This window comes from Campylobacter concisus, assembly GCF_002165815.1.
Lineage (GTDB): Bacteria > Campylobacterota > Campylobacteria > Campylobacterales > Campylobacteraceae > Campylobacter_A > Campylobacter_A concisus_BH.
Genome location: NZ_NDYN01000006.1, coordinates 171,868 through 215,794, shown reverse-complemented (window position 1 = coordinate 215,794; position 43,927 = coordinate 171,868). Strand labels below are relative to the sequence as shown.

Sequence of the window (43,927 nt, the reverse complement as noted above, 5' to 3'; positions counted from 1 at the left end):
TCTATGACTTCATGCTTATTGTCACTATTTGCTTTTAAGAGATCTTCCACACTTACTACGTTACCTTTTTTTGAGTGTTCCATATAGTCTCTTAACTCTTCGATGCAAATATATTCACCAACCTTTGCATTTATACTATCTTTGTAAAAAAACAAAGATTGCTCTTTTTCACCAAGTTTTATTGTTGCGTTTTTATGGATAACCTTTATCTTTTTCTCTGCTATCTCTATATATTCCCCATCATAACTAACAGATTTCTTTACCAGGTCTCCTGGGTAGCTTTTAGTTATTATAAAGTAAGCCACAGCAATAGAGAGCACTTCTGCTAAAGAGTAGTGATTGTTTGGCATACGATCGATTATTTCACTTGCAAGTTCTTTAGCATCTTCTATATTCATTTCATCTTCGTATTTTTTCATATTAACTATATCATCTACACTAGGAGAGTTTGGGTCAAAATTTCTTTCAAAAACGTTTTTATTTATATTTTCAAAAATATCTTTAAAAGTTAGAGTGACCTTATCCATATAGGCTTTTTCATTTTCTCTTATCTTCTCCATATCATCTGGCTGTTTAGCATAAGCATTTACATGTACAAAATTTACCTTATAAAGCTCGTTGATTTCATCTTGGTTATTTGAAGCTGAGAAAAAATTTCCATTATTGTTTTTATGATTAAATGCTTCTTTTTTCTCCACGATATTGTCTATATAACCCTTATCTATCCTTGCAAATGGAGATAAATTTAAGACAAGAGTTGATTTATTGTTACCTTTATTGATATCTATACTATATTGGCTATAGTCTTTTATAGGAGTTAAGGTCTTTATATCATCAAATTTTTGTTTTACTACACTATCATTGTTTGATCTATTTATTCCGTCTTTTATCTCTTGATCTAAGCTTTTGCTTACAACCTCTTCTCTTAGCCCAGCACTTGATCTAAAAGGTGAGTTTGAAAGAACGATATAGTTTTTATTTAAATTTGAAAAGTCCTTGCTATTCATCTCGTCGTTTGTAGATTTGCCGTTTTTGTTAGACTTATCTGATATTAGATTGGCTAGTTTTACAGAGTTGAAATTTGAAGCGCAGATGAAATTTAGATTTGCATTTAGTCCTTTTATCTCTTCTTTTAGTCTGTTAAAAAGCGTATCTTCACTTGAGCCAAATCCTAAGTTTTTATTTATGATATCGTAAGAGCAGGCATCTTTAGTATATTCAAACACTGATACATCATCTAAGTATCCATATACGCTATATCCTTCATCTGCATTGCAGTTTATCTCCTTTGTGCCTGAGTTAATCTTAAAAGGAACATAGTCTAAATTTAAATGTGTAAAGTCTATAAAAAATCCAGCCTTAGAATTTTTATCATTCTTAAATACCAAGACATTGCAATTTGAGTTTATATTTAAGGTATTTATAATAGAAGCAAACCTAGATGTAAAAAATCTTAGTATAGGCAAAGATACTCCATAAAACGCTTTATTGTCATAATATTTATATGCTTCATTGGAAAGACTAATAAGTTCCCAAGCAACAGTGCCCCATCCTATTAATTTTTTCCCTACCGCTTTTGTGCCTGAAAGATCAACAAGGTTTAATATAGAAAGTATGATCTGCTTTATAATGTATTCTCCATCATCCTTGTTTAGATCTTTTAAATTTTTATCTAGCTCATCAAAACACTCTTTGACACTTCTTTCAAATTTAGCTTCATTTAACTCCTCATTAGACATTAAAGGTTTAGCATCATTTATTAGATCGTCTTTTAAAGTACTTAAGCACTCTCTTAAAATATCTTTACTTTTGTTGTAATAAGATATTATAAAATCAAACATTTCAGCAAAATTTTCTGCTGGTCTAGCTTGATTTTCTCTTCCTGGACCATACTTTATTTTTTCTGTTCTAATCTTTACTGGATCGATCTTTTCCTTTAAATTTACAAAGAATTTATCAACTGCACTCTTTTTATGAACTACTTTTACTGGTATGCCTCTATATTTAAATTCCCTTGTTCTACTTAGATTTTTATCCTTAAAACTATCTTTATCTATATAAAAGTCAGTTACAATAGATATTTCCCCATCATTTTCTTTAGAAAATATTGATCTTCTTGTATTTAAGAATGTTGTCATCTCGTTGTTTATCAAACTTGCCATACTACCAAATAGATTTGACCCTAGGGAATTCAAACTAGACGTATAAAGCGTCACGCTCTTTGCATCAGCCATATACTCTTTTATCTTTTTTAATGTCTCTTCGCAAGAGTAGGTTATTTTTATTTCGTTGTTTTGCATATTAAGCCACCACTACTGTTTTAGTTGTATTTATATCATCATTATATTTGCTATCAAGTCCGCAAGCAAATTTTATATCCACCGTCTTAGCTTTACTTGGTGTGACATAGATAAGGTTACTCTCATCGCTTATATCATCCACAAACTGAAAAAATCCTATACCACTTTTTGGAAGTGTTGTATTTTTGTATATAGACTCTATATATTTAGGCGTTATAAAGATGAAATTCTTATCCATTAGCGAGTATTTGAAGTTAAATGACGAGATACTAAATTTATCATCTCTAAAGCGAGAGCTTAGATGTTCTTTTAGCTTCTTATCTTTTACCTCAGAGCCCTCATCTAAATTTAGCTCCATCTCTTTAAATCCCTCTTGGTTTTTATGCTCCACATCATTTAGCTTATATATGCAAACAGCAAGGTTGTCTGCTTGATTAAGGGCTGATTTTACATGAAGTCTTATGTGAGCGCTATTTAAATTTGGATTTAGCACCGCTGCATTATTATTCTCAGACGTTGGGCTACCTATGCTATGAGCTAGCTTTATCCTATTTTCTTTTTTTATGCACCTTAGCGGTGAGCTGGTGTTGCTTAGGCACGCTGGCACTAGATCTTGCATAACAGCATAGTGGTTATTCATACTTTTTAGACTAAGAGCCGCTCTTGGCACGTATGCCACCTTTGTGCAAGGATTTTTAGCTGAGCAGCCAACTATCGGTGAGTTTATAAAGTCAACATCAAGTATCACACCTTGATCATCTGACCTTATGCTTTTGCCCGCTCTACTTTTTAAGATCACATGGCCGCCATGTGGGCAAACTACCACGTCATCTTCTATTATTGGATTAGCAAATGCAGTACCCCCAGCACTTAGCGCACTACTTTTCTTTTCTAAATTTAGCCTCTCACTTGCCTTTTCAAGCGACTCTTTGGTCTCTTTGTTTGTTGGTTTTAGGTCTATATTTAGGCTCTTGTTTAGCAAAGAGTAGTTTAGTATGCTAGCCTGTGAGTTTTTATAGCTAACACTTAGTCTTCCTTTATCTTTTTCCTCGTCCCTTGGCTGATGAGAGAAGCTTAGAGCATTAGAATTTGACTCCTCCCCGTCTTCTTCTTTTTTAAAGTATAGTGGATAGTCTGATTGCTCTGTGGCGGTGTTTAGAAGCATAGAACCTAGATATACTCTTTGCTCCATACTTTTACTATCTAGTTTAAATATATCATTTAAGACCGCCGCGTCTATGATGCTTTTATCTTCAGCACTTACACTAAGAGTGTTTTCTTTTTTATGAAAGATATCCCCAAAGCTCTCATTTGCAAGAGCTCTTATATCCTCAGTTGCTAGTTTATTATTGCGCGCTATATCGTTATTGCTTAAAGTTGATGGTTTATGCGCTATGACTATCGCTTCATCGCTAGAGCTTGCCTCATTAGAGCTAACGCTAGCTAAGAAATTCTCGTTTTCCTCAAGTTTTTTGTATTCGGCATATTTTAGGCTTATTATGCTTTTTAGTATCTCTATCCTATCTTTTACGTACGTAGTAGCAAGCTCTATATCTACCTTGTCATCGCACAGGGTTGTTATGCTCTTATAGATATTTTTGTTATAAGCGAAGTATTTACCTAGTTCGTCTTTTTCTATCTTCTTATCAAATACAAATAAATTTAAAGCACATATCGCCACTAGCATATCTATATCACCAGCTCTAGCACTACTTACTATCTGCGAGGCATTTAGCTTCTCTATATCCTCAGCATCCAAAAGCTTAACTAAGTGAGCCTCTTTGTCACTATTTTTATCTATATTTTTGCCTAAATTCTCGATGATATATCCAACCATATCTTGTTTAAATTTATCATCGCTAAATTTCCCTTGCTCATAAAAGAGGTTTAGATAAGCATAGAAGATATATAAAGGCGTATCAAGCATCGATGTGTTACTTATGCTGTCTATATCCACATCTAAATTTAGCTTCATTCTGATGCATCTTAGTTTAAATTTAAGCGACTGGATATACTCATTTAGGTGGTCTAAGGCACCTACGATATCTTTACCCCCTATCTTGCTTTCGTTTTCTTTATGCTCTAAGAGATAACACATCAAGTATAGAACCATCACACTATCTTTTAGCGAGTGCGACCTGACTAATATATTAATCAAGTGTCTATTATCAGTGTTTTTATAGTCTATCTCATCAGCCATACCGACACCTAGCTTAAACCCAAGATCAGATATAGCAGAAAGCGTAGGCTCCCATAACATATGCCAATCTCTTTCATAGCCATCCTCATTTTTACTGATGCTTTGCTTTACACTTTCTATATGATGTATCTCTATACCTAGATCATCACCCTTGCTAGCTCTTTTTATATTTAGGCTTGTATCTTTGTTTGAAAGAGTCTTGCACGCCTTATCGTTCTTCTCAACTGCATTTACGCACTCTTTCACCGTGCTCTTATCATCCTTAAAACCAAGCATGCCTTTTATCTTATTAAAAGCAGAATTTACTAGCTTTCCTAAAAAGCCATCTGGATCAACAAGTCTTGCTACATACTTTGCCCCTCTTACTATGCCTTTAGCTATAAGACTAAGAAACCTTACGACCCAAGTAAAAGCTGAGCCAATTATCCCACCATCAATTCCTGGAGCATTATAAGTATATAGCTCTTTTACTCCACTATCTTTAAATGTAACAGCATATATCTGCGCTAGGTGTCCGCCTAGCGAGTGACCTGATAGGATGACCTCTTTAGGGCCATGAGAGGCTTGCTCTTGGTTTAAATTTAAAGAGTTCTCATCCTCGCCATCCACACTATTTAAATTTAAACTATGAGAATTTATAGCTTCAACCATGCTTGATTGGAGTGATGTTAGTGCAGATATCTGCATAATGGCCCTAGAGGTAATAGCCATAAAAAAGTCGTCAACAAAGTCATTTCCCTTCATTTCCGTCCCTCTAAAGCCTATGATATAGTTTGACTTGGCAGTGTCATAAAACACTGACGAGCTAAAGCCTGATTTTTGGTTTGGTATATGTTTTACTAGCTCGTAGCGATTGACAAAGAGCTTTGTGCGAGGGGAGAGGTCTTCTTTTTTGTAAAAAATCTCTGCTTCCTGATAACTACCATCTTTCCCAAGTGGTGTGTCTATAAAATTTGTAATATTATTGTCTAATTTGATAAATTTTTTTCCAGTATATGGCTTTTTTATTGTTTTTTCTGCCATAAAGTTAGCTTCTATTACTAGAGCATAAGCGGTAGGATCACCAGCTTTTTTTATAGTATTTCCATTTTTGTCTTGAATATCGCCGTCTAATGTATCTCCTTTTCTTGTATTGTCTTTATATCTCCAAACAGGATTATTAATTTCTTCCTTTTTGCATGAATTTATTGTATTTTCTGGCAAATTTTCCAACCCATGCTTCTTTGATAATCTATCTAGCTCTCCTTCTTCATTCTCAAAGACATTATGCAAAAGAGCATAACTCGCATCAGCGATATCTATATAGTCTTTAAAGCAGTTTATTAGCTCTTTGCTTGATTTTTTAGATTGCATTACTTATCCTTGCTTACTCGCTCAAATTTACCATTTATTAAATAAAAGATATTATCTCCTGACTTTGTTCCAAAAGTATCTTGTTTAAATGATATGCCTCTATTTTCATCACCAAACAAGCCATATTTTGTTTTGATGTAGTCATACGAAAGATATATCTTGATCACTGACATTTCTTTTCCATCAAAGTACATATATTTAGGATAAATTCTAGGTTCTTCTTTTAGAAAATCATCCCCCATAAATTCTTTTATTTTATTTATATAAGTTTCAGGAATTTCAGCTTTTTTGCCAGTTTCTCGTTCATAGTCTATCCAGCGTGTATAGTACTTTTTACCGTTTGACAAAATTTGTGGAAATTTCTCATCAACTACTTTTGTATTAACAGAATATAGTCCACCACCTAAATCTTTTCCTCTTGTATTTTTTCTTAGCTCTTTTCTCTCAGCTTCTCTTTTCTCTATCTCTTTTTCAAATTTCTCATTAAATACATAAACCCCGCCATATTTACTAGCTAAATTTTCTAGCTCAGAGTTACTTATCTTATTACTTGCTTGATTTGCAGAGCAAGCTATTAAAAATATGCTTGTTAGTAGTAGAAGTATAATACCTATAAATTTCATCCTATATCCTTTTAGAAAATTTATTTTGCTTATTTTATTGTCTTTGAAATTATAATATTATTAATTTATTATGTTTTATTTGTAGATTGTTAAATTTTTTATTGATTGAAGCTATTGTTTAGTTTATTTCTTTCATTCTCAAAAAAGTTATGTAAAAGAGCATAAGAAGCATCAGCAATGTCTATGTAGTCTTTAAAACAATTTATTAATTCTTTGCTTGATTTTTTAGTTTGCATTATTTATCCTTGCTTACTCTTTCAAATTTGCCGTTTATTAAGACAAATCTATTGCCACCACCAAGACTTTCAAAGCTGTTTTTCTTAAAACTAATACCTTTAGCTTCGTCTCCAAATAAGCCGTATTGTGTTTTTACTCTTTCATATGCAACAGTACATGAAATTTGAACAATTCTTTCGTCTTTATCTTTGTAGTATAGATTTGAAAATATCCAAGGTTTATATTTTTTTAAATTTTCATCACCTATAAATTTATAAATTTCTTCATAGCAGCTTTCTGAAATTTTACTAGATGTGCCACCCTTAAAGTATGGCTTGCCGTTAGAAAGAATTTGTGGGAGTTTTTCATTAATAGGCTTTGGATCAACAGCATAAAGACCATCACCCAAATCTCTACCTTTCATTTTTTTACTTAACTCTTTTCTTTCCGCTTCTCTCTTTTCTATCTCCTCAACAAATTTTTGATTAAACACATAAACCCCACCATATTTACTAGCTAAATTTTCTAGTTCTGAGTTGCTTATCTTATTGCTTGCTTGATTTGCAGAGCAAGCTATTAAAAATATGCTTGTTAGTAGTAGAAGTGTAATTGCAACAAATTTCATCCTATATCCTTTTAGAAATTTTATTTTGCTTATTTTATTGTCGATATATTTACGTTACGATTAATTATCTCGCGTTTAAATTTTAATCCTTAAGAAAAATAATTAATATTAAGAGTAAAATAGGCTTTTTTAGGCGGAATTTCACAAATGGCGTATCTGCCAAATATTGATAAAGAATTTCAATATTTTTTACTATCAAAATGAGCCAAATATTGAAAAAACTAAAGCATTTTTTTAAACTTGCTTTTAACTTTTTTGTTATAATATCCCATCAAAAATAAAAGGGATATTTTTTATCCGAATTAAGGTTTTAAATTTGAGAGTATATTTAGACAATAACGCCACAACGATGGTTGATCCAGAAGCTTTTGAACTTATGAAGCCGTTTTTTTGCGAAAAATACGGCAATCCAAACTCACTTCACAAATTTGGCTCAGAAACCCACCCAGCGCTAAGAACAGCGCTTGATCAGCTCTACGCCGGACTAAATGCAAAAGATAGCGATGACATCGTCGTTACCTCATGCGCAACTGAGAGCAACAACTGGGTTGTAAAAGGCATCTACTTTGACAAGATCGCAACTGGCGAGAAAAAACGCATCGTTACAACCGCGGTCGAGCATCCAGCCATTTTGGCAACTTGTAAATTTCTAGAAAAATATGGCGTGGATCTTACAGTCTTAGACGTAAATAGCGACGGCATCGTCACTCCAGATCAGTTAAGAGCCGTCATGGACGAAAATGTCGCGCTTGTCGCCATAATGAGCGCAAACAACGAAACTGGCATGATCTTTCCTATAAAAGAGCTTGCCAAAGTTGCCCACGAATACGGCGCTTTATTTCACACTGACGCCGTGCAAGCAGTCGGCAAGATAAAGATAGACGTTCAAGACTTAGACGTTGATTTTTTAAGCTTTTCAGCGCATAAATTTCACGGACCAAAGGGCGTTGGAGCGTTATTTATAAAAAATAGCATGCCACTAAGCAGCTTGCTTCACGGCGGTGAGCACATGGGCGGACGCAGAAGCGGCACACTTGATGTGCCAGGCATCGTTGGCATGGGCAAGGCGCTTGAACTAGCAAATAAATTTATGGATTACGAGCATTCACACGTTCGTCGTTTGCGTGACAAACTAGAAGACGCACTACTACAAATTCCTGACGTTAGTATAGTTGGCAAAAAAGAGCAGCGCGTGCCAAACACCATCCTAGCATCTATCAAAGGTGTCGAGGGTGAGGCGATGCTTTGGGATCTAAATAGAGCTGGCATAGCAGCTTCTACGGGCTCTGCCTGTGCGAGCGAAACGCTTGAGAGCAATCCTATAATGGAGGCGATCGGAGCTGACAAAGAGTTAGCTCACACCGCACTTAGACTATCTCTTTCAAGGTTTAACACAGAAGAAGAGATCGACTATGCGATAGAGCAGATAACAAAGGCTGTAAATAGACTAAGAGGCATCTCAAGCACATTTGCATACGCCCCAGAGTGGCATAAGAGTGGATTATAAAATTTAAAGGAAAAACATGGCAAAAAATAACTTAATCGGTGGCTCTATCTGGGATGAATACTCAAAGGTAGTGCAAGATAGGATGAATAATCCTAAATTCATGGGCGAACTAACCGAAGAGGACGCCAAAAAAGCAAACGCAAAACTTATCATCGCTGACTTTGGCGCAGAGAGCTGCGGCGATGCAGTAAGGCTCTACTGGCTCGTTGATGAGAAAACTGACAAGATAATAGATGCTAAATTTAAAAGCTTTGGCTGTGGTACGGCGATAGCTAGCTCTGATACGATGGCTGAGCTTTGCATCGGCAAAACAGTCGATGAGGCGGTCAAGATAACAAATTTAGATGTCGAAAGAGCTATGCGTGACAACCCAGACACTCCAGCTGTGCCACCTCAAAAGATGCACTGCTCGGTTATGGCATATGACGTTATCAAGGCAGCTGCTGCAAGCTACAAGGGCATAGACCCAGAGCACTTTGAAGATGAGATCATCGTTTGCGAGTGCGCTAGAGTGAGCCTTGGCACGATCAAAGAGGTGATAAGACTAAACGACCTTCACACGGTTGAGGAGATTACGCAATACACCAAAGCAGGCGCATTTTGCAAATCATGCGTTAGACCTGGCGGACACGAGAAAAAAGACTACTATTTGGTTGATATCTTGCGCGATACTAGGGCTGAGATGGAGCAAGAAAGGCTAGAAGCTCAGGCAAATGCTCAAGCAAACAACACCCTAAGCGACGTTAGCTTTGAGAGCATGACGATGGTTGGCCAGCTAAAAGCGATCGAGTCGATCATCGACAAAGAGATCCGCCCGATGCTTATGATGGATGGCGGAAATTTAGAGATCATAGACATTAGAAACGATAACGGTGAAAATATCGACGTTTATATCCGCTATCTTGGCGCTTGCTCAGGCTGTTCAAGCGGCTCGACTGGCACGCTTTATGCGATAGAAAATGTCTTGCAAGAGAGCCTAAGCCCAAAGATCAGGGTTATGCCTATATAAATTTATCGAACGGCTTCTTTTGGAGCTGTTCGCCTCCACTAAACTAAATTTACCACCCAGACAATCTTAATTTAACCAAGCTCAAATTTAACCTTTAAAAATTTCAAAATTTCACTTCTAGTCTGCGTCAAATCACCCACAAATTTCTTCTCAAACTGCGATCGGTTAAATGTTCTCTGACGCTTAGCAAGCTGGGCTGTGTGCGTGGCGATAAGCGTTTCTAGCTCACTTTTTGAAATTTCACCCTCCAAAAACTGCTTGCACTCCTTTAGACCTATCGATTTTAGTGGCTTTGGCTCGCTTTTATACTTGTCAAATAAAAACTTCGCCTCATCTATCAAGCCCTCATCTAGCATATTTTTCGTCCGCTTTGCGATGCGAGCTCTAAGCTCATCTTTGTCCCACAAAATTTCAAATATCGCAAGCTCTTTTATGACGCTCTCTTTGGTATTTTGCTTTAGCCAAATGCTTGGGATTTGGCCGCTAAATTTATAAATTTGATACCATTTTTCGAGGCGGTAGGAGTCATTTTGGCTAAATTTGCTTGCAAACTCAGGATCATTTTGTAAAGCTAGCTCATAAATTTCTTCGTTGCTTAAATTTATCTCACATTTTGGCACGTCTGGCGCAAGGCCGCTAAGCATCGCCTTTAGATAAAAGCCGCTGCCTCCTGTGATGATGAGCGGGCACTCTTGCGAGCGCGCAAATTCTTTTGCATTTTTGTAAATTTCAAAAAATGCCCCAACGCTAAATTCCTCATCAGGGTAAATTTCATCCACCCCAAAGTGCCTCACAGCCCCCAGCTGCCAGGGCTTTGGCTTTGCACTGGCGATATCTATCTCTTTATAAAGTGCTAGCGAGTCAAGGCTTAAGATGACGCCATTAAACTTCTTTGCTAGCTCAAAGGCTAGATCACTCTTGCCACTTGCTGTGGTGCCAATTAATGCTAGCTCGCCAAACAAGCTTAGCCTTCGTAAAATGAGCTAAATAGCAAAATTTCATCGCTATCTTCGTTGCTTTTGCCCTCTTTTATAAGATCAGCCAAAACGCCTGCAAAATGCGGTGCAAAGCTTAGTTCATTTAGTCCGTATGCTTGGTTGTAGAGTAAATTTTGATAGGTCTCATCACGTCCGATCGCTGGCTTGTCGTTTGAGCTAAGAAGCACGAAATTTGCACTAAATCTAGGCTCTTTTAGCTCGCTTATGCCAAGGTGTTTTTTTAGCTCGTTTAAAAATGCGTTGATCTTTTCTGTTTTTACAAGCGTGTCGATCGCGCCCACTTGTAAATTTGTGATGATCGTGACGCCATTTTCGTTTGGATAAATTTTGGCAAACATATCATTTAAAATGATCGGTTTTTTAGGGATTTGACCCTCGTTTAGCGCGAGATCAATCGTGTAAAATTTAGCCAAAATGGCGCTTAAATTTGTCCCAAGCTTACTTGAAAGCTCTAAATTTCTGCTCGCCACGACAAAGCTATCAGCCTCGTACTCGCCAGTCCTGCCAACTGCCTTTTGCACGGCTTGCCCCTGCGTTTTTAGCTCATAAATTTCATCATTTATAAACTGCACTCCGAGTTCATTTAGCTCGCTAATAAGTGCTTTTTTTAGCTCACCTGCGTCAATGCTCGCATTTTTAGCTAAATTTAGCGCCCCTTTTATGTTTTTGTTTATCAGACCAAAATTTGCTAGCTCACTATCTACGCTTAAAATTTCTTGCTCGCTATCAGCGACTTTCATCTCATCAAGCCTTTTTTTAAAGCTCTCATCCTCGCTAAAGATGAGATAAACGCCGCTCTCATCAAATTTTATCTGCGGATATTTTTCGCTTAGCTCTCTTAAAATTTCAAAGCTCTTTTGTCCAAATTTTTTAAACAAAACTCTCATCTTTTTGTCGTGAGCCTTTGTTGATTTAAGCGTGAAATTTGCCATCCAAGCTCTAAAATTTTCATTTAAGCAAAGCGCTATATCAAGCTCACTTTTTTTACTAACTAGCCCCAAAAACGAGCTAGATATCGCTCCATCTCTTGCAAGTGCTGGGGTGTTAAATGGGGTTAAAATTCCACTTTCAAACTCATCTTTTTGGTTACTAATAACTAAAATTTCTTCGCCCTTTTTAGCTAGCTCAAGCGCCGTAAATAACGCACTAAAACCATCTCCGATAATCGCTATTTTACTCATCATAACCCTTCATTTTAAATTACTCTCGCAATGATAATATAAATTTAGATTTAAAGCAAAATGGTGTAAAATCAGACACTTTTTAAAAAACATGGAAATTTATATGATCAAAAAGCTAAAAGATATCGCAGAACTCATCGTTTTTAAGCACTCGGTTTTTGCCCTGCCATTTATCTTTGTGGCGATGATAGTTGCGAGCAAGATAGAAAATGGCTCGGCTTGGTTTGGCTTTAAACTGCTTATCTTAGGCACTCTTTGCGCGGTCAGCGCTAGAAATTTCGCCATGGCGTTTAACAGATACCAAGACGAGGACATCGACAAGCTAAACCCACGCACCGCAAGCCGTCCAAGCGTAGATGGACGCATCGGCAAGGGCAATATGCAGCTTTTCATCGTAGCAAACGCGCTTATCTTTATCATCTGCGCTTATTTTGTAAATTCGCTCGCATTTTGGCTAAGCTTCCCCATACTTGCCGTGCTTGGCGGATATTCGCTATTTAAGCGATTTAGCGAGCTAGCGCACTTGGTACTTGGACTTAGTCTTGGGCTTGCTCCTATAGCTGGCGTGGTCGCAGTAAGCGCTGCCATACCGCTTTGGAGCGTGCTACTTTGCCTTGGTGTGACATTTTGGGTGGCTGGATTTGACCTGCTCTACTCGCTTCAAGATATGAAATTTGACCAAGAAAACAAGCTCTTTAGCATACCAGCGATCTATGGCGACAAGGCGACACTATTTTTATCAGCCATTTTTCACGCTTTGGCTTTTATACTCTGGCTACTTTTTGCTTGGGCGGCTGGACTTGGAGCGATAGCGTTTTTTGGCATTGTGGTAAGTGGCGTGATCTTATTTTTCGAACATAGGATCGTAAGGCGCGACTTTAGCAAGATAGATCGGGCGTTTTTCACACTAAATGGCTACTTGGGAATTTTATTTTTCATCTTTGTTTGGATAAGTGTATTATGAGCGAAGTAAGGCTTTTTAAGGCGCCTCTTAGCATGGTTTATGAGTGCGACAAAAGTGGAGATGAGAAATTTTTAAGAGAATTTAACTCTATCTTACCAGGCGACGAAGATGCTCTTGGAGCGTGGCTAAAGCGAGCCAAATCACGGGGCGAGACCAAAGAGAGCGACCAAGTCTTGCTAACGCTTGTCATCGAGCTTCATAGAAAGATCGATGCGCTAAGTGATTATATAAAAAACGAGCACAAGCAATACTTGCAGCTAAAAGAGAGTGCAGATATCGATGAGATCGGCTTTACACATATAAAAATAAGCGAAGATAAATTTCAAAAAGATGAAATTTACTACGCAAGGATTGCGATGCCTATCTTTCCAAAGAGAAATTTGAGCCTTTATCTAAGGGCGCAGGATGAGAGGCTAGCAAAGATAGAGAACATGCACGAAGAGGACGAGGCCGACTGGAACGCTTACGTGACGGCTAGAGAGCGTGTGATGATAAGAGAGCTTAGAGCGAATTCGTAAAGGAAAAATATGGAAATTTACATTTTTTTAGGTTTTGGCATCGTTTTAGCGATAATAATAGCTTTGATATTTATAAAAGATAGCGAGACAAATAAGAAATTTACAAGGTATGAGCGTGCCATAGAGAGCGCCATACAAGAAAACTATAATCTCAAAAAACAGCTAGCCGCACTGGCGAGCTTTAAGCCTGATGATGACGAGCAGCTAAAAGATGTAAAAGACGAGCTAAAAGAGCAGATAAATGAGCAGATAAATGAAAAAATCGTGCCGATAATCCGCGCTATAAAGAGCATCGAGCGAGTGATAGATGACTTTGCAAACGAACAAAAAGATAGGATGTTTAACCTTGAGGAGCGAACAAGAGATATCAATAAAATCGCCCCGAGTGTTATAAACGAAGAAGAGCAGATCCTAAAGATGTTTAAAGATGGCAAAAGTGCAGCCATGATCGCTAAAGATCTTCACGTGGGTATGGGGCGAGTTGAATTTGTGCTTAAATTTCATAAATTAGCCTAAATTTGGGCTAATTTTAAAAGACAAAACTACTCTTAAACTACAAAAATTGGCTTAAATTTTTATTTAAATTTAAATCTTTTAACATATAATTGAAAATTAAAAAAGCTCTAACCAAGCTTAAAAAAGGTGCTTTATGCTAATAGATAAATATGGTCGGGTTGTTGATTATTTAAGAATTTCTGTGACGCAGCGTTGCAATTTTAGATGTAGATATTGCATGCCTACGACGCCATTTAGTTGGACACCAAAAGAGAATTTACTGACATTTGAAGAGCTATTTTTATTTGTAAAAGTGGCTATCGATGAGGGTGTGAAAAAGATCAGGATCACAGGCGGCGAACCACTCGTGCGCAAGGATCTGGACGTCTTTATAAAGATGATAAGCGATTATAAGCCAGACATCGATCTAGCGCTTACGACAAATGGCTTTATGCTGCCACACTTTGCCAAAAGGCTAAAGGACGCTGGCCTAAAGCGCATAAATATGTCGCTTGATACGCTAAATGAGCAAAAGGCTAAATTTATCGCTCAAAAGAGCGTCTTACACGAGGTTTTAGCTGGCTTTGAGGCAGCACTTGATGTTGGATTAAAGGTGAAGATAAACACGGTCGCGCTAAAAGGCTTTAACGACGATGAGCTAGTAAATTTGCTTGAGTTTGCCAAATTTAGAAATTCTCAGATCAGATTTATCGAATATATGGAAAACTCACACGCCAAAGAGGATCTAAAAGGGCTAAAAAGCGATGAAATTTTAAATATCATCTCGCAAAAATATAACGTCACAAAAGATGAAAAATTACCAAACGCGCCTGCGTCTATTTACAGGCTTGATGACGGCTATAAATTTGGCATCATCGACCCTCACAAACACGACTTTTGCGAGAGTTGCAACCGCATCAGACTAAGCGCTGAGGGGCTTTTGATACCTTGCCTTTACTTTGAAGATGCACTAAGTATCAAAAAAGCGGTCGAAAAGGGCGATATCGTCGCAGCGAGTGAAATTTTAAGGCAAGTGCTTGCCAACAAGCCAAAAGAGAACAAATGGGCACTAGGGGCTGAAAACGAAACCTCTTCAAGGGCCTTTTACCAAACTGGTGGTTGATGAGCAAAGAGCTAGAATTAGTTGAGGCATTTTTAAGCATCCAAGGCGAGGGCGCTTATCAGGGCAGGCTCGCTGTGTTTTTACGCTTTTTGGGCTGCAACCTAAACTGCTCTGGCTTTGGCGTAAAGACAAGATCTTTAAAAACAGGCGAAGAGCTTTTGGGCTGTGATAGCATAAGAGCCGTTTTTAAGGGACATTTTCACCACAAAAAACACAGCGCAGATCAAATTTTAAGCCTAGTTGATGGGCTTTGTAAAGGCTTAGAGCAAAAGCCGATCATCGTTTTAACAGGCGGCGAGCCACTCATCTGGCATCAAAATGAAAATTTCATAAATTTGGTAAGAAATTTGCTTATAAACTACGAGGTGCATTTTGAGACAAATGGCACGATCTTGGTTGATTTTGATAAATTTGAAATTTATAAAAACTGCCATTTTGCACTTGGCGTAAAATTAGCAAATAGCGGAGTTAGCGAGCAAAAACGCATAAATTTAGATGCTATTTTAGCTATCAAAAATAGTGCAAAAAGCAGCTTTTTAAAATTTGTCCTCTCGCGCTTTGATAAAAGCGAGCTGGAGGAAATTTTAGATATAAAAGATAGAGTAAATTTGCCCGTCTGGTGCATGGCGATGGGCGCAAATAAAGACGAGCTAAACAAAAATGCTCTAAAAACAGCGGAATTTGCCATAAAGCATGGATTTAACTACTCAGAGCGTATCCACATCAGGCTTTGGGGCGACAAAGAGGGTGTTTGATGATTATTAGAAAACTTTTTAGATTTGAAAATGCGCATATCGTGAGATTTTGTAGCTCAAAGCGCTGCAGGACGAGCATCCACGGCCACAGCTACGTAGCAGAAATTTTACTTAGCTCAAATTTCTTAGACAAAGCTGGCATGGTCTATGACTTTGGGTTGATGAAGCAAAACATAAAGACGATCATCGATAGTTTTGATCACGCTACGACCATATTTTCAGGCGATAGTGACGAATACAAAAACGACCTTAAAAAGCACTCTGCAAGGTGGATAGAGATCCCACTAAATCCCAGTGCAGAGCAGTTTTGCCGTATATTTTTTGTCATGATCGAGCGGATACTTGAGCTTAGCGTGATGAACAACGGCGAGCGCGAAGTAAAGCTTCACAGCGTCATCGTGCACGAGACCGATACTGGCTATGCGCAGTGCTTCAAAGAGGACGCGACAAACCTACAAATGGGCGAGATAAGGCTTAGTGATATCAAATTTTCTGAGGCCGTTATGGACGAGTGGGAAGATAAAAATTTGCTTGAAAAGATGATAAATAAGAAAAAAATAGAAAATCCAAAGGACGTTTAATGAAAAAATTTATAACCTCTTTTTTGCTTATAGCTGGCGTATTTTTGGGATGTGGAGATAAAGAAGAGGCCAAAAGTGATGTTAGTGAGCCAGTACCAAGTGATGTTACGATAGCTCAGCCTGATGCGAATGTAACTATCGACGAGCAGCTGCCACCTGAGCCAGTCGTCGAAGAAAACGAGCCCCCTAAAGATAAAAAATGAACGAACACTTAAGCTCACTATACGCTTATACTTTGCCATTTCACGTGACATTTTTTTATGTGCTTCTTGCTTTAGCGGCGCTTTATCTAGCGCTTACTCAGCTTAGAGTGAGAAGCAAAAACTACGTGCTTCGCATAAGGTATTTTTTGCCTATTTATCATATGCTACTTAGCTTTTTGATGCTAACTGGGCTTATTTTGTGGGCATATTATAGTTACGAACCAAAATTTAACGCCATAAAAATGCTTCTTATCTTGATAGCCTTAATCGCACTTAGCGCCATTGGATACAAAAGGCTAAAAAGGTACGCCGTTGCTGGCGAGCTAGAGAAATTTAAAAAATTTGCCCTTATTAAAGGCATTTGCGACATTATTTTGATCATCATAGCAGGGATTTAGATGAAATTTTTATATGATAAAAACGCTGGCGAAGAGTGCTTAAAAATAGTAAATGAGGCATTTTTGCACCTAAAAGCTAGAAGGGTTGAAGCAGGTGAGCGCATAAGTGTTAGAAATTTACGTGACGGCAAAGAGTATATCTACGAGATCGATGAGATAGAGCGCAGAAGTGCAAATTTAAGCCTTGTCTTTGCTAGCCTAAACTGCGAGCATAAATTTGACTTTACCATCGCTTGGGCGGTCGTTGATCCAAAGACGATCGAAAAGGCGCTGCCATTTTTAAATGAGCTTGGCGTTGGCAAGATCGCCTTTGTCTATACTAAATTTTCTCAGGCAAATTTCAAAATCGACCTTGAAAAGCTAAACTACATAAACGCACTTTCATGCGAGCAGTGCGGGAGAACGTCGCTAATGGAGTTTGAAATTTACAAAAATTTAGACGAGCTAATGAACGTTTATAAAAATGTCTCGGCTATAAATTTTGGTGGTAAAAATTTAAATGAAAAAAGAGATGATGAAATTTTAATAATCGGTCCAGAGGGCGGATTTAGCGAGGATGAGACGGCTAAATTTAAAAATATCTACGGCCTAAATACAAAAAATATCTTAAGATCGCAGACCGCAGTCATATCTGTGGCGGCAAAATTTCTTGCCTAATTTATTTGATTTTTAGATTAGTTTTTATATAATCAGCAACTTTTAAGGTAACAAATAGCCCAAAATAATAAAGGAAAGATGATGAAAAAAGAGATCCATCCAGAGTATGTAGATTGCACCGTAACTTGCGCGTGTGGCAACACTTTTAAGACAAAGTCAAACAAAAGTGAAATCAGAATTGACATTTGTGACAAGTGCCACCCATTTTTCACAGGCAGCGAAAAGATAGTCGATAGCGCTGGCCGTGTTGAGAAATTTAAGAAAAAATACGCTCAAAAATAAGCCTTGCTCTACTTTGTTCCTACTCCAATAGGAAATTTAGAAGATATCTCGCTTCGCGCGATCAAAATTTTGCGTGAATGCGAGATAGCTATCTGCGAAGATACAAGAGTTTGCAAAAGCCTTGTAAATCTGCTAAACGAACGCTTTGACGCAAATATAAATATCTCAAATTTTATCCCGCTTCACACCCACAACGAAGATGAATTTTTTGCAAATTTAAGTGATGAAATTTGGAGCAAAAATATAGCTTATATGAGCGATGCTGGCATGCCAGGCATAAGCGATCCAGGCGTTAGCCTAGTAAGATACGCTCAAAAAAATGATATCAAATATGAAATTTTAAGCGGAGCAAACGCTGCACTTTTAAGCGTGGTTGCAAGCGGACTTTGCGATAAAGAGTTTGTTTTTTTAGGTTTTTTACCAAATACCGGTAGAGATAGGGCTTTAGCCATACAAAACGCTCTAAGCTTAGCCTATCCGGCTGTGATCTATGAAAGCCCAAAACGCATATTAAGCTTAGTGCAAAGCGTTGCAAATTTAGAGCCAGAGAGAGAAATTTTTGCCATAAAAGAGGCCACCAAGAAATTTGAGACCAAATTTAAGGATAGAGCCAAAAATTTAGCCCAAATTTTAGAAAAGGCAAATTTAAACGGCGAGTGGGCGGTGGTCATCTCAAAAAGCGCAAATATAGCCACTCAAAACATCACAAAAGATGAGATCATCTCGCTTGACATCGCCCCAAAAGCAAAGGCAAAACTGCTTAGTAAAATAACTGGCGAAGATGTCAAAAAGATCTACGACGAGCTCATAAAAGCATAAATTTAAAAGCTCAAATTTCTCCAAAAAGTTTCAAAAATTCACTCAAATTTAGAAGCAAAATAAGTTAAATTTTACTTGACTTTAGCTACCATAAGCAACCATGATAATATACGGAAAACAGCTATTTTTACATATTTTGAACAAGCGCCCGCAGATCCTAGAAGAGATCTATCTCTCAAAAGAGTGTGATAAAAAACTCTTTTCTAAAATTTGTGGCACTGGCAAGAAGATCATCCGCGTGGATAATCAAAAAGCTCAGTCGATGGCGCATGGCGGCAACCATCAAGGCTTTTTAGCAAGCGTTAGTGAGTTTGAGTTTTCAGACTTTAGTGAGCTTAAAAAGCTAAATTTCATCGCCGTGCTTTATGGCATAAGTGACGTCGGAAATATCGGCGCCATCGCTAGAAGTGCCTATGCTCTAGGCTGCGAAGGAGTTGTCATAGTTGCAAAAAGTGTAAATATGCAAGGCGTTTTAAGGTCAAGTAGCGGTGCTGCTTACGAGATACCAATAGCGATCTTTGAAGATGGACTTAGCCTGCTAAACGAACTAAAACAGTGTGGTTTTAGGCTTTACGCGACGGCAAGCAACGGCAAAAATATAAAAGAGATGAAATTTGCTGGCAAAAGGGCTTTGGTGATGGGCTCAGAGGGCGAAGGCATACCGCAAAAAGCTCTAGCAAAGTGCGATGAGTGCGTCGGTATCAAGCTAAAAGACGGCTGGGACTCCCTAAATGTAAGTGCAGCTTTTGCGATAATTTGTGATAGGATGATAGATGAATGAATTAGAAAATTTAAAAGAGATAAGCGTAAAGGAAATTTCGCGTAAAACGCACATTGAACCCACATTTTTACAATACATTTTTGACAAAAATTTTGAAAAATTATCACGCTTAAACATGAGAGGCTATGCCAAAATTTTACAGCGTGAGTATGGCGTCGATCTTAGCGAACTTCTCGCTGAATACGACGCTTTCATGCAAGAAAATATGCCTGATGAGAGCAAAAAAACAAAAGTAAGCCCAAAAATTTCTTCTTATACGCCTGAAGATGTCTCGATCCAAAGGCAAAGTAGCGGTGGCGGGGCTGGATTTTTCTTCTGGTTCATCATTTTAGCTATCATCGCTGGCGGTGCTTACTACTTTGACGCTTACAAATACGTCCAAAATTTCATAGCAAGCTTAAATGAAGACAACACAAGCGTGAGCTACTCGCAATCAAGCATTGTCAATGAAGTGAAGAAAAACATAATCGACACAAACGTAACGATCTCTCAAAACACTCCAAAGATCGATGCAAACGCTTCAAGCGTGAAAATTTCAACTCCAGCTGAGCAAAACGTGACTGTAAGTCCTGCTAGCGTTGATCAAAATGCCCTAAAACCTAGCATGGCAGCCCAGCCAGCTCCAAAAGTAGAGCAAAATGTGACAAAACCACTAAATGAGGCGATCATCACACCAAAACAACGCGTTTGGATAGGCATCATCAACCTTGAAAATGGTCAAAAAACATCAAGCGATACAAGCAAAAGTGTCAATATAAATTTAGACCAAAGACAGCTAGTCGTTTGCGGAAATGGCAACATCGAGCTTAAGATCGGCGATAAAGTGACAAAGTATAACCCAAGCCGTCCAGCTAGATTTTTAGTAGAAAATGGCGATATGAAATTTTTAACTTATGACGAGTTTGTCGAGATGAATAAGGGCAAATCTTGGTAAAAAAACTAGCCATATTTCTTCTTTTTAGCGTTTTTTCATACGCTTTTGATCTAAATAGCAGTGCAAATGCACTAAGCAACGGAAAAGATCTGCAAATTTCTTTAGAAAATTTAGACAATAACGGCTCGCTAAATGTTGGCGAGCTAGTCTCAAGGCTAAAGCAAAGCTCGAACTACGATGCTCTCTCTTTTAGCTCAAATAGCTTAAATTTAAAATTTATAAGCACGCAAAAAGTCCCCTCAGCACTATTTGTAAAATCGATAAATTTAGCTCTTGAAGATGCAAATATAAGCGTGGCAAGGGTAAATTCTCTAAAAAATGGCAGTGAAATTTCTTATGGGATTTTAGCCCTAAAAAGTGGCGGCATAGATCCAAATTTACTAAATTTCACGCTTAGTAAAAGCGGCTTTAAGATCATGGGATTTGATAGGCTTGATGGAAATTTAGCGCTTTATTTGGATGCTAAAAATATGAGCCTTGATGCGTCAAAAGTAAATTTTAATGAAGAGACCCCACTTGTAAAAAGCGGTGGCGTATATATCGTAGATGTAGCAGGCGCAAGTAGCCTAAATATCATCTCAAACGAGCCTAACAAATGGGTGCCACTTGTTAGAATTTATGATAAAAACTTAAATCAAATCGATCTAAAAAGAGAAAACGAGATAAAAACTAACTACACCATAAATTTAGCTAACGACGCAAAATATGCGTTAATTAGCGATAATAACGACATAACTAACATTAAAAACGAGATAATTATCAAGCTTATAAAATAGGAGCAAACAGTGTTTGATGAGATAAGATTTAATACAATTGAGCGTTTGCCAAACTACGTTTTTGCCGAAGTAAATGCTATAAAAATGGCAGCACGCAGAGCTGGCGAGGATATCATCGACTTTTCTATGGGCAACCCAGAGGGCAGAACACCGCAGCACATCGTCGATAAACTATGCGAAAGCGCGCAAAAAGATAAGACCCACGGCTACTCAGCCAGTGCTGGAATTTATAAGCTCCGCCTTGCCATTTGCAACTGGTATAAGCGCAAATACGGCGTAAATTTAGACCCAGAAACTGAAGCAGTTGCCACCATGGGCAGCAAAGAGGGCTTTGTGCATCTTGCTCAAGCCGTGATAAACCCAGGTGACGTGGCTATCGTGCCTGACCCTGCATATCCGATACACACGCAAGCGTTTTTATTTGCTGGCGGAAGTGTCGCAAAGATGCCACTTCACTACAACGATAAATTTGAGCTAGATGAGAATAAATTTTTTGAAAATTTGATCCAGACGATACATGCAAGCTCACCAAAACCAAAATACGTAGTGGTAAATTTCCCTCACAATCCAACGACCGTGACCGTGCAAAAGAGCTTTTACGAGCGCCTTGTAAGCATCGCAAAGCAAGAGAGATTTTACGTCATCTCAGATATCGCCTACGCTGATCTTACCTTTGATGGCTACAAAACGCCAAGCATCTTTGAAGTAGAAGGCGCAAAAGATGTCGCAGTCGAGTGCTACACTCTTTCAAAAAGCTACAACATGGCAGGCTGGAGAGTTGGCTTCATGTGCGGAAACAAGAGACTTTGCGCCGCTCTTAAAAAGATAAAATCATGGGTTGATTACGGCATGTTTACGCCGATACAAGTCTCAGCCACGGTCGCACTTGACGGCGATCAAAGCTGTGTTGAAGAGATACGCCAAATTTATGAAAAAAGAAGAGATGTGATGATAGAGGCCTTTGCTCAGGCTGGTTGGGAGCTTAAAAAGCCAAATGCTAGCATGTTTATCTGGGCGAAACTTCCGCCAAAGGTGAGCCACTTAGGCAGTCTTGAGTTCTCAAAGCAGCTCCTTACAAAGGCTTCAGTTGCTGTTAGTCCAGGTATTGGTTTTGGCGAGGGCGGAAACGACTACGTGCGCTTAGCTCTTATCGAAAACGAAAACAGGATAAGACAAGCAGCAAGAAATATAAAAAAATATTTGAAAGAATTTGAATGAATGTAGCGATATTAGGCGTTGGAACCGTTGGCGAGTCGGTTGCAAAAATTTTACTAAAAAACAAAAAGCTAATCGCAGCAAGATGTGGCGAAGAGATAGTGCCAGTCATCGGTGTGGTTAGAAATTTAAATAAAAAAAGAGACGCTGGCATCCCTTTGACTGACGATATAAATAGCGTCATAAACCGCGATGATATCGACGTTTTTGTCGAGCTTATGGGCGGCGTTGAAGAGCCTTTTAGAGTGGTGAGCGAAATTTTAAAGCGCAAAAAAGCGGTCGTCACTGCAAACAAGGCGCTTCTTGCCTATCACAGATATGCTTTGCAAAATTTAGCCAAAAACACGCCATTTGGCTTTGAAGCAAGCGTGGCTGGTGGCATACCGATCATCAGAGCCTTAAGAGAGGGGCTTAGTGCCAACCATATCTTAAGCATAAATGGCATACTAAACGGCACTAGCAACTACATCCTAACCTCGATGATGAATGAAGGATCAAATTTCAAAGACGCACTTAAAAAGGCGCAAGAGCTAGGATACGCTGAGGCTGATCCTACTTTTGACGTGGGTGGCTTTGATACGGCTCACAAGCTTCTCATCTTAGCAAGCATCGCATACGGCGTGCACGGCGATCCAGAAGATATCTTGATCGAAGGGATACAAGGCATCACTCCAGAAGATATATTTTTCGCAAAAGACTTTGAATACTCGATCAAGCTTCTAGCTATCGCCAAAAAAAGTGAGGGCAAGGTCGAACTACGCGTGCATCCAGCGCTTGTGCCACAAAACAAAATGATAGCAAAGGCAAGTGGTGTGACAAATGCGATCAGCGTCGTTGGCGAAGTCGTTGGCGAGACGATGTACTATGGCCCAGGAGCTGGTGGCGACGCAACAGCAAGCGCAGTAATTAGCGATCTTATCGACATCGCAAGAGATAGCAAGTCGCCTATGCTTGGATACAAAGCGCCATTTGAGCTAAACACCTTAGAGCTGCTTGATCGCGACAGGATAAAGACAAAATACTATTTTAGGTTAAAAGTCGAAGACAAAATGGGTGTGCTAGCAAAGATAACAAATTTGATGAGTGAGAACAACCTCTCGATTGATAGCTTACTACAAAAGCCAAAAGATGAGAGCGAGTATGCCGTGCTATTTTTCACGACGCACACGAGCTTAGAGGCTAATGCGAAGCGAACGATAGAGCTTCTAAAAGAGCAAGAGTATATAAAAGAAGAGCCATTTATGATGAGGATCGAGGAGTAGCTTGGGGCTAAAAGAGTATCTCTTTGGCAAGAGCTCTGAAGATAGGGCATGCAAGTTTTTGCGCAAGCTTGGTTTTGTCATTTTAGAGAGAAATTTTCACTCTAAATTTGGCGAGATCGACATCATCGCGCTAAGTAGCGATAAAATTTTACATTTTATTGAGGTAAAAGCAACCAGCGGAGGATACGAAGCGGAGTATAGGCTAAACAAGGCAAAATATATGAAAATTTTAAAAACAATAAATTTTTATATGATGAAAAATGAGCCAAACAGGGACTATCAGCTTGATCTGCTTGTTGTAAAAAATGAAAATTTTGAGCTGATAGAAAATATTAGTTTATAATAAAATTTATTATTTAGCTAAAATTTAAAATTGATTTGGTATAATTGCCACATCTTGAAAATAAGGAGAACAAATGGGAAAATACATCGAACTCACAAAAGAAAATTTTGATGTAACAAAAGAAGGCGTTGCTCTAGTAGATTTCTGGGCTCCATGGTGCGGACCTTGCCGTATGCTAGCTCCAGTTATCGAAGAGCTTGCTGAAGACTTTGAGGGCAAAGCGAAAATTTGCAAGGTAAATACTGATGAAGTGCAAGATCTTGCAGTTGAGTTTGGCATCAGATCGATCCCAACATTGCTATTTTTCAAAAATGGCGAACTAGTTGAGCAAATGGTCGGTGCACAGTCAAAACAAGCCCTAACTGACAAACTAAATTCGCTTCTTTAATGGGCGAAAAAAGAAGAGGAAGTCTGCTTCCTCTTACCTATATATTTGGTTCATTTTTTGGTGCAGCTATGATAGCAGCTGCATTTGCGTATAGCAACTATCGTTTTTCACAATATAAATTTGTTGATTTTGCGAAGCTAGTTTTTTACGAAAAAAGCGAAATTTTCACTCCAAAAGAGCCAAAATACACGCTTTTAATCTTCAGTTCAAATCAATCAAAATTAGACGAAATTTTACCAACCAAAAATGAAACAGTTGTGGCAATCGATATCTTTCAAAAAAGATATGAGTCAAACTCAACACTAAAATATATAAGCTCAGATATAAATACAGTCCTAGAGCTTATGCGAAATTTAAGTATCACAAAGCTACCTAGCAGTGTTGAGATAGTTCATCAAAGGGGCGAAATTTACAAACAAAATTCGTCCATAAATGTTTTAGAATAAAGGAAATTTATGCTTGATTTAGCGATCATCGGAGGCGGTCCAGCAGGACTAAGCGCCGGACTTTACGCCACTAGAGGCGGACTAAAAAATGTTGTAATGTTTGAAAAAGGCGAGCCTGGCGGTCAGATCACCTCTAGCTCAGAGATAGAAAACTACCCAGGCCAAAAAGCCCCTGGCGAGAGCGGCTTTGACTTTATGAGCACTTGGTGGAAGCAGTGCAGTGCATTTGGATTAGTTCATAAGTGGGCAAACGTCGTTGGTGTTAGAAAAAATAGCGACGGTAGCTTTGAAATTTTACTTGAGGGCGGCAAGAGCGAGCAGGCAAAGGCTGTCATAGTAGCGACTGGCTCAACCCCAAGACGTGCTGGCTTTAAAGGCGAGGACGAGTTCTTTGGCAAAGGCGTTAGCACGTGCGCAACATGCGATGGCTTCTTTTACAAAAACAAAGAGGTAGCCGTTCTTGGCGGTGGCGACACAGCTGTTGAAGAGGCACTTTATCTAGCAAATATCTGCTCAAAAGTCTATCTAGTGCATAGACGTGACGAATTTAGAGCGGCGCCAACAACCGTTGAAAAAGCTAGAAAAAATGAGAAGATCGAGTTTATAACAAGTGCGACTGTAAAAGAGGCACTTGGCGATAATATGGGTCTAACAAAGATCGTGCTTGATACCAAAAATGGTGAGCGCGTACTTGACGTGCCGGGCATTTTCACATTTGTCGGACTAAATGTAAATAACGAAATTTTAAAAGATGAAAACGGCAAATTTATCTGCGAAATGGCTGATGACGGACAGGTTAAGACAAACCTTAAGATGCAAACAAGCCTAAAAGGGCTCTTTGTAGCAGGCGACATCAGAGAGGATGCTCCAAAACAAGTGGTCGTAGCAGCAGGCGACGGCGCTGTGGCTGCACTTAGTGCTATGAGCTACATAGAAAGCTTACATTAATACTCAAATTTAGCCAAATTTTTGGCTAAATTTCTCTTTCAAAATAGACCATTTTTAATAAAATTTATATTTTTAAAATGCTTGGTTTTTAGGCTTATCAGAACACTTTTTCAAAAATTGCATTAATAAAATAACTCTAGGGTAGAACATAACCTCTTTTGCATAAAATAGGCAAAAAGTGCGCTCTAATATAATCAATATCCATTTTTCTGATTGCAGTAATTGTCACAATGATAATTTTTAATTAAATTCCAGCCTCAAATAGCTATTTTCAAAAGCCATTTCGTAATCTCTCTATAATAAATTTTATGTTAAATTTCAACCAAAAATCAAAGGATAAATTTTGGTAAAAATAGGACTTTACGGCGCTAGCGGCAAGATGGCTCAGAGTATCATCTCTTGTTTAAAAGATGAGAAAAATGCGCTTTTAAGCGTCGCTTTTAGCCAAAAAAATGAGGTTGAAAATTTAAGTAGCGAGCTTTTGACAAACGACTTTGCTAAATTTTTTGAAGCGTGCGACGTCATCATCGACTTTAGCCAAAAAGAGGCGACGGTGGCGCTACTAAACTACGCTAGAACCAACCCAAAACCACTAGTTATCGGCACAACCGGACTAAATGACGATGAGAAAAACTTGCTTCACCTAGCATCAGGCACTATGCCAATACTCTACGCAACAAACATGAGTCTAGGTGTAGCAGTGTTAAATAGAATTGCAAGGATAGCTTCGAAAGTTTTAAGAGAATTTGATATAGAGATCGTCGAGCAGCACCACAGACACAAAAAGGACGCTCCAAGCGGCACTGCGATGACCTTGGCGGGCTGTGTGGCAGAGGCAAGAGATCTAAATTTAAAAGATGTTTTAGTAACTGGCAGAGCTGGCATGGTGGGTGCAAGAAGCAAAGACGAGATCGCGGTTATGGCGCTTCGTGGCGGCGACGTGGTCGGTCGTCACACGGTTGGCTTTTACAATGACGGCGAATTTATCGAGCTAAACCACACCGCAACTAGTAGAGCAACCTTTTCAAAAGGTGCCATTAAGGCTGCTATCTGGCTAAAAGATCAAAGCAGCGGCCTATACTCGATAGACGATAGTTTGGGGCTTGATGATTAAATTTAGCCTTGATGATATAAAGAGATACGAGTTAGAATTTGGCGATAAATTCTACCTGTCAGAGCGCAAAAATCGTCAAAATTTAAGAGCTAATGAATTTGATTTGAGATGATGAAATTTAGTTTTAGCGCATGTGGATTGTTATAAATGGTGCAAATAGCGGCGAATGTGCCAGAATTTTGGATAATATGCTGCTTAGGCGTTGGCTATGAAATTTAACTGCAAAGATGAAATTTAAAAAGATGAAAAGAGGATAAAAGATGTGTGCGATAGTTGGTATCATAAATTCTAAAGATGCGGCGAAAACAGCGTATTATGCGTTATTTTCTATGCAACACCGCGGTCAAGAGGCAAGTGGCATCAGCGTCTGTAACGACGGCGAGATCTCCACTCACAAGGGCAACGGTCTAGTCACCGAAGTCTTTAACGAGGAGGTTTTGAGCTCACTAAAAGGCGACATGGCGATCGGCCACAACCGCTACGCAACAGCTGGCAAAAACTCAGGCCGTGACGCCCAGCCAATAGCCGCCAACTACGCCCTAGGTCAAATTTCTATCGTTCACAACGGAAATTTGGTCAATAAAGACGAGGTTAGAGACGAGCTCATCAAAGATGGCGCGATATTTCAGACAAATATGGACACCGAAAACATCATCCACCTCATCGCAAGAAACCACGACGAACACCTACAAGATCGCATCATCGCAGCACTTGATAAGATAAAAGGTGCTTACTGCTTGCTCGTGCAGTCACGCCACAAGACTTTTGCCATCAGAGACCGCTGGGGTGTTAGGCCGCTAAGCCTTGGCAGACTAAAGGACGGCGGATATATCGTAGCTAGCGAGACTTGCGCGTTTGACCTTGTGGGAGCGACATTTATAAGAGATGTTAGACCTGGCGAGATGATAGTTTTTGAGCATGGCAAGAGCGAGTTTCAAAGCTTGCAAATTTTCGAGCCAGAGCCTAGAATTTGCGCCTTTGAGTACATCTACTTTGCGCGCCCAGATAGCGTTATAGAGGGCAAAAGCGTCTATGAAGTGAGAAAAAAGATGGGCGAGGTGCTAGCTAGAAAGAGCAAGGTAAAGGCTGACTTTGTAGTGCCTGTGCCAGATAGCGGCGTGCCAGCAGCGCTTGGATACGCAAACGAGAGCAAAATTCCATTTGAGCTAGCCATCACTAGAAATCACTATGTGGGCAGAACCTTTATCGAGCCAAGCCAAGAGATGAGAAATTTAAAGGTCAAACTAAAGCTAAACCCAATGTCAAGCGTGCTAGCTGGTAAAAGTATCGTCGTGATCGATGATAGCATCGTTCGTGGCACTACTTCTAAAAAGGTGGTCGATCTCTTAAGGCACGCGGGGGCGAAAGAAATTCACTTCAGAGTTGCGTGCCCTGAGCTCAAGTATCCTGAGCGATATGGCATCGATACACCAAGCTTTGAGGAGCTAATAAGCGCTAAAAAAAGCGTCGAAGAGGTAAGAGAGTACATCGGAGCTGACAGCTTGGAGTTTTTAAGCATTGATGAGCTTAAAGAGAGTATCGGCAACGAGAGAAAATACTCGCTTGTAAGCTTTGATGGTGATTACTTTATAAAATGAGAAACTTAGTAGTTTTGCTGCTTGCAGCCCTCTTTTTTGTGGGCTGCTCGCAAAAGACACCTAGCAAAAAGGATGAAATTTCCATCATGGTGAGCTACTTTGAGCTTGGTGGCGAAAAGCAGCAGCTACTAATAAAAAACCTGCCAAATTTAGCTGATAAAAATGCTAGTGTGCCATTTTTTGGCATAGTAAATTTTCTTGATCAAAACAAAACTACAAGTGCCTACTCTCTCGTAAATGGCGTTATAAACGTCATTGAAGCTGATAGCGCCTCTATAAATTTAAACAAAGCTAGTGACGTTTTTGCTCTTAAAAAATCTAGCGAGATAAGGTTTTATGAGATAAGACCTGACGTGGTTGAGAGTGTTAAATTTAGATCACCAAATGGCGTTTGCGGTGAGTTTTTGGCTCAAAAGCCAGTTTTTGTAAATGCGGCTACAAACTACTACTTAAGAGATGATAGCTTTTTTGCAAGTTTTATCGAGGCAAAATTTGTTTATAAAAAGGGTGCAAAGATCCTGAAAAAGGAGTTTGCTTATAGTATCTCTGAGCCCAAGATCCTAGACGAAGCTAAAGAATTCACACAAAAACCAAACCAGCTTTTCTTAAATGATATGCAAAAGCTTGGCAGACTGTTTGACATACTCTGCACCTTCTAGCGAGCACTCAGACATTAAATTTATACTTTTTCATGGGCCTGCACCCTTTTAAAATTTATTTTAAGCACGGGGGGGGGTAGAATGCCTTTTTAACCAAAAAAAGGAGAGTATAAAGATGAAAAAGCAAATTTTAGCTTCAGTCTTAACCAGCGTGTTGGCCACAAGTAGCGTATATGCTTGGGGCTTTGGGAGTAGCAAAGAAAAACCAAATTATGATTATAGTGGAGAGAAGGAATTTATTCAAAAAAATACTAAAGAAATTGGCGGTGACAATGCTAAATACTGGTGCTTTGATAAAGGCAATGATCTAGGTTGTCTTTCGCTAGAAAAATTAGAAGCTTTAGAGAGTAAAGACCTTAAAAAGGTTATGAAATTCTACGAAAAAACCATTCCAGAATACTGCTACGATAAAAAATTTGCTCCAGCGTGCAATATACCAGCTCTTGATTTGATAAAATGGAAAATAGTTTATTTTTCAAAAAGAAGTGATGATTACACAAAAATAAAAAATCAAGAATTTGATTATGCAAAAGCCCTTTCTGAGTCAAAAGCAGACGTAAAAATGCTTGAATATGGCTGCAATGAACTAAAAAGTGCCTATATATGTAGAGATCTACGCGATATGTATAAATATTTAGGCGACAAAGAAAAGACAAAAGAGTATAACGACAAAATGAAAAATGGTGATGAGAAGTGGAATTCGGTTCTTTATGATTATAAGCACATGCGATATATCCACGGTGGTTATTCAAGCTGGTTGCTTTTAGAAAAAATAAAATAATTAAATAAAGTATTTTCATTCACTTTAGCTGACTTGTAAATTTAGTAAATTTCACTGCATTTAAAGTCAGCTATTTTAAATTTAAAGCTAAATTTACCCCCTACTCTTTTAAATTTATCCTAAAGCATCTCTATAAATGCCTCGAGCCTTGTCTTGATCTGCCCAGCATCGCTTGTAGAAAAGTCCGTCTCAAGCGCCATATAAGGCGTATCTACGTCATTGCACGCCCTTTTTATATTAGCAGTTTCTACGTTGTAGGTGTGACAGGCTTGCAGCACAACGTCGATCACGCCGTCCGCCTTATACTCTTTTATCATCTCTTGAAGCACATTTTCTCTATCTTTATTTGGCGACATGATCGAGCAAGGTATAGCCATGTAGCGCTTTGCTATGGCGCTAATTGGATCGTCATTTTCATCGACAAGGTTGCTAAAGTTTTTAGTTCCAGTGCAGTTTTCGTAAGCCACCACGACGCCACCAGCCTCTTCTATGGCTGGCACGATCTTGTCATAGACCCCGCCACTTGGACAGCCTGTGATGATGATGCGTTTGGCGTCCTTATGCACGGGTAAAATTTTGTCCCTCACACACTCTTTTAGCTTATTTACGATGATCTCAAGGTCGCTTATCTGCTCAGCTTTATCAAATATAAAGCCATTTCCATATAGCAGTGCGTGCAGCTCTTTGCCATTCATCGGTGGTGGCGTTAGTTTCATGAAATTTTGAATTTCCCCCATCAGCTCGCGCTCTTTGTTAAATAGCCTGATAGAGTTTCTAAGCTCCTCATCGCTCACTTTCACGTCAAATTTAGCCTCCAACCGCTCCTTTAGCTCCCTAACCTCATCTTGCCAAAGCTCCAGGCTCTTTTGGCTCTTAAAGTGTGGCAGGTGCATGACGTGGACGTCTTTAAATTCACCCATTAGCTCATACATCTTCTTCTTGCCGTCGCAGGTAGTCTCGCCGATAACGATATCAGAGTTTCGCACAAATGGGCACTTGTTTGCCTTGGCAAAGCCATAGCTTGCCTTTATGAGCGGGCAGAGGTTTTTAGGCAGGTACTTTTCGCCTTCAACCACTGCGTTATCACCAGTAGCGCAGACACTCACGCTGTGGGCATTTGCTGCGTGGATGATCTCTCTTGGCGTGTAGGTGCAAAAGATAGCCGCGATCTTTTGTCCGCTATTTTTGACTGCTTCAACATTTTGGGCTAAATTTTTCTTAGCGCCATCATAGGTAGCGAAAATTTCGCTCAAACTCATACTCTCATTTATCGCCATTTTCTCTCCTTAAATTTCTTATCCCTGCAAGGCTAGCGCCTATCGCACCGCAGTAGATCGCATCTTTGTGCGTGCTGACGCTAGCTTGCAAGCACGCTTCTAAATTTTCTCTTACATACTCGCTCTTACTAAAGCCGCCGCTTAAGAAATAGCTCGTATTTGCCTGTTTTTTGACCAAATTTGAAATTTTATTTATAGCTGAGATGATCACCGCTTTTGCGATATTTTCTCGTGAGACATTTTGAGCGATGAGACTTATGATCTCAGACTCTGCAAAGACCGTACACATCGAGCTTATGGATATATCTTTGTCACTATTTTTAGCAAGGTTTGTCAGCTCATCAAACCTAACTCCAAGGCGGTTTGACATCACTTCTAGAAATTTACCAGTGCCAGCTGAACACTTGTCATTCATCGTAAAGTCCATCACCGAGCCATTTTCAAGCTTGATAGCCTTCGTATCTTGTCCGCCCACGTCTATAACTGTGCAGTCGCTTTTGCAAAAGTAGTGCGCTCCAAGCGCGTGACAGGTGATCTCTGTAAGGGTTTTGTCAGCGTATGGCACCGAAACTCTGCCGTAACCTGTCGCAGTAAAATATAGCTCGCCAAGGTCTAAAGCTAGAATTCGCTCTTTTATAAGCATGGCCGTATCTGCGCTGCTCCAGCCAGTTGGGAGCAAAAAGAGCTCCTTTATCTCGCCGCTACTTGCCTCTATGACGGCAACCTTTGCAGATGTTGAGCCTATATCGATTCCGATTGAGTGCATTTTGTATCCAAAAAAGGTCTTTCTAAAACTTAGAACTGGCGTGATTTTACTCACTTTAAGACAAATTTGTCAATAAATAAGACCCAAAATTTATAGCCTTTTCACCTTTTAAAATTTATAATTTACCCACACTTTACAAAGGGGATGAAATTTGAAAAATTTGACAAGCGAGCAGAGATTTTTCTCAAATGCCGACCTTGCAAGGCTCTTTTTCCCTATCGCCGTAGAGCAGTTTTTAGAGTATAGCCTAGGCCTTGCAAACTCGCTAATGGCAGAAAGCGTTAGCGAAAGTGCGGTGAGTGCGGTAAGCCTTGTGGAGTTTGTCATGGCGCTATTTATTAGTATATTTACCGCCATAGCCACTGGTGGCTCGGTGGTCGCTAGCCAGTATCTAGGCAGCAAACAAAGCGGCAACGCCAGAAATACCGCCGATCAGCTAGTTTGGTTTAGCCTAATTTTTGCCATCTTTATAGCCATTGCCATCATCCTTTTAAAAGACCTCATCTTAGATAAAGTCTTTGGCGATATCGGCGAGCAAGTGAGGAGCGATGCTAGCCACTACCTCGTTTTCTCCGCCATTTCAGCGCCCTTTTTAGCCGTCTATGCAGCAGCTGCAGCGATCTTTCGCACGATGTCAAACGCAAAGCTACCTATGTATATCATGGCGGCTGCAAATTTACTAAATGTGCTGCTTACTGCCATTAGCATCTACACATTTCACACAGGGGTGCTTGGTATCGCCATTAGCACGCTTATAGCTAGGGCGATCGCTTGCTTTGTCATAGTCTATCTGCTACTTGATATAAAGCTAAAACTTCACATAAGAAAGAGCCTTATCTATAAATTTGACTACGAGATCATCAAGAAAATTTTAAATATCGGCGTGCCTTATGGCTTTGAAAATTCGATGTTTTACGTGGGTCGCATCATCGTTTTGAGCCTTGTTTCGCTCTTTGGCACGGCAAGCATCGCTGCAAATGCCGTAGGCGGGACGATCGTGATGTTTCAGGTGCTCCCTGGCATGGCGATAGGCACAGGTCTAAGCGTTGTCGTGGCTAGATGCATCGGTGCAAATGACTTTAATCAGGCTAAATTTTACGTGAGAAAATCGATGCTAAGCATCTACATCGTGCAGCTTTTTAGCACGGCTGTAGTTTTACTACTTCTTGAGCCGCTACTTCACGTTTATAATCTCTCAAGCGAGGCCATAAATTTAACAAGGCAGATCGTCTGGTATCACGGCATCGCGATGTGCCTTATCTGGCCGCTTGCCTACACCTATCCGACCGTTTTTCGAGCTGCTGGGGACGCAAAATATCCGATGATAGTAAATTTAGCCTGCATGTTTGCCTGCAGGATCGTGCTAGCTTATATATTTGCGCTCACGTTTGATCTTGGCATGATAGGCACTTGGTTTGCGATGTTTGCCGACTGGGCAGTAAAGGCGGTGCTCTTTGTGCGCAGATACGCAAATGGCACGTGGGTGAAATTTCGAGTCATTTAAAAAAAAGTAGTAATATACACACGATTTTGTCACAAAGGATAAAGATGAAAAATGTTTTAAAATTTAGTGCAGCTCTAGTGATCGCAGCACTTTTTGCTGGATGTGCAAGCGAGAGCTCAAGAGTGGTTGAAACTCCAAAAGTAGCAAGCTACGGCTCAGTTTATAACGGCAAAAAAGTCTCAGTTTCTATTGGTCGCTTTAATAACCAATCAGCCTATCAAAATGGCGTTTTTGGTGACGGCGAGGATAGACTTGGCAACCAAGCTCAAAGCATCTTGATCACAAATTTACAGCAAAGCGGTAGATTTTCGGTGCTTGATAGATCAAATATGTCAGTCCTCAAACAAGAGAGCGAGCTAAGTAAAGAGGCTCAAAATTTAAAAGGCTCAAGATACGTCATAACTGGCGATGTGACTGAATTTGGCCGCAAAACAACAGGCGATCACGAGCTATTTGGCATACTTGGCAAAGGCAAAAAGCAAACCGCCTACTCAAAGGTAAATTTAAACATTGTCGATACCAAAACCGCTGAGGTCGTCTATTCAGTTAGCGGCGCTGGCGAATACACCCTTTCAAACAGAGAAATAATCGGCTTTGGCGGCACTGCAGGATACGACTCTACGCTAAATGGCAAGGTGCTAAGCCTAGCGATAGTTGAAGCGGTAAATAACCTAGTAAATGGCATAGAAAGCGGAGCATGGCAAGTAAAATAGGGCTTGCCTGCCTTGGCGCTCTTGCACTCTTAGTTGCAGGATGTAGCAACGCAAGTGGCCCAAGGTCGCTTTACTACTGGGACGGCACATATAGTAGCTCGCTATATAGCTATCTAAACGAAGATGGCGACGCAACTGAGCAAATTTCACGCTTAGAAAATTTAGTGCAAAACTCAACCCAAAGGGGCTACAAGGTTGCGCCAGGGCTTTATGCACACCTTGGACTTTTATACTTAAATAACGGAAATTTAGGCGCTGCAAATGCAAATTTTGACAAAGAGGTGCAAAATTTCCCAGAGTCAAGAGAATTTATAAATTTCATCAAAGGCTCTAAAAATTTAACCCCGAAAAAGCAGAGCAAAAAAGAGGGAGCGAAAGATGAAAAATAGCCTGAAATTTATAGCTGTGACGCTTCTTGCGATATTTTTTGCGGGTTGTTCTTTCAAAGAGCCTGAGCCATACGACTACTCAGCCTTTTTGCAAAAAAAGCCACGCTCCATCCTAGTGCTAATGCCAACAAACGATAGCACCGAGGTTGCTGGCTCAGCAGCGGTTCTAGCTAACTCAGTAGCCCCACTTAGCGAGGCTGGGTACTATGTATTTCCAGTGGCTCTTGTAAATGATACATTTAAGCAAAATGGCATAACCGAACCTAGCGAGATCGCAGCCGTGCCTCTAAATAAGCTTGATAAAATTTTTCATGCCGATAGCGTGCTTTACATAAATATAAAAGACTATGGCACAAGCTACGTCGTGGTCTCAAGTTCTACAAAGGTAGTGCTTGAAGCAAAGCTAGTCGATATAAAAAGTGGCGCGACGCTTTGGCAGGGCGAGGCAGCAGCCGCAGAGGATAGCGGTAATGGGCAAAACAGCCTGCTTGGCATGCTAGTCTCAGCCGTCATCACGCAGGTGGCAAACACCATCTCAGATAGATCATACGACCTAGCAGTAAGAGCTGATGCCTACCTCTTTTCTAGAAATTGCCACGACTGCATACTTTATGGGCCTTATTCGCCTCACTACGGCAAAGACGCCCAGCTACATAAAGATAGATAAATTTAATGTCCAGCCATCAACTTGGAGTGCTTCTTACGCTAGTTGGTGGCGTTCTTTGGGGATTTAGCGGAGTTTGCGGGCAGTATCTCTTCTCGCAAGGCATAAGCGCTGATTTTTTAGTGCCTTATAGGCTCTTGCTAGCTGGCGCTTTTATCGTGCTCTACTACGCCTTTAAGGCTAAAAAAGCCGTTCTTGCGCCACTTACTGACGTAAAACTGATGGCTGAGCTTCTCACGTATGCCCTACTTGGACTTATGATGACGCAGTATGCCTACTTTTACTCGATCGAGCTCTCAAACGCCGCAGTTGCGACAGTTATCCAATACACAGCCCCGGTCCTCATCCTAGCCATCATCTGCCTAAAAGAGAGGCGAGCACCAAAACCGCTTGAAATTTTGGCTCTGCTTTGCGCGATGCTTGGCGTCTTTTTCTTGGCTACTCATGCGCAAATTTCAGCCCTTGTCATCTCACCAGAAGCGCTATTTTGGTGCTTAGTAAGTGCCGTTTGCGTCTGCGTTTATAACCTAGCTCCCACAAGACTAAACGCCAAATACTCAGTCACGCTCACGCTTGGCTGGGGCATGGTGATAGGCGGCGTGGTGCTTTGCCTTTATATGAGAGTGTGGGAGTTTGCGGGGCTTAGTGGCACGGCGCAGTGGCTGGCATTTCTCGCCGTCATCACGCTTGGTACGATATTTGCATTTAGCTTTTATATGACTGGAGTTAAGCTCATAGGCGCTTCAAAAGCTAGCATGATAGCCTGCATAGAGCCACTAAGTGCGGCCTTTTTTGGCTATTTTTGGCTTGGGACAAAATTCGTCTTTTGGGACTTTTTAGGCTTTGCTCTCATCATATCATGCATATTTTTACTTTCAAAGAAGAGAGATGATATACCTAGCGCAAACTGACACGACGGCTGGCTTTTTAAGCAAAGACTACAAAGAGATAAACCACGCCAAAATGCGAAACGAGGGCAAACCTTGCCTCATCACGACGGCTAAATTTAATGTTTTAAATGGGCTTGCTAGAGCGCCAAAAAAGTATAAAAATTTCATCCGTCGCTCGAGAAAAACGACATTTTTATATCCAAATTTAAAGGCGATCAGGGTCGTAAAAGGGTGCGAACATGAGAATTTCCTAAGCAAATTTGACTGGCTTTACTCAAGCAGCGCAAACAAAAATGGTATGAAATTTGATGAAATTTGGGCTAGAAGCGTGGCTGATGAAGTTGTTGATGAACGATTTTTTGAAGATAGACCATCAAAAATTTATAAAATTTCAAAATCCAAACTAAAAAAGATCCGCTAGTTAAATTTACGCCCTGGACTTTTGTAAATTTGAGTGGTTTTTGTTGTGGTTTGAGGTGATAAATTTGCTAAATTTCACAGCTAGCAAGAGCGGTTTTAGAAAAGTATTTTTTAGTTAAAACCTAAATTTAAACCAACATAGCTCTGCTAACTAGATAAATTTGCAAATAGCTGGGCTAAATTTAGCCTATTTTTTATCATAAACCTCGTCCCAGACTATTTTTTTTGAAATTTAAGGTCAGCAACTTTAGCCAAGCACTAACCAATATAAATTTGAGCCAATATATAATGCCTACAAAACCAAAATTTATATCGATCAAAACCTACCAACTCGCATAAATTTACAAATTTAGAGCAAGAAAGGACTAAATTTCATTAAATTTAGTCTGCTTTTTCACCATAAGGCTCACTCCAAATCCGCCTCATAGAAATTTAAATTATGCAAACTACTGCATTCTCTTTTTACTCAAGCACCAGTTGATATAAATTTAATTTTACAAAACCTCTATCTTGCATAATTTTAGAAGTAAAAACCAAATTTCACTAAATTTAGCTCGTTTGTGCAAACAAAGTAGCCATTAGACGCAACACCGCTACAATCGCATAAGAAAAATCACTCAAACCACAAATTTAAAATTTTAGCCACTGCCAAAATTTTAGTGTAGAGATAGTCAAATAAGTAAATTTAACAGCCCTCAAAACCTAAATTTAGCCATTTCGCAAATTTAAATAAGCAAAATTAATCACCACAGCTAGTTGCTTTTTCACGGGCAAAATAGTCTTTGTAAAACGCAAACTACTCTATAAATTTCTAGCGACGGCATAAGAGTCAGGCAAATTTACTTACCAATCATAAATTTACAAATTTGAAGCGCCAGAATCAAAAAATAGCCTTTATAAATTTACAGTAGCCAAGCCCTAAATTTGGCTAAATTTAGCCCACTCCACTTGGCATAAATAGATAAATTTACAAGCTGATTATTAAATTTGGTTTTTGGATTTTATTTCACTTGCTAGCCCTTTGGCTGGCACCAAAGGGAATTTGCTAGCAAATTTGGATTATAGTTTTGCTTTTCTTTTGCGTTCTGTTGGGTCTAAATAGCGCTTGCGAACGCGGATATTTATAGGCGTAACCTCAACTAGCTCGTCGTCCTCTATCCACTCAAGCGCACGCTCAAGACTTAGCTTTCTAGGCGGTACTAGCTTGATCGCATCGTCACTACCGCTTGCACGCACGTTCGTTAGGTTTTTGCCTTTTATTGGATTTACATCAAGGTCGTTTGGACGGCTGTGCTCGCCGATGATCATACCCACATAGACTTTTGCCTGCGGATCAAGAAATAGCACACCACGATCTTGCAAGTTAAATAGCGAATAAGCAAGCGTTACGCCGTTTTCCATAGAAACTAAAGCGCCGTTTGTTCTGTGCTCGACGGTGCCGCTAAGTGGCCTAAACTCCAAAAAGCTGTGGTTCATAACGCCCTCGCCTTTTGTATCAGTCAAAAACTGGCTTCTAAAGCCGATAAGTCCGCGCGCTGGGATCTCAAATTCGATCCTTGTTTGGCCGTCGCCTGTTGGGTTCATAGAGACCATTTCAGCTTTTCTTTTGCCTAGTTTTTCGATGACTGTGCCTGTCGTATCATCAGGCGCATCAATCACTAAAAGCTCGTATGGCTCGCATTTTACGCCGTTTATCTCTTTTACGATGACCTCAGGTCTGCCAAGTAAAAACTCATAGCCCTCACGGCGCATATTTTCAGCCAAGATAGTGATCTGAAGCTCGCCACGGCCGCTTACTTTAAATTTGCCCTCGCCGATGTTTTCATACTTCATCGCGATATTTGTCTTCATCTCATTTGCAAGGCGCTCATCGATCTTATTTGATGTGACGTGTTTGCCCTCAGTGCCTGCTAGTGGGCCATCATTTACAGAAAATACAACGCTAAGTGTTGGCTCTTCGATATGGAGCGGATCAAGCGGATGAGGGTTGTTTGGATCAACGACGCTATCGCCAACGTCAAGCGCGTCAAAGCCAGCGATCGCTACGATGTCGCCAGTGCCAGCCTCATTTATATCGATCCTATCAAGTCCCATAAAGCCGATGAGTTTTGAAATTCTACCAGTTGTCTTCGTGCCATCAGCCTTTGTGAGCATAACGTTTTGGTTTTTAGCTATCTTGCCGTTAAAAATTCTCGCAATGCCGATCTTGCCGACATAGTTATCATAATCAAGCGTGAAAACTTGAAGCTGAAGTGGGTTCTCGTCGCTGCCACTTGGAGCTGGCACGTGAGCTAGGATAGTCTCGAAAAGTGGCTGCATATCTTTGTTTTCATCGCTTAGTTTTAATTTTGCGTAGCCATTTTTTGCAGCTGCATAAACGACTGGAAATTCTAACTGCTCGTCATTTGCATCAAGTGCTACAAAAAGGTCAAAAATTTCATTTATAACGCGGTCTGGATCGCCTGCTGGTTTATCTATCTTATTTACGACGACGATTGGGCGAAGTCCAAGTGAGAGCGCCTTTTTGACGACAAATTTAGTTTGTGGCATAACGCCCTCTTGCGCATCGACAAGTAGTAAAACGCCATCAACCATCTTAAGAACACGCTCTACCTCGCCACCAAAGTCGGCGTGGCCTGGGGTGTCGATGATGTTGATCTTTGTATCTTTGTAGCGAATGGCGGTGTTTTTAGAAAGGATCGTGATGCCACGCTCTCTTTCGATGTCGTTGCTATCCATTACACGCTCGCCAAGGTTTTGATGCTCGTTAAATGTTCCTGACTGCTTCAAAAGCTCATCAACCATTGTTGTTTTACCGTGGTCGACGTGCGCGATAACGGCTATATTTCGTATCTTTTCCAAATGTTTCTCCGTTTATTAGTTTGATATTTTTCGCTTTATCAGTTTTAAAATAGGGGCAGATTATAGCCAAATTTTTATAAATTTTAAGCTGATATCAAGAAATTAATTTTTGGAATAGATTTTGCATGTAAGCGTTAAGTTTTTAAATTTAAAGGGATTAAATGCAAGCTTACACAGCGAAAAACAACGTAGATTTGCTAGCTCCTGCGGCTACTAAAAAGCCTGCAGCTGCGAAGAAGTCTCAAAACAACGGCGAGTTTTTGTCGATGGTTTTGGATGCGGCTGCGAGCAAGGCAAATAGCGGTCAAAAGATCACCGAAAAGGATGTCAAAGAGATAGTAAAAACTGTTGATATCCAAAAAGAGACGATAGAAAAGGCGCAAAACGAAAGCGTGGCAAAAATTTCAGCCGCACTTGAAGAAAATTTGGACGAAGATACAAAAAATGAGCTCTATGAAAATGCAAATTTCATGCAGCTTTTGCAAGTTTTGGAAATTCTAAATGGCAATGAAAAAGTAAGTAAATTTCCAAATTTCAGCGACAAAATAGCAAATTTCTTAAGTGTGCCCCAAAACGTTGAAGAGCTTAGCAATGTTAAAAGCGTTAGCGATCTTATCGACCTTGCTAAGAAATTTGACCTTGGCCTTGAAAATATAGAAATTTCGAATGAAGACGTGCCAAAACTAAACGAGATGTTTAAAAATTTGGGCAAGCAGGAATTTTTCACTCCGATAAAGACTGAAGACAAGCCTTTTTACCTAAAAGAACTAAAAAATGAGGTCGAGCAAACTATCATCAAAAATGAGCCAAAAGAGGTCGTAAAGCTTGATACTTTGCTAAAAGAGGTTGTGGCAAATCCAGTCAGCGAAGTTAAAAATTTAGTCAAAGAAGAGCCTAAAAAGCTAGATGATAGCGAAGTAAAGCTTGATGATGAGCTAGTGGATGTTGAGCCAGAGGAGCAGCCAAAAGAGCCAAAAGTAAAGGTAAATTTACACGAGCAAAAGGCGCAAAAAGCCCCAACTCTTGAGTCGCTACTCTTTCCAGAAAGAGAGCAGATGAGCGAGGCTGAGCCAAGTGAGGAGACATTTAGCAGTGATAATAAATCAGAGCTAAATCAAATGGTAAAAGATATCGCAAACAGCGCTAAACACCAGCTTCAAACAAAGGCGGAGATAAAAGAGACGCTTAGCAACTTCTCTTCTACGCTAAAAGAGCAGGTGCAAAACTACAAAGCGCCGATCACTCGCTTTAACATCACGCTTAATCCGCTAAATTTAGGCGAGGTCGAGATCACGATGGTTAATCGCGGCAATAACTTGCATGTAAATTTTAGCTCGACCACAGCTACGATGAACCTCTTTTTACAAAACCAAGCTGAGTTTAAAAACAGCCTTGTAAATATGGGATTTACCGAGCTTGAAATGAATTTCTCAGACCAAAACCAAAGACAAGAAAAAAGAGAACAAGCAAAGAACAAATATAGCTCAAATCAAAGCGACGAGAGCGAAAACACTCAAGCGGAACAAAGCTTGCTTGAGCTAGTAATACCAAGATATATTTAGGAGAGATTATGGCTTCAGTTTCAGATATAACTACACAAACAACGCAACAAAAAAATGCCGAGAAAAAGGCAAAAGCAAGACAAGACGCTGCAGCTAGCACAGGAACTAATCCAAATGGACAGCTAGATAAAGATGCATTTATGAAGCTACTTTTAACCGAGCTTCAGTACCAAGACCCAACAAGCCCTATGGATACTGAAAAGATGCTAACGCAAACTAGCCAGCTAGCATCAGTCGAGATGCAAGAAAATACAAACAAAGCGATGAAAGAGCTAGTAAGTCAGCTAAAGTCAAACGCAAATGCCTACGCTATCTCAGCCCTTGGCAAGATGGTTTCAACTGGCTCAAATGCAGTCACACTAACAGATGAGAAAAAAGATGCAAAATTTGCGCTTTACTTTAAGACAGATCTTGCAAATGGCAAAATCGAGGTCAAAAACGCAAATGGTCAAGTCGTAAGAACAACTGATCTAAATGAGACAAATGCAGGCGTTCATAACCTAGCTTGGGACGGCAAAGACGCGTCTGGCAACCAAGTGCCAAATGGCTCATACACCATTTCAGCGACTTACACTGGCAAAGATGGCAAAGAGTATAAAACACAAGTAGGCAACTACCCAGTCGAGGCGGTGAAATTTGTAGATGGCAAGGCTATGATGAAGGTAGCTGGCGAATACGTTTCAATGGATAAAGTATCTGAATATTACGAGGGCTAAAAGCCATGATGAGAGGTTTTTACAACGGGGTTAGCGGCATCAAGACGCAAAGCTTTGGCATGGATGTTTGGTCAAACAACATTTCAAACATAAACAATGTCGGTTTCAAAGCTTCAATCCCTGAGTTTAAAAATTTAATAAACCAAAACCTAGTCTCAGCAGGAAGTGGTCCAACTAGCGATCAAGTGGGGCTTGGAGCTACCAAGCAAACGACTGCACTTGATATGTCAAATGGTAGCTTTCAAAGCACTGATAACAACTTTGACCTTGCCATAGGCGGAGATGGCTTCTTTGGCGTTGTCGATAAGACAGGCAAAAACTACTACACAAGAACAGGCACTTTTGATATAGATGCGGCTGGAAATTTAGTAGATACTAGGGGAAATTTACTCCTTGGCACGCTTGCAAATTTCACTCCGACCACACCAAGTGCAACTGCCCTTAAAAAATATGGTCAAACTTCAAGCGCCCCACAAGCTTACACAGTCTCGCAAGAGGAGCTAAGTCTGGGCGATCCTGGCTCGCAAAAGGGCATAACACTGCCTCATTTTTTATTTATGCCAGCTGAGGCCACTACAAATATTAGCTTAAAAGGCAACCTAAACTCAACCCGCATAACAGATAAAAAAACGACAGCGCTTGAGGCTAGCGAATACGCCTACACGCTTGATAATACAAACAAGACGATCTCACTAAACGGACAGATCCCGCTAAGCACCACATCTCTTGGCGCAAAAGCTGGTGACAGCGTGGTTGTAAAAGTAAAAGACGGCGATGGTAAATTTAGCGAGTTTTCAACCACGCTTGAGGGTGATGGCACTTGGCAAATAAACGACAAGAGCCTTAAATTTATGGATTTTGCAAATTTAGAGGTAAATGCTGAAGTCACCTCGCTCGTTGAAGTGCCAAACAAAGAGAAACTAACCTCTGACATCTACAACGCAGACGGCACAAAAAGTTTGGTCACTATAAATTTAACCAAGCAGATCCCACAAACTGGCGACCAAACTATCTGGGACGCGGTGGCAACGATAACTGACGCTAGCGGAGCCGTGCAAAACACAGCGATGGGCTCGCTTACATTTAATGGCAGCGGCAGGCTTGTGGCAAATACACTAACGAGCGTTGGCGGCGTAAATTTAAACTTCGAGGGCGACGGCGATGCGGACGTTTATAACGGCATGACAAGCTCAGCAAACGCTAGAAAAGATTTCAACATAAAAAGAGATGGATACGCTGAGGGGCTTTTATCAAAATATAGCGTCGATGACCGCGGCAACATCATGGCAAATTTCGACAACACTCGTGCATTTGCGGTGGCAAAAGTGGCGCTTTATCACTTCATAAATGACCAAGGCGTGGCAAAGGTTGGCGACAATCTCTATGAAGCCACAGCCAACTCTGGCGAGCCATTTTTTTACAAAAACAAAGCTGGCGAGACCGTTTATGGGGCGCAAATTTTAGCAAACAAGCTTGAGATGAGTAATGTCGATCTTGGCCAAGCACTAAGCGAGGTGATCGTCACGCAAAAGGCCTACGAAGCGAGCGCAAAAAGCATCACGACAAGCGATGAGATGATACAAACCGCTATCCAGATGAAGAAATAATCCTTAAAGTAAATTTGGGCGAGCGATCGCCCTATTTTTATAACTTTAAATTTACTTTAGCCCTTTCAAATCCCCTAAAATACTTACTTTTCTCTAAATATATCAATATAATTTTAAGCATGCTGGTTATAAAATTCATTTAATTTCTTTTTTTAAGGATTGTTAAATGAAAATGCTATTTTTAGCCCCAGTGCTAGCTTGTAGTCTTGCCTTTGGTGCTGATGTGATCGCAAAAGACGCAAACATTACACTTGATGGCAAGATGATCGGTAAGATCGAGGTTTTAACGCCAGTTGAAGTCTTAGAAAAAGGCGATAAAACGAGCAAGATCAAGGTTAGTGGTGTAGTGTCGGCAAACTACTTGGCTCAGCTTCAAAGAAGCGTAGAAGATCCTGAAGTCTTTGTAGCTTTTGATGACGAGAGCGAGGCAAATTTCAAAAAAGTAAAAGATCTTGAAGATGACTACGGCGAGGTTTGGTACCAAGTTGATGGGCTTTATGAAGTG

45 protein-coding genes and 1 pseudogene (1 of these 46 cut by a window edge) are annotated in these 43,927 nt (G+C 39.9%); 36 read left to right on the top strand and 10 right to left on the bottom strand.

What is annotated here, in order from left to right:
* The 5 genes from B9N65_RS07760 to B9N65_RS07740 form a co-directional block, all read right to left on the bottom strand.
* On the bottom strand, window positions 1–2,300 hold a 2,300-nt coding region (locus tag B9N65_RS07760; RefSeq protein ID WP_141083843.1), incomplete at its 3' end, for a hypothetical protein.
* A 1-nt stretch (window position 2,301) separates the two neighbouring features.
* Window positions 2,302–5,853, bottom strand: coding sequence for an Mbeg1-like protein (locus B9N65_RS11025; protein ID WP_087583456.1), 3,552 nt, complete (start codon window positions 5,851–5,853; stop codon window positions 2,302–2,304).
* Complete coding sequence (locus B9N65_RS07750) at window positions 5,853–6,476, bottom strand: hypothetical protein (protein ID WP_087583455.1); 624 nt, start codon at window positions 6,474–6,476, stop codon at window positions 5,853–5,855. Before B9N65_RS07750 ends, B9N65_RS11025 begins: the two co-directional genes overlap by 1 nt.
* A 98-nt stretch (window positions 6,477–6,574) precedes the next feature.
* Window positions 6,575–6,712: a diadenosine tetraphosphate hydrolase gene (locus B9N65_RS07745; RefSeq protein WP_141083842.1), complete on the bottom strand. Its 138-nt coding sequence runs from the start codon at window positions 6,710–6,712 to the stop codon at window positions 6,575–6,577.
* Complete coding sequence (locus B9N65_RS07740; RefSeq protein ID WP_087583453.1) at window positions 6,712–7,317, bottom strand: tRNA 2-selenouridine synthase; 606 nt, start codon at window positions 7,315–7,317, stop codon at window positions 6,712–6,714. The genes B9N65_RS07745 and B9N65_RS07740 overlap by 1 nt, the downstream gene beginning before the upstream one ends.
* Window positions 7,318–7,633: 316 nt before the next feature.
* On the opposite strand from B9N65_RS07740, the gene B9N65_RS07735 reads away from it, so the two are divergent.
* Complete coding sequence (locus B9N65_RS07735; RefSeq protein WP_087583452.1) at window positions 7,634–8,824, top strand: NifS family cysteine desulfurase; 1,191 nt, start codon at window positions 7,634–7,636, stop codon at window positions 8,822–8,824.
* 16 nt (window positions 8,825–8,840) lie between these two features.
* Window positions 8,841–9,833 carry an iron-sulfur cluster assembly scaffold protein NifU gene (locus tag B9N65_RS07730; RefSeq protein ID WP_004318029.1) on the top strand — a complete coding sequence of 331 codons (993 nt, stop codon included), beginning with the start codon at window positions 8,841–8,843 and terminating at the stop codon, window positions 9,831–9,833.
* Between the two features lie 71 nt (window positions 9,834–9,904).
* On the opposite strand, the gene miaA is transcribed toward B9N65_RS07730, so the two are convergent.
* Entirely contained in the window at window positions 9,905–10,795 is an 891-nt protein-coding gene (gene miaA, locus B9N65_RS07725; RefSeq protein ID WP_087583451.1) for a tRNA (adenosine(37)-N6)-dimethylallyltransferase MiaA, read from the bottom strand.
* Between the two features lie 2 nt (window positions 10,796–10,797).
* The gene (locus B9N65_RS07720) at window positions 10,798–12,012 is read right to left on the bottom strand and encodes an NAD(P)/FAD-dependent oxidoreductase (RefSeq protein WP_087583450.1); all 1,215 of its coding nucleotides are present in this window, start codon (window positions 12,010–12,012) and stop codon (window positions 10,798–10,800) included.
* Between the two features lie 103 nt (window positions 12,013–12,115).
* Here B9N65_RS07720 and mqnP point away from each other — a divergent pair, with 103 nt between their 5' ends.
* The 24 genes from mqnP to B9N65_RS07600 all read left to right on the top strand — a co-directional run bounded on the left by mqnP (window position 12,116) and on the right by B9N65_RS07600 (window position 30,052).
* Window positions 12,116–12,976: a menaquinone biosynthesis prenyltransferase MqnP gene (mqnP, locus tag B9N65_RS07715; protein ID WP_374220074.1), complete on the top strand. Its 861-nt coding sequence runs from the start codon at window positions 12,116–12,118 to the stop codon at window positions 12,974–12,976.
* Entirely contained in the window at window positions 12,973–13,494 is a 522-nt protein-coding gene (locus B9N65_RS07710; RefSeq protein WP_087583448.1) for a hypothetical protein, read from the top strand. The genes mqnP and B9N65_RS07710 overlap by 4 nt, the downstream gene beginning before the upstream one ends.
* A 9-nt stretch (window positions 13,495–13,503) precedes the next feature.
* Window positions 13,504–14,010, top strand: coding sequence for a DUF6115 domain-containing protein (locus tag B9N65_RS07705; RefSeq protein WP_004318037.1), 507 nt, complete (start codon window positions 13,504–13,506; stop codon window positions 14,008–14,010).
* A gap of 133 nt (window positions 14,011–14,143) precedes the next feature.
* Window positions 14,144–15,112, top strand: a complete 969-nt coding sequence (gene moaA / locus B9N65_RS07700; protein ID WP_087583447.1) for a GTP 3',8-cyclase MoaA — start codon at window positions 14,144–14,146, stop codon at window positions 15,110–15,112.
* Window positions 15,112–15,867 carry a 7-carboxy-7-deazaguanine synthase QueE gene (locus B9N65_RS07695; protein ID WP_087583446.1) on the top strand — a complete coding sequence of 252 codons (756 nt, stop codon included), beginning with the start codon at window positions 15,112–15,114 and terminating at the stop codon, window positions 15,865–15,867. Before moaA ends, B9N65_RS07695 begins: the two co-directional genes overlap by 1 nt.
* Window positions 15,867–16,448 (top strand): 6-pyruvoyl trahydropterin synthase family protein, encoded by a 582-nt coding sequence (locus B9N65_RS07690; RefSeq protein ID WP_087583464.1) that lies wholly within the window; start codon window positions 15,867–15,869, stop codon window positions 16,446–16,448. Before B9N65_RS07695 ends, B9N65_RS07690 begins: the two co-directional genes overlap by 1 nt.
* Window positions 16,448–16,651, top strand: a complete 204-nt coding sequence (locus B9N65_RS07685; RefSeq protein WP_004318036.1) for a hypothetical protein — start codon at window positions 16,448–16,450, stop codon at window positions 16,649–16,651. Before B9N65_RS07690 ends, B9N65_RS07685 begins: the two co-directional genes overlap by 1 nt.
* The gene (locus B9N65_RS07680) at window positions 16,648–17,049 is read left to right on the top strand and encodes a hypothetical protein (protein ID WP_087583445.1); all 402 of its coding nucleotides are present in this window, start codon (window positions 16,648–16,650) and stop codon (window positions 17,047–17,049) included. The genes B9N65_RS07685 and B9N65_RS07680 overlap by 4 nt, the downstream gene beginning before the upstream one ends.
* Complete coding sequence (locus tag B9N65_RS07675; RefSeq protein ID WP_087583444.1) at window positions 17,050–17,706, top strand: 16S rRNA (uracil(1498)-N(3))-methyltransferase; 657 nt, start codon at window positions 17,050–17,052, stop codon at window positions 17,704–17,706.
* An 81-nt stretch (window positions 17,707–17,787) separates the two neighbouring features.
* Window positions 17,788–17,988: a 50S ribosomal protein L31 gene (gene rpmE, locus B9N65_RS07670; RefSeq protein WP_009295018.1), complete on the top strand. Its 201-nt coding sequence runs from the start codon at window positions 17,788–17,790 to the stop codon at window positions 17,986–17,988.
* Window positions 17,989–17,991: 3 nt separating this feature from the next.
* A complete protein-coding gene (gene rsmI / locus B9N65_RS07665) occupies window positions 17,992–18,807 on the top strand; it encodes a 16S rRNA (cytidine(1402)-2'-O)-methyltransferase (RefSeq protein ID WP_087583443.1) in 816 nt (271 codons plus the stop codon).
* Between the two features lie 100 nt (window positions 18,808–18,907).
* Window positions 18,908–19,588 (top strand): 23S rRNA (guanosine(2251)-2'-O)-methyltransferase RlmB, encoded by a 681-nt coding sequence (rlmB, locus tag B9N65_RS07660; protein WP_087583442.1) that lies wholly within the window; start codon window positions 18,908–18,910, stop codon window positions 19,586–19,588.
* Window positions 19,581–20,522 carry a helix-turn-helix domain-containing protein gene (locus tag B9N65_RS07655; RefSeq protein ID WP_087583441.1) on the top strand — a complete coding sequence of 314 codons (942 nt, stop codon included), beginning with the start codon at window positions 19,581–19,583 and terminating at the stop codon, window positions 20,520–20,522. The genes rlmB and B9N65_RS07655 overlap by 8 nt, the downstream gene beginning before the upstream one ends.
* Window positions 20,516–21,298 carry a hypothetical protein gene (locus tag B9N65_RS07650; RefSeq protein ID WP_087583440.1) on the top strand — a complete coding sequence of 261 codons (783 nt, stop codon included), beginning with the start codon at window positions 20,516–20,518 and terminating at the stop codon, window positions 21,296–21,298. Before B9N65_RS07655 ends, B9N65_RS07650 begins: the two co-directional genes overlap by 7 nt.
* 9 nt (window positions 21,299–21,307) lie before the next feature.
* On the top strand, window positions 21,308–22,516 hold the full coding sequence (locus tag B9N65_RS07645) for an LL-diaminopimelate aminotransferase (protein ID WP_009295028.1): 1,209 nt from the start codon (window positions 21,308–21,310) through the stop codon (window positions 22,514–22,516).
* Window positions 22,513–23,775, top strand: a complete 1,263-nt coding sequence (locus B9N65_RS07640) for a homoserine dehydrogenase (protein WP_009295030.1) — start codon at window positions 22,513–22,515, stop codon at window positions 23,773–23,775. The genes B9N65_RS07645 and B9N65_RS07640 overlap by 4 nt, the downstream gene beginning before the upstream one ends.
* 1 nt (window position 23,776) lies before the next feature.
* On the top strand, window positions 23,777–24,118 hold the full coding sequence (locus B9N65_RS07635) for a YraN family protein (RefSeq protein ID WP_087583439.1): 342 nt from the start codon (window positions 23,777–23,779) through the stop codon (window positions 24,116–24,118).
* Window positions 24,119–24,191: 73 nt separating this feature from the next.
* Window positions 24,192–24,506 (top strand): thioredoxin, encoded by a 315-nt coding sequence (gene trxA / locus B9N65_RS07630; RefSeq protein WP_021092602.1) that lies wholly within the window; start codon window positions 24,192–24,194, stop codon window positions 24,504–24,506.
* Window positions 24,506–24,952 carry a hypothetical protein gene (locus tag B9N65_RS07625; RefSeq protein WP_021083954.1) on the top strand — a complete coding sequence of 149 codons (447 nt, stop codon included), beginning with the start codon at window positions 24,506–24,508 and terminating at the stop codon, window positions 24,950–24,952. The genes trxA and B9N65_RS07625 overlap by 1 nt, the downstream gene beginning before the upstream one ends.
* Before the next feature lie 9 nt (window positions 24,953–24,961).
* A complete protein-coding gene (locus tag B9N65_RS07620; RefSeq protein WP_021089477.1) occupies window positions 24,962–25,900 on the top strand; it encodes an NAD(P)/FAD-dependent oxidoreductase in 939 nt (312 codons plus the stop codon).
* A gap of 343 nt (window positions 25,901–26,243) precedes the next feature.
* Entirely contained in the window at window positions 26,244–27,014 is a 771-nt protein-coding gene (gene dapB / locus B9N65_RS07615) for a 4-hydroxy-tetrahydrodipicolinate reductase (RefSeq protein ID WP_087583438.1), read from the top strand.
* Between the two features lie 260 nt (window positions 27,015–27,274).
* The gene (gene purF / locus B9N65_RS07610) at window positions 27,275–28,612 is read left to right on the top strand and encodes an amidophosphoribosyltransferase (protein WP_087583437.1); all 1,338 of its coding nucleotides are present in this window, start codon (window positions 27,275–27,277) and stop codon (window positions 28,610–28,612) included.
* Window positions 28,609–29,271 carry a hypothetical protein gene (locus B9N65_RS07605; RefSeq protein WP_087583436.1) on the top strand — a complete coding sequence of 221 codons (663 nt, stop codon included), beginning with the start codon at window positions 28,609–28,611 and terminating at the stop codon, window positions 29,269–29,271. The genes purF and B9N65_RS07605 overlap by 4 nt, the downstream gene beginning before the upstream one ends.
* Window positions 29,272–29,386: 115 nt before the next feature.
* Window positions 29,387–30,052, top strand: a complete 666-nt coding sequence (locus B9N65_RS07600; protein WP_087583435.1) for a hypothetical protein — start codon at window positions 29,387–29,389, stop codon at window positions 30,050–30,052.
* Window positions 30,053–30,171: 119 nt separating this feature from the next.
* Here B9N65_RS07600 and B9N65_RS07595 read toward each other — a convergent pair whose 3' ends face one another.
* Window positions 30,172–31,329 carry a double-cubane-cluster-containing anaerobic reductase gene (locus B9N65_RS07595; RefSeq protein WP_087583434.1) on the bottom strand — a complete coding sequence of 386 codons (1,158 nt, stop codon included), beginning with the start codon at window positions 31,327–31,329 and terminating at the stop codon, window positions 30,172–30,174.
* Window positions 31,316–32,095: an acyl-CoA dehydratase activase gene (locus B9N65_RS07590; RefSeq protein WP_087583433.1), complete on the bottom strand. Its 780-nt coding sequence runs from the start codon at window positions 32,093–32,095 to the stop codon at window positions 31,316–31,318. Before B9N65_RS07590 ends, B9N65_RS07595 begins: the two co-directional genes overlap by 14 nt.
* A 151-nt stretch (window positions 32,096–32,246) precedes the next feature.
* On the opposite strand from B9N65_RS07590, the gene B9N65_RS07585 reads away from it, so the two are divergent.
* Genes B9N65_RS07585 through B9N65_RS07560 form a run of 6 tightly spaced genes read left to right on the top strand, consistent with a single transcriptional unit; the run spans window position 32,247 to window position 36,676 of the window.
* Entirely contained in the window at window positions 32,247–33,599 is a 1,353-nt protein-coding gene (locus tag B9N65_RS07585; protein ID WP_087583432.1) for an MATE family efflux transporter, read from the top strand.
* Window positions 33,600–33,643: 44 nt separating this feature from the next.
* Complete coding sequence (locus B9N65_RS07580; protein ID WP_087583431.1) at window positions 33,644–34,312, top strand: CsgG/HfaB family protein; 669 nt, start codon at window positions 33,644–33,646, stop codon at window positions 34,310–34,312.
* The gene (locus B9N65_RS07575) at window positions 34,297–34,701 is read left to right on the top strand and encodes a DUF4810 domain-containing protein (RefSeq protein ID WP_087583430.1); all 405 of its coding nucleotides are present in this window, start codon (window positions 34,297–34,299) and stop codon (window positions 34,699–34,701) included. The genes B9N65_RS07580 and B9N65_RS07575 overlap by 16 nt, the downstream gene beginning before the upstream one ends.
* Complete coding sequence (locus B9N65_RS07570) at window positions 34,691–35,368, top strand: DUF799 domain-containing protein (RefSeq protein ID WP_087583429.1); 678 nt, start codon at window positions 34,691–34,693, stop codon at window positions 35,366–35,368. The genes B9N65_RS07575 and B9N65_RS07570 overlap by 11 nt, the downstream gene beginning before the upstream one ends.
* Window positions 35,369–35,373: 5 nt before the next feature.
* On the top strand, window positions 35,374–36,276 hold the full coding sequence (locus B9N65_RS07565; protein ID WP_087583428.1) for a DMT family transporter: 903 nt from the start codon (window positions 35,374–35,376) through the stop codon (window positions 36,274–36,276).
* A complete protein-coding gene (locus tag B9N65_RS07560) occupies window positions 36,254–36,676 on the top strand; it encodes a Sua5 YciO YrdC YwlC family protein (RefSeq protein ID WP_087583427.1) in 423 nt (140 codons plus the stop codon). The genes B9N65_RS07565 and B9N65_RS07560 overlap by 23 nt, the downstream gene beginning before the upstream one ends.
* A 1,058-nt stretch (window positions 36,677–37,734) precedes the next feature.
* Here the strand turns inward: B9N65_RS07560 and typA are convergent.
* On the bottom strand, window positions 37,735–39,537 hold the full coding sequence (typA, locus tag B9N65_RS07555) for a translational GTPase TypA (protein ID WP_087583426.1): 1,803 nt from the start codon (window positions 39,535–39,537) through the stop codon (window positions 37,735–37,737).
* Window positions 39,538–40,787: 1,250 nt separating this feature from the next.
* Between typA and fliK the strand changes: the two are divergent.
* From fliK to B9N65_RS07535, 4 genes and pseudogenes are all read left to right on the top strand, one after another.
* Window positions 40,788–40,986, top strand: a pseudogene (gene fliK, locus B9N65_RS11485) (flagellar hook-length control protein FliK); the annotation flags it as partial.
* Window positions 40,987–41,107: 121 nt separating this feature from the next.
* Window positions 41,108–41,815 carry a flagellar basal body rod modification protein gene (locus B9N65_RS07545; protein WP_004317379.1) on the top strand — a complete coding sequence of 236 codons (708 nt, stop codon included), beginning with the start codon at window positions 41,108–41,110 and terminating at the stop codon, window positions 41,813–41,815.
* A gap of 5 nt (window positions 41,816–41,820) precedes the next feature.
* On the top strand, window positions 41,821–43,422 hold the full coding sequence (locus B9N65_RS07540; RefSeq protein WP_087583424.1) for a flagellar hook-basal body complex protein: 1,602 nt from the start codon (window positions 41,821–41,823) through the stop codon (window positions 43,420–43,422).
* A gap of 166 nt (window positions 43,423–43,588) precedes the next feature.
* Window positions 43,589–43,927 carry the 5' portion of a cytochrome c-type protein TorY gene (locus B9N65_RS07535; protein ID WP_021087024.1) on the top strand. It continues 231 nt past the right edge of the window, so only the first 339 of its 570 coding nucleotides appear in the window; the start codon lies at window positions 43,589–43,591; its stop codon lies off the right edge, out of view.

Bases quoted from the DNA above. Each gene is read 5' to 3' on its own strand.
- B9N65_RS11025 (WP_087583456.1), bottom strand. From the start codon at position 5,853: ATGCAATCTAAAAAATCAAGCAAAGAGCTAATAAACTGCTTTAAAGAC.
- B9N65_RS07750 (WP_087583455.1), bottom strand. From the start codon at position 6,476: ATGAAATTTATAGGTATTATACTTCTACTACTAACAAGCATATTTTTA.
- B9N65_RS07745 (WP_141083842.1), bottom strand. From the start codon at position 6,712: ATGCAAACTAAAAAATCAAGCAAAGAATTAATAAATTGTTTTAAAGAC.
- B9N65_RS07740 (WP_087583453.1), bottom strand. From the start codon at position 7,317: ATGAAATTTGTTGCAATTACACTTCTACTACTAACAAGCATATTTTTA.
- B9N65_RS07730 (WP_004318029.1), top strand. From the start codon at position 8,841: ATGGCAAAAAATAACTTAATCGGTGGCTCTATCTGGGATGAATACTCA.
- B9N65_RS07720 (WP_087583450.1), bottom strand. From the start codon at position 12,012: ATGAGTAAAATAGCGATTATCGGAGATGGTTTTAGTGCGTTATTTACG.
- mqnP (WP_374220074.1), top strand. From the start codon at position 12,116: ATGATCAAAAAGCTAAAAGATATCGCAGAACTCATCGTTTTTAAGCAC.
- B9N65_RS07710 (WP_087583448.1), top strand. From the start codon at position 12,973: ATGAGCGAAGTAAGGCTTTTTAAGGCGCCTCTTAGCATGGTTTATGAG.
- B9N65_RS07705 (WP_004318037.1), top strand. From the start codon at position 13,504: ATGGAAATTTACATTTTTTTAGGTTTTGGCATCGTTTTAGCGATAATA.
- moaA (WP_087583447.1), top strand. From the start codon at position 14,144: ATGCTAATAGATAAATATGGTCGGGTTGTTGATTATTTAAGAATTTCT.
- B9N65_RS07695 (WP_087583446.1), top strand. From the start codon at position 15,112: ATGAGCAAAGAGCTAGAATTAGTTGAGGCATTTTTAAGCATCCAAGGC.
- B9N65_RS07690 (WP_087583464.1), top strand. From the start codon at position 15,867: ATGATTATTAGAAAACTTTTTAGATTTGAAAATGCGCATATCGTGAGA.
- B9N65_RS07685 (WP_004318036.1), top strand. From the start codon at position 16,448: ATGAAAAAATTTATAACCTCTTTTTTGCTTATAGCTGGCGTATTTTTG.
- B9N65_RS07680 (WP_087583445.1), top strand. From the start codon at position 16,648: ATGAACGAACACTTAAGCTCACTATACGCTTATACTTTGCCATTTCAC.
- B9N65_RS07675 (WP_087583444.1), top strand. From the start codon at position 17,050: ATGAAATTTTTATATGATAAAAACGCTGGCGAAGAGTGCTTAAAAATA.
- rpmE (WP_009295018.1), top strand. From the start codon at position 17,788: ATGAAAAAAGAGATCCATCCAGAGTATGTAGATTGCACCGTAACTTGC.
- rlmB (WP_087583442.1), top strand. From the start codon at position 18,908: ATGATAATATACGGAAAACAGCTATTTTTACATATTTTGAACAAGCGC.
- B9N65_RS07655 (WP_087583441.1), top strand. From the start codon at position 19,581: ATGAATGAATTAGAAAATTTAAAAGAGATAAGCGTAAAGGAAATTTCG.
- B9N65_RS07640 (WP_009295030.1), top strand. From the start codon at position 22,513: ATGAATGTAGCGATATTAGGCGTTGGAACCGTTGGCGAGTCGGTTGCA.
- trxA (WP_021092602.1), top strand. From the start codon at position 24,192: ATGGGAAAATACATCGAACTCACAAAAGAAAATTTTGATGTAACAAAA.
- B9N65_RS07625 (WP_021083954.1), top strand. From the start codon at position 24,506: ATGGGCGAAAAAAGAAGAGGAAGTCTGCTTCCTCTTACCTATATATTT.
- B9N65_RS07620 (WP_021089477.1), top strand. From the start codon at position 24,962: ATGCTTGATTTAGCGATCATCGGAGGCGGTCCAGCAGGACTAAGCGCC.
- purF (WP_087583437.1), top strand. From the start codon at position 27,275: ATGTGTGCGATAGTTGGTATCATAAATTCTAAAGATGCGGCGAAAACA.
- B9N65_RS07605 (WP_087583436.1), top strand. From the start codon at position 28,609: ATGAGAAACTTAGTAGTTTTGCTGCTTGCAGCCCTCTTTTTTGTGGGC.
- B9N65_RS07600 (WP_087583435.1), top strand. From the start codon at position 29,387: ATGAAAAAGCAAATTTTAGCTTCAGTCTTAACCAGCGTGTTGGCCACA.
- B9N65_RS07595 (WP_087583434.1), bottom strand. From the start codon at position 31,329: ATGGCGATAAATGAGAGTATGAGTTTGAGCGAAATTTTCGCTACCTAT.
- B9N65_RS07590 (WP_087583433.1), bottom strand. From the start codon at position 32,095: ATGCACTCAATCGGAATCGATATAGGCTCAACATCTGCAAAGGTTGCC.
- B9N65_RS07580 (WP_087583431.1), top strand. From the start codon at position 33,644: ATGAAAAATGTTTTAAAATTTAGTGCAGCTCTAGTGATCGCAGCACTT.
- B9N65_RS07575 (WP_087583430.1), top strand. From the start codon at position 34,297: ATGGCAAGTAAAATAGGGCTTGCCTGCCTTGGCGCTCTTGCACTCTTA.
- B9N65_RS07570 (WP_087583429.1), top strand. From the start codon at position 34,691: ATGAAAAATAGCCTGAAATTTATAGCTGTGACGCTTCTTGCGATATTT.
- B9N65_RS07565 (WP_087583428.1), top strand. From the start codon at position 35,374: ATGTCCAGCCATCAACTTGGAGTGCTTCTTACGCTAGTTGGTGGCGTT.
- B9N65_RS07560 (WP_087583427.1), top strand. From the start codon at position 36,254: ATGATATACCTAGCGCAAACTGACACGACGGCTGGCTTTTTAAGCAAA.
- B9N65_RS07545 (WP_004317379.1), top strand. From the start codon at position 41,108: ATGGCTTCAGTTTCAGATATAACTACACAAACAACGCAACAAAAAAAT.
- B9N65_RS07540 (WP_087583424.1), top strand. From the start codon at position 41,821: ATGATGAGAGGTTTTTACAACGGGGTTAGCGGCATCAAGACGCAAAGC.